At 51.7% G+C, this 55,495-nt stretch carries 64 protein-coding genes (2 of these 64 running past the window's edge); 49 read left to right on the plus strand and 15 right to left on the minus strand.

The window, feature by feature from the left end; genetic code table 11:
• Positions 1 to 300, minus strand: partial view of a methanol/ethanol family PQQ-dependent dehydrogenase gene (locus LG204_RS08510; RefSeq protein ID WP_230336869.1) — the 5' portion only. 1,557 nt of this gene lie to the left of the window's left edge; 300 of the gene's 1,857 nt are visible here — the first part of the coding sequence; it begins with the start codon at positions 298 to 300; the stop codon falls past the left edge of the window.
• 66 nt (positions 301 to 366) lie between these two features.
• Positions 367 to 1,845 carry a DUF2264 domain-containing protein gene (locus tag LG204_RS08515; RefSeq protein WP_230336870.1) on the minus strand — a complete coding sequence of 493 codons (1,479 nt, stop codon included), beginning with the start codon at positions 1,843 to 1,845 and terminating at the stop codon, positions 367 to 369.
• Between the two features lie 118 nt (positions 1,846 to 1,963).
• On the opposite strand from LG204_RS08515, the gene LG204_RS08520 reads away from it, so the two are divergent.
• The 6 genes from LG204_RS08520 (at position 1,964) to LG204_RS08545 (ending at position 8,864) form a co-directional block, all read left to right on the plus strand.
• Positions 1,964 to 3,508, plus strand: coding sequence for a lipopolysaccharide biosynthesis protein (locus LG204_RS08520; RefSeq protein ID WP_230336871.1), 1,545 nt, complete (start codon positions 1,964 to 1,966; stop codon positions 3,506 to 3,508).
• A 39-nt stretch (positions 3,509 to 3,547) separates the two neighbouring features.
• A complete protein-coding gene (locus tag LG204_RS08525; RefSeq protein ID WP_230336872.1) occupies positions 3,548 to 4,453 on the plus strand; it encodes a glycosyltransferase family 2 protein in 906 nt (301 codons plus the stop codon).
• A gap of 109 nt (positions 4,454 to 4,562) precedes the next feature.
• Entirely contained in the window at positions 4,563 to 6,050 is a 1,488-nt protein-coding gene (locus LG204_RS08530) for a lipopolysaccharide biosynthesis protein (protein ID WP_230336873.1), read from the plus strand.
• A gap of 12 nt (positions 6,051 to 6,062) precedes the next feature.
• On the plus strand, positions 6,063 to 7,058 hold the full coding sequence (locus LG204_RS08535; protein WP_230336874.1) for a polysaccharide pyruvyl transferase family protein: 996 nt from the start codon (positions 6,063 to 6,065) through the stop codon (positions 7,056 to 7,058).
• Between the two features lie 12 nt (positions 7,059 to 7,070).
• A complete protein-coding gene (locus LG204_RS08540; RefSeq protein WP_230336875.1) occupies positions 7,071 to 7,892 on the plus strand; it encodes a glycosyltransferase family 2 protein in 822 nt (273 codons plus the stop codon).
• Positions 7,893 to 7,910: 18 nt separating this feature from the next.
• The gene (locus LG204_RS08545; RefSeq protein ID WP_230336876.1) at positions 7,911 to 8,864 is read left to right on the plus strand and encodes a glycosyltransferase; all 954 of its coding nucleotides are present in this window, start codon (positions 7,911 to 7,913) and stop codon (positions 8,862 to 8,864) included.
• Between the two features lie 12 nt (positions 8,865 to 8,876).
• Here the strand turns inward: LG204_RS08545 and LG204_RS08550 are convergent, their stop codons facing one another.
• The 4 genes from LG204_RS08550 to LG204_RS08565 all read right to left on the minus strand — a co-directional run bounded on the left by LG204_RS08550 (position 8,877) and on the right by LG204_RS08565 (position 12,249).
• Positions 8,877 to 9,923, minus strand: coding sequence for an acyltransferase (locus LG204_RS08550; RefSeq protein ID WP_230336877.1), 1,047 nt, complete (start codon positions 9,921 to 9,923; stop codon positions 8,877 to 8,879).
• A 134-nt stretch (positions 9,924 to 10,057) separates the two neighbouring features.
• Positions 10,058 to 11,113, minus strand: a complete 1,056-nt coding sequence (locus LG204_RS08555) for an acyltransferase family protein (RefSeq protein WP_230336878.1) — start codon at positions 11,111 to 11,113, stop codon at positions 10,058 to 10,060.
• 181 nt (positions 11,114 to 11,294) lie between these two features.
• Positions 11,295 to 11,774, minus strand: coding sequence for an FKBP-type peptidyl-prolyl cis-trans isomerase (locus LG204_RS08560; protein ID WP_230336879.1), 480 nt, complete (start codon positions 11,772 to 11,774; stop codon positions 11,295 to 11,297).
• 10 nt (positions 11,775 to 11,784) lie between these two features.
• Positions 11,785 to 12,249, minus strand: coding sequence for a peroxiredoxin (locus LG204_RS08565; protein WP_230337869.1), 465 nt, complete (start codon positions 12,247 to 12,249; stop codon positions 11,785 to 11,787).
• Positions 12,250 to 12,328: 79 nt separating this feature from the next.
• Between LG204_RS08565 and LG204_RS08570 the strand changes: the two genes are divergently transcribed.
• The 4 genes from LG204_RS08570 to LG204_RS08585 all read left to right on the plus strand — a co-directional run bounded on the left by LG204_RS08570 (position 12,329) and on the right by LG204_RS08585 (position 15,233).
• On the plus strand, positions 12,329 to 13,480 hold the full coding sequence (locus LG204_RS08570) for a cupin domain-containing protein (RefSeq protein ID WP_230336880.1): 1,152 nt from the start codon (positions 12,329 to 12,331) through the stop codon (positions 13,478 to 13,480).
• A gap of 25 nt (positions 13,481 to 13,505) precedes the next feature.
• Entirely contained in the window at positions 13,506 to 13,994 is a 489-nt protein-coding gene (locus LG204_RS08575; RefSeq protein ID WP_230336881.1) for a DUF7931 domain-containing protein, read from the plus strand.
• A gap of 3 nt (positions 13,995 to 13,997) precedes the next feature.
• Positions 13,998 to 14,849: a secretin N-terminal domain-containing protein gene (locus LG204_RS08580; protein WP_230336882.1), complete on the plus strand. Its 852-nt coding sequence runs from the start codon at positions 13,998 to 14,000 to the stop codon at positions 14,847 to 14,849.
• Positions 14,850 to 15,014: 165 nt separating this feature from the next.
• Entirely contained in the window at positions 15,015 to 15,233 is a 219-nt protein-coding gene (locus tag LG204_RS08585) for a hypothetical protein (protein ID WP_230336883.1), read from the plus strand.
• Positions 15,234 to 15,423: 190 nt separating this feature from the next.
• On the opposite strand, the gene LG204_RS08590 is transcribed toward LG204_RS08585, so the two are convergent.
• Genes LG204_RS08590 through dapA form a run of 3 tightly spaced genes read right to left on the minus strand, consistent with a single transcriptional unit; the run spans position 15,424 to position 18,417 of the window.
• Positions 15,424 to 16,197 carry an MBL fold metallo-hydrolase gene (locus LG204_RS08590; RefSeq protein ID WP_230337870.1) on the minus strand — a complete coding sequence of 258 codons (774 nt, stop codon included), beginning with the start codon at positions 16,195 to 16,197 and terminating at the stop codon, positions 15,424 to 15,426.
• Between the two features lie 53 nt (positions 16,198 to 16,250).
• Positions 16,251 to 17,513 (minus strand): outer membrane protein assembly factor BamC, encoded by a 1,263-nt coding sequence (gene bamC, locus LG204_RS08595; protein ID WP_230336884.1) that lies wholly within the window; start codon positions 17,511 to 17,513, stop codon positions 16,251 to 16,253.
• 31 nt (positions 17,514 to 17,544) lie between these two features.
• A complete protein-coding gene (gene dapA, locus LG204_RS08600) occupies positions 17,545 to 18,417 on the minus strand; it encodes a 4-hydroxy-tetrahydrodipicolinate synthase (protein WP_230336885.1) in 873 nt (290 codons plus the stop codon).
• Between the two features lie 204 nt (positions 18,418 to 18,621).
• Between dapA and rsxB the strand changes: the two genes are divergently transcribed.
• From rsxB to LG204_RS08620, 4 genes are read left to right on the plus strand one after another with little or no spacing between them, the layout of a single operon-like run.
• A complete protein-coding gene (rsxB, locus tag LG204_RS08605) occupies positions 18,622 to 19,533 on the plus strand; it encodes an electron transport complex subunit RsxB (RefSeq protein WP_230336886.1) in 912 nt (303 codons plus the stop codon).
• Between the two features lie 41 nt (positions 19,534 to 19,574).
• Entirely contained in the window at positions 19,575 to 20,207 is a 633-nt protein-coding gene (nth, locus tag LG204_RS08610) for an endonuclease III (RefSeq protein WP_230336887.1), read from the plus strand.
• Positions 20,204 to 21,268, plus strand: a complete 1,065-nt coding sequence (locus tag LG204_RS08615; RefSeq protein ID WP_230336888.1) for an FIST C-terminal domain-containing protein — start codon at positions 20,204 to 20,206, stop codon at positions 21,266 to 21,268. The genes nth and LG204_RS08615 overlap by 4 nt, the downstream gene beginning before the upstream one ends.
• 2 nt (positions 21,269 to 21,270) lie before the next feature.
• The gene (locus LG204_RS08620; protein WP_230336889.1) at positions 21,271 to 21,711 is read left to right on the plus strand and encodes a DUF1841 family protein; all 441 of its coding nucleotides are present in this window, start codon (positions 21,271 to 21,273) and stop codon (positions 21,709 to 21,711) included.
• Positions 21,712 to 21,745: 34 nt separating this feature from the next.
• Here the strand turns inward: LG204_RS08620 and LG204_RS08625 are convergent, their stop codons facing one another.
• Positions 21,746 to 22,153 carry a hypothetical protein gene (locus tag LG204_RS08625; RefSeq protein ID WP_230336890.1) on the minus strand — a complete coding sequence of 136 codons (408 nt, stop codon included), beginning with the start codon at positions 22,151 to 22,153 and terminating at the stop codon, positions 21,746 to 21,748.
• Between the two features lie 147 nt (positions 22,154 to 22,300).
• Between LG204_RS08625 and LG204_RS08630 the strand changes: the two genes are divergently transcribed.
• The 5 genes from LG204_RS08630 (at position 22,301) to LG204_RS08650 (ending at position 25,267) form a co-directional block, all read left to right on the plus strand.
• A complete protein-coding gene (locus LG204_RS08630; protein WP_230336891.1) occupies positions 22,301 to 22,864 on the plus strand; it encodes a sigma-70 family RNA polymerase sigma factor in 564 nt (187 codons plus the stop codon).
• Between the two features lie 44 nt (positions 22,865 to 22,908).
• Positions 22,909 to 23,160 carry a zf-HC2 domain-containing protein gene (locus LG204_RS08635; protein WP_230336892.1) on the plus strand — a complete coding sequence of 84 codons (252 nt, stop codon included), beginning with the start codon at positions 22,909 to 22,911 and terminating at the stop codon, positions 23,158 to 23,160.
• A 118-nt stretch (positions 23,161 to 23,278) separates the two neighbouring features.
• Positions 23,279 to 23,611, plus strand: a complete 333-nt coding sequence (locus tag LG204_RS08640; RefSeq protein ID WP_230336893.1) for a hypothetical protein — start codon at positions 23,279 to 23,281, stop codon at positions 23,609 to 23,611.
• A 1-nt stretch (position 23,612) separates the two neighbouring features.
• On the plus strand, positions 23,613 to 24,515 hold the full coding sequence (locus LG204_RS08645; protein WP_230336894.1) for an HvfB family MNIO-type RiPP peptide maturase: 903 nt from the start codon (positions 23,613 to 23,615) through the stop codon (positions 24,513 to 24,515).
• Entirely contained in the window at positions 24,512 to 25,267 is a 756-nt protein-coding gene (locus LG204_RS08650; protein ID WP_230336895.1) for an HvfC family RiPP maturation protein, read from the plus strand. Before LG204_RS08645 ends, LG204_RS08650 begins: the two co-directional genes overlap by 4 nt.
• 56 nt (positions 25,268 to 25,323) lie before the next feature.
• Here the strand turns inward: LG204_RS08650 and LG204_RS08655 are convergent, their stop codons facing one another.
• Both LG204_RS08655 and nadB read right to left on the minus strand, forming a co-directional pair.
• Positions 25,324 to 25,683 carry a hypothetical protein gene (locus tag LG204_RS08655; protein ID WP_230336896.1) on the minus strand — a complete coding sequence of 120 codons (360 nt, stop codon included), beginning with the start codon at positions 25,681 to 25,683 and terminating at the stop codon, positions 25,324 to 25,326.
• 17 nt (positions 25,684 to 25,700) lie between these two features.
• Positions 25,701 to 27,359: an L-aspartate oxidase gene (gene nadB, locus LG204_RS08660; RefSeq protein ID WP_230336897.1), complete on the minus strand. Its 1,659-nt coding sequence runs from the start codon at positions 27,357 to 27,359 to the stop codon at positions 25,701 to 25,703.
• Between the two features lie 169 nt (positions 27,360 to 27,528).
• Here nadB and rpoE point away from each other — a divergent pair, with 169 nt between their 5' ends.
• From rpoE to LG204_RS14150, 15 genes are all read left to right on the plus strand, one after another.
• Complete coding sequence (gene rpoE / locus LG204_RS08665; RefSeq protein ID WP_369750483.1) at positions 27,529 to 28,155, plus strand: RNA polymerase sigma factor RpoE; 627 nt, start codon at positions 27,529 to 27,531, stop codon at positions 28,153 to 28,155.
• Positions 28,156 to 28,171: 16 nt separating this feature from the next.
• Entirely contained in the window at positions 28,172 to 28,627 is a 456-nt protein-coding gene (locus LG204_RS08670) for a sigma-E factor negative regulatory protein (protein WP_230336898.1), read from the plus strand.
• Positions 28,627 to 29,595: a MucB/RseB C-terminal domain-containing protein gene (locus LG204_RS08675; RefSeq protein WP_230336899.1), complete on the plus strand. Its 969-nt coding sequence runs from the start codon at positions 28,627 to 28,629 to the stop codon at positions 29,593 to 29,595. The genes LG204_RS08670 and LG204_RS08675 overlap by 1 nt, the downstream gene beginning before the upstream one ends.
• A gap of 205 nt (positions 29,596 to 29,800) precedes the next feature.
• The gene (locus LG204_RS08680) at positions 29,801 to 31,222 is read left to right on the plus strand and encodes a DegQ family serine endoprotease (RefSeq protein WP_230336900.1); all 1,422 of its coding nucleotides are present in this window, start codon (positions 29,801 to 29,803) and stop codon (positions 31,220 to 31,222) included.
• A gap of 266 nt (positions 31,223 to 31,488) precedes the next feature.
• Positions 31,489 to 33,282 carry a translation elongation factor 4 gene (gene lepA, locus LG204_RS08685; protein ID WP_230336901.1) on the plus strand — a complete coding sequence of 598 codons (1,794 nt, stop codon included), beginning with the start codon at positions 31,489 to 31,491 and terminating at the stop codon, positions 33,280 to 33,282.
• Positions 33,279 to 34,025, plus strand: a complete 747-nt coding sequence (gene lepB, locus LG204_RS08690) for a signal peptidase I (protein WP_230336902.1) — start codon at positions 33,279 to 33,281, stop codon at positions 34,023 to 34,025. The genes lepA and lepB overlap by 4 nt, the downstream gene beginning before the upstream one ends.
• A gap of 12 nt (positions 34,026 to 34,037) precedes the next feature.
• Positions 34,038 to 34,409, plus strand: coding sequence for a DUF4845 domain-containing protein (locus LG204_RS08695; protein WP_230336903.1), 372 nt, complete (start codon positions 34,038 to 34,040; stop codon positions 34,407 to 34,409).
• 5 nt (positions 34,410 to 34,414) lie between these two features.
• Positions 34,415 to 35,089 (plus strand): ribonuclease III, encoded by a 675-nt coding sequence (rnc, locus tag LG204_RS08700; protein WP_230336904.1) that lies wholly within the window; start codon positions 34,415 to 34,417, stop codon positions 35,087 to 35,089.
• A gap of 14 nt (positions 35,090 to 35,103) precedes the next feature.
• A complete protein-coding gene (gene era / locus LG204_RS08705) occupies positions 35,104 to 36,006 on the plus strand; it encodes a GTPase Era (RefSeq protein WP_230336905.1) in 903 nt (300 codons plus the stop codon).
• A gap of 137 nt (positions 36,007 to 36,143) precedes the next feature.
• Complete coding sequence (gene recO, locus LG204_RS08710; RefSeq protein ID WP_230336906.1) at positions 36,144 to 36,869, plus strand: DNA repair protein RecO; 726 nt, start codon at positions 36,144 to 36,146, stop codon at positions 36,867 to 36,869.
• A 52-nt stretch (positions 36,870 to 36,921) separates the two neighbouring features.
• On the plus strand, positions 36,922 to 37,653 hold the full coding sequence (pdxJ, locus tag LG204_RS08715; protein WP_230336907.1) for a pyridoxine 5'-phosphate synthase: 732 nt from the start codon (positions 36,922 to 36,924) through the stop codon (positions 37,651 to 37,653).
• 37 nt (positions 37,654 to 37,690) lie between these two features.
• Positions 37,691 to 38,071: a holo-ACP synthase gene (acpS, locus tag LG204_RS08720; RefSeq protein WP_230336908.1), complete on the plus strand. Its 381-nt coding sequence runs from the start codon at positions 37,691 to 37,693 to the stop codon at positions 38,069 to 38,071.
• Complete coding sequence (locus LG204_RS08725; RefSeq protein WP_230337871.1) at positions 38,071 to 39,057, plus strand: hypothetical protein; 987 nt, start codon at positions 38,071 to 38,073, stop codon at positions 39,055 to 39,057. The genes acpS and LG204_RS08725 overlap by 1 nt, the downstream gene beginning before the upstream one ends.
• 3 nt (positions 39,058 to 39,060) lie before the next feature.
• Entirely contained in the window at positions 39,061 to 39,894 is an 834-nt protein-coding gene (locus LG204_RS08730; protein ID WP_230336909.1) for a tRNA threonylcarbamoyladenosine dehydratase, read from the plus strand.
• 10 nt (positions 39,895 to 39,904) lie between these two features.
• Positions 39,905 to 40,066 (plus strand): DUF2256 domain-containing protein, encoded by a 162-nt coding sequence (locus LG204_RS14150; RefSeq protein ID WP_407664199.1) that lies wholly within the window; start codon positions 39,905 to 39,907, stop codon positions 40,064 to 40,066.
• 70 nt (positions 40,067 to 40,136) lie between these two features.
• Here LG204_RS14150 and LG204_RS08740 read toward each other — a convergent pair whose 3' ends face one another.
• Entirely contained in the window at positions 40,137 to 40,394 is a 258-nt protein-coding gene (locus LG204_RS08740) for a hypothetical protein (RefSeq protein ID WP_230336910.1), read from the minus strand.
• A gap of 156 nt (positions 40,395 to 40,550) precedes the next feature.
• Between LG204_RS08740 and htpG the strand changes: the two genes are divergently transcribed.
• The 11 genes from htpG to LG204_RS08795 all read left to right on the plus strand — a co-directional run bounded on the left by htpG (position 40,551) and on the right by LG204_RS08795 (position 51,363).
• A complete protein-coding gene (gene htpG / locus LG204_RS08745) occupies positions 40,551 to 42,437 on the plus strand; it encodes a molecular chaperone HtpG (protein WP_230336911.1) in 1,887 nt (628 codons plus the stop codon).
• A 187-nt stretch (positions 42,438 to 42,624) separates the two neighbouring features.
• On the plus strand, positions 42,625 to 44,112 hold the full coding sequence (locus LG204_RS08750; protein ID WP_230336912.1) for a choice-of-anchor I family protein: 1,488 nt from the start codon (positions 42,625 to 42,627) through the stop codon (positions 44,110 to 44,112).
• A 154-nt stretch (positions 44,113 to 44,266) separates the two neighbouring features.
• Positions 44,267 to 44,545 (plus strand): hypothetical protein, encoded by a 279-nt coding sequence (locus LG204_RS08755; protein WP_230336913.1) that lies wholly within the window; start codon positions 44,267 to 44,269, stop codon positions 44,543 to 44,545.
• Between the two features lie 39 nt (positions 44,546 to 44,584).
• Entirely contained in the window at positions 44,585 to 45,202 is a 618-nt protein-coding gene (gene rpsD / locus LG204_RS08760; protein ID WP_230336914.1) for a 30S ribosomal protein S4, read from the plus strand.
• 284 nt (positions 45,203 to 45,486) lie between these two features.
• Positions 45,487 to 45,606: a hemin uptake protein HemP gene (gene hemP, locus LG204_RS08765; protein WP_230336915.1), complete on the plus strand. Its 120-nt coding sequence runs from the start codon at positions 45,487 to 45,489 to the stop codon at positions 45,604 to 45,606.
• 10 nt (positions 45,607 to 45,616) lie between these two features.
• On the plus strand, positions 45,617 to 45,859 hold the full coding sequence (locus tag LG204_RS08770) for a hypothetical protein (protein ID WP_230336916.1): 243 nt from the start codon (positions 45,617 to 45,619) through the stop codon (positions 45,857 to 45,859).
• A 49-nt stretch (positions 45,860 to 45,908) separates the two neighbouring features.
• Positions 45,909 to 46,631 (plus strand): energy transducer TonB, encoded by a 723-nt coding sequence (locus LG204_RS08775; protein ID WP_230336917.1) that lies wholly within the window; start codon positions 45,909 to 45,911, stop codon positions 46,629 to 46,631.
• 56 nt (positions 46,632 to 46,687) lie between these two features.
• Entirely contained in the window at positions 46,688 to 47,431 is a 744-nt protein-coding gene (locus tag LG204_RS08780) for a MotA/TolQ/ExbB proton channel family protein (RefSeq protein ID WP_230336918.1), read from the plus strand.
• Positions 47,428 to 47,853, plus strand: coding sequence for an ExbD/TolR family protein (locus tag LG204_RS08785; protein ID WP_230336919.1), 426 nt, complete (start codon positions 47,428 to 47,430; stop codon positions 47,851 to 47,853). The genes LG204_RS08780 and LG204_RS08785 overlap by 4 nt, the downstream gene beginning before the upstream one ends.
• A 245-nt stretch (positions 47,854 to 48,098) precedes the next feature.
• Positions 48,099 to 50,576 (plus strand): glycogen/starch/alpha-glucan phosphorylase, encoded by a 2,478-nt coding sequence (locus tag LG204_RS08790; protein ID WP_230336920.1) that lies wholly within the window; start codon positions 48,099 to 48,101, stop codon positions 50,574 to 50,576.
• Between the two features lie 103 nt (positions 50,577 to 50,679).
• Positions 50,680 to 51,363, plus strand: a complete 684-nt coding sequence (locus tag LG204_RS08795; RefSeq protein WP_230336921.1) for a DUF4197 domain-containing protein — start codon at positions 50,680 to 50,682, stop codon at positions 51,361 to 51,363.
• A gap of 109 nt (positions 51,364 to 51,472) precedes the next feature.
• Here the strand turns inward: LG204_RS08795 and tpx are convergent, their stop codons facing one another.
• Positions 51,473 to 51,976, minus strand: a complete 504-nt coding sequence (tpx, locus tag LG204_RS08800) for a thiol peroxidase (protein ID WP_230336922.1) — start codon at positions 51,974 to 51,976, stop codon at positions 51,473 to 51,475.
• Between the two features lie 217 nt (positions 51,977 to 52,193).
• Entirely contained in the window at positions 52,194 to 53,354 is a 1,161-nt protein-coding gene (locus LG204_RS08805; protein ID WP_230336923.1) for an FIST signal transduction protein, read from the minus strand.
• 232 nt (positions 53,355 to 53,586) lie between these two features.
• Here LG204_RS08805 and LG204_RS08810 point away from each other — a divergent pair, with 232 nt between their 5' ends.
• The 4 genes from LG204_RS08810 to LG204_RS08825 all read left to right on the plus strand — a co-directional run.
• Entirely contained in the window at positions 53,587 to 53,994 is a 408-nt protein-coding gene (locus LG204_RS08810) for a response regulator (protein WP_013442530.1), read from the plus strand.
• A gap of 2 nt (positions 53,995 to 53,996) precedes the next feature.
• Complete coding sequence (locus tag LG204_RS08815) at positions 53,997 to 54,374, plus strand: response regulator (RefSeq protein WP_230336924.1); 378 nt, start codon at positions 53,997 to 53,999, stop codon at positions 54,372 to 54,374.
• Positions 54,361 to 54,876 carry a chemotaxis protein CheW gene (locus LG204_RS08820; RefSeq protein WP_230336925.1) on the plus strand — a complete coding sequence of 172 codons (516 nt, stop codon included), beginning with the start codon at positions 54,361 to 54,363 and terminating at the stop codon, positions 54,874 to 54,876. The genes LG204_RS08815 and LG204_RS08820 overlap by 14 nt, the downstream gene beginning before the upstream one ends.
• Positions 54,877 to 55,008: 132 nt before the next feature.
• Positions 55,009 to 55,495, plus strand: the start of a protein-coding gene (locus tag LG204_RS08825) for a methyl-accepting chemotaxis protein (protein ID WP_230336926.1). Its footprint extends 1,199 nt past the window's final position; only the first 487 of its 1,686 coding nucleotides appear in the window; it begins with the start codon at positions 55,009 to 55,011; its stop codon lies beyond the right edge, outside the window.

Below are 55,495 nucleotides of genomic sequence, written 5' to 3' on the forward strand. Positions count from 1 at the left end.
GTTCAAGTCCAATGCATAAACATTGTTTGGGAATGCGGTGTGCACATACAGAATATCGCCGATGACCAGTGGAGCTCCCTCATGACCACGGGTGATGCCGGTGGAGAAGGTCCATGCGAGTTGGAGCTTGCCGACAGTACTCGCATTAATCTGCTTGAGTCTGCTATATGCTTGATTGAAATTATCTTTTCTTGGGCTTGCCCAATTGTCCTCAAGGGAGAGGGGGGCTCCATGAGCATGGGCGGTGATAAGAATTGAAAGGTAGCTGATTAAGCCAGAAAAGCGATTTGATTTACTCATAAGCACATAACGAAAAACTTGAAAAACCGCTGACAGCGCTTTCATAAATTACAATAATTCAATGCCTTACATTTTTATGCAGTCACAGTAAGGCTCTGAAGATGAGTATTCCTTCAAATTATATTTGACCTCATAATTTTTTGGCCTTCTTGATTTTTGAGTGATGATTTCCATTATTCGATCATAGAAGCCTATATCTTTTAAACTCAGCTGAGTTCTCTCCAGGCTATTGCCCGCCACTTGTATCGTAATGTCAGCACTTTTCTTATTTCCTATTACTGTCCACCCAATGGCAGGAATGGTTTTTTTATAGTCACTTATTTCAATTGGCAATAACTGAGGCTGAGATTGCCAAAACGTACTATTGATCGGCTGAGAAAAAGCCACAATCAAGGATCTCAAAGACCATAAGCAACTTGCCGGGCCTGAATATGGCTCCAGTATTTTGGTATCTTTGCCACAGTAACCTTGTGTAATGTTTCCATCACTCAAAGCACTCTGCTGAATAAAATATTGCCATGTGGCGTCAAGCGAGCGCTTGGCAACGCCACTTGAAATGGATTGCTGGTCAATGGATTGGCCGAAAATAAGGGGGGCCGGGGCCGCTAAGCGATAGCACGCGCTACGCCCCATGATGGGTATGCCATGGGTGCCTATGAGATATTGATAGTTACTTAAGAATGCTTGCAGGCTTTCGCGTATAAATATCTCATCCAGCGTGGGTTGGATTTTATTGATCCATTGGAGATGGTAATGAAATGCCCAGGCATTATAGAAATCATAGGTGCTGCGATCTTGCGCATCGCCATCTTTGAACCAGCCATCACCGACATAAAATGATTTGATCCGCTGATAGCTGTTTTGCGTGACCTTTGCATCATATGGCTGACCAAGCGAGCCTAGTACAGCATTCACCTGAATGACAAATAAGTGCCAGTTGCTGGCTGGAATTTTTTTGCCGTTCACTTGCCGCAGCCATGTAGCAATATTGTTTTTTTGTTTTTCTTCTAATGTATCCCAGATATATTCTCTCGTTAGCCACACCACCAGCGCTACATCAGCAGCTTCAACAATGGATTGTTGATAGTTGTGCATAGCTCCCCAGTATTCGGCATGCTCAGGGTTTGTCCCATTCACAATACCGGTCTTCAGCAAATTAACCAAATCTACAGAATGCCCATTTTTCAAGGTGTATTGCGTGCCATGCTGACCATATATCCAGGCTGCAAACAAAGGCGCAGTTCTTGTAAATCCCTCGATGCTGGCTACCTCTGCCCCCTGTTCCATGGGGCTTCCCTCATAATAAGCTCTTGTATTACCATCACTTTTATTCGCGATAAAACCGGTTAGAAAATATTCAAATAAATGGGTGTAATCTGAAAATGTATTATTTGGGGACGATTGTTGAAAGGGAGCCAATAATTCTTTACTCGATGGAGAGAACTCCTTGCTGAGTATCCAATATGTGCTTGATATCATGAATGTGAATACAATTGCTATCACTACATATCTTGCTTGGATGTTGGTCTTGGCTTTGTGATTCATCTAAATGAGGCTGCTCATAGAGTTAAAATTAAGCTCTTGCATTAGCATATGTATAGGTTCTAATTGAAGCACACAAGATGACGCAGGATAGTATATTCTTTTAATTTATCAGCGTTAAATGAAGTCTGTTTGGAAAAATATAACAAGAAAAAATGATATTCAACTTTCAAGACAGGGTATGAAACAACAACTTGCAAAAGGGGTAGCTTGGCTTTCTGCAGCCAAACTTATTGTCAACGGGCTTAGTACCCTAAGCACGCTTATTCTTGCTCGGTATTTGACGCCTGATGATTTTGGCCTCGTTGCTTTTGCTACAACCATGCTTAGTGTTATCAGCGCAGTCACCGAGTTGTCATTGGCTTCTGCCTTGATTCATCACAGAAATCCTACAGATGTTCATTACAACACTGCATGGACATTGAATGTGTTGCGATCATCAACCATAGGGGGCATTTTTTGCCTAGCTGCCCCGTGGATTTCAGATACTCACGGTGACCCTCGCTTGCAATCCGTGATGATGATTCTAGGAATCACGTTGGCACTGAATGGGCTTACCAATCCGAAGATGGTTGTTTTAACCAAAAACCTTGTGTTTTGGCAGGAATTTGTAAGAAATGTCGCTGAACGATTGGCGGGTGTTACGGTAGGTATTGTGATAGCCGTGATTTACCAAAGTTACTGGGCATTGATTGCAAGCACCGTTGTCTCGCAACTGGTCAGTATTGCAGTCTCCTATCTTGTATATCCATATCGCCCGCGAGTCTCGTTCCAGCATGCGAAGCAATTATGGTCATTTTCAATCTGGTTAACATTAGGCCAGATTGTGAACACGCTGAATTGGAAGTTTGATCATTTGTTGGTGGGCTTTCTTTTAGGAAACAAAGCTCTAGGGTATTACACCGTAGGTGACAATCTCTCCACGAAGCCGACACGGGAAATGATCTCTCCTCTTGAAACTACCCTTTTCCCAGGATTCAGCAAAATAGGTGAAGACAAACAAAGGCTGAAGAGTGCATATAGCAAAGCCCAGACCCTTGTGGCCATGATTGCTCTTCCCGTAGGGGTAGGTATCGCCTTGTTGTCATCGTCGATTGTTTTATTATTTTTGGGGGAGAAGTGGGAGCCAGTGATTCTGGTTATCCAGATCATGGCAGGCTCAGTCGCACTTCAAACCCTCAGTTCCGCAGTCCAGCCTCTTGCTTTATCCCAGGGGCAAACAAAATTACTTTTCAAACGTGATCTCATCAGCTTTGCTATTCGGATTCCCTTGATCGTAGTTGGTCTTTGGACGGCAGGTTTGCTTGGGGTTCTGATCGGTAGAGCAATATCCACAGTGGTTAGCGTACATATGAATATGACGATAGTTAAGATGATTATCGGCACATCTATTCGTGAGCAGTGGTTGGCCAATATACGTTCCCTTACTGGGGTCGTAAGTATGGTGGTGCTAGTTGGAGGTCTTCATTATCAACTTGGGGTTGGTCACAGTGTCCTGCAAATGATCACTCATTTGATCCTGTTCATTTTTGTTGGCGCCGTTGCTTATGCATCGGTGGTATTGGGGCTCTGGCTCTTGGTGGGTAAACCCCATGGCCCAGAGCATGAGTGCATTAGTCTGCTGCAATCTCTGATAGGTAAGGTAAAAGCACGGCTGAATAAATAAAAACTATTGGGGAAACATCAAGACATCCGGGGGGGAATCATGCGTGTTTCAATCTATATGCCGACGAAAAATCGTCTGGCCACCATGCAAATGGCGGTAAACTCAGTGCTTGCTCAAACCTACCAGAATATTGAATTACTGGTAGTGGATGATGGCTCGACGGATGGAAGTCGAGAGTATTTGAAAGCGCTCGAAGCCAGAGAAGCTCGGGTTAAGGTTTTTCTGAATTCACAAAGTTTTGGCGCTTGTTATGCACGAAATATTGCAATCCAGGCATCCACGGGTGAGTTTTTAACCGGCATTGACGACGACGATGAGTTCATGCCTCACCACATCGCTGCACTACTGGATTATTGGCATTTCCTAGAGAAATATGAAACTGTGCCGGTGTCATGTATTTTTCCTCAGGCGCTGTCCAGGGTTAATTCTGAATATAAGCTAGGTCAACGCAGAGTGCGAATCGCCTATCAGTCTTTATTCGAGGCTAATTACATAGGGAATCAGATTTTCACTCGACGTGAGTATTTCATTAATACACAAGGTTTTGATGAGAGTATGCCTGCATGGCAGGATCTGGAGTTTTTTTTCCGGGTGGTTAAGACCTATGGTCAAGCACGGCTTATGGATATCCCTACCTATATTTTTGATGAGTCCCCAAGAGCAGATCGCTTGTCCGTTGGAAAAAAACAGCTAATCAGTACATCATGCCGCCTCATGATAGAAAAACATGCGGCGAATGATCCTCGGCAGCAACAAAAATTATGGCTGCAAGTTTTTTCTAGGCATTATGGATTCAAACCTGACCTGCTTGAATTATTGCGATTTATGAGGCTTGGGTTTTGGCCAGGGGGATATAAAAGAATCCTCAAGTCATATTCGTTGAAATTCAAGTATCAGGTTTTTCAAAAGAAAATTATCCAAAAGGACTATAAGGAGCTGGTGTAATTATTGCTACCATATTTCATGGCGTTGACTCGATTGAGGTTTGTGCCTTTAAAACATTAGAGACTTGCAGAAAAGGTATTTTATTCAATGACATGTAGTAGGAAGTCTCATGAAGGATAAACTGGTCAAAGGCGTTGCATGGCTGGGGGCAGCAAAAATTGTCGTCAATATATTAGCGTTGTGCAGTACTGTCGTACTGGCGAGGCTCTTGACCCCCGCAGATTTTGGTTTGGTCGCTATTGTGATGGCATTGCTCGCAATCGTGGAGTCTGTTACGGATTTATCCTTAGCCTCTGCCTTGATTCATCATCAAAACCCGACCGAAGATCATTTTCACACCGCCTGGAGTCTCAACCTGACCAGAGGATTGCTGATTGCGGCGGTGTTTGCATGCGCGGCCCCTTATGTCGCAGATTACTATCACGATAGTCGCTTGACAGAGATCATGTGGGTTATTGGCGCATCCATTTTCGTTACGGGATTCAATAACCCAAAACTGGTTGTTCTCACGCGTGATCTGATTTTTTGGCAGCAATTTGTCATGACCGTTAGCCAAAAACTTGCAGGCTTTGTGGTAGGCGTAACCTTGGCTTTCATATTCAAGAGTTATTGGGCGATCGTGGGAGGAACAGTAGCGTCGCAACTTGTAGGCGTTATCGTAACCTACATGGTTGTACCTTACAGACCAAGATTTTCATATCGATATACGCGGGAGATTTGGTCATTTTCAGTCTGGTTAACACTGGGGAAAATGATCAATACCATCAACTGGAAATTCGATCATTTGATGATCGGTAGCTACCTGGGTACTAAAGCTTTGGGTTTTTATACCGTGGGGGACAATTTGGCAGCGATGCCAACACGAGAAGCCATTCAGCCACTTGAAAGTACTCTGTTCCCTGGATTTAAACATTTGGTTCATGACAAGCTACGCTTGCGTAATGCATATGTTTCCGCTCAAGGAGTAATTACAGCGTTAGCATTACCTTTAGGTGTGGGTTTTGCGGTAATTTCACATCCATTAGTACTACTGTTGATGGGCGAAAAGTGGCTGCCAATCGTCAGTATCATACAGGTCCTTTCTTGTATTTTTGTCTTGCAGACTATTGCATCTCAAGTACATCCATTGGCTATGGCGCTCGGTAAAACCAAAATGTTATTTTATCGGGATGCGGTTAGTATTTGTATCAGAATTCCTATTATTGTAGGTGGGATGATAGTAGGCGGGTTAATGGGCCTTATTTATGCGCGTGCTGTTACAGGTATTCTGGCTCTTGGAATTAATATGTTTTTGGTAAGGAATTTAATTGATTTGAATGTCACCTCGCAAGTTACTTCCAATATACGTTCTATTTTGAGTGCCATAATGATGGGCGTGAGCATATTTTTTATTCAGTCATGGTGGGGGGCTGAAGAAAATTCCTTTGAATTAGGAAAACTTCTTGTACTGTTAGTTAGCGTCGGCTTTATTGTTTACATAAGCTCACATCTCGGGTTTTGGTTGTTAATGAAAAAGCCTTCTGGCCCAGAGGTCGAAATGATCTTGTTAAGCAAAAAATTTGTTGAAAAAATTAAAGCATTCTTTAGTAAAAAATAAGCCAAGGTAAAAATGAAACTTTACACACACGTGATCGAAGAACTAGTAAATGATCTGAAAGAAAAACTTTCTTTACTGTTTGATACAACCAAGCCATATGCGCTGCTAGACTTTCCTGACCATCAGAATGTGGGAGATAGTGCAATATGGCTGGGGGAAGTCAAATTATTAGAGCAACTTACTAAGCGGGCACCGAGCTATGTTTGTACATATAAGAACTTTGACGCTAAAGAATTTGAGGAAAATGTAAAAGAAGGGCCAATTTTTCTTCATGGAGGCGGAAATTTCGGTGACATTTGGCCTTGGTATCAAGATTTCAGAGAATCTATCCTCAAAAAATATCCAGATAGACTAATTATTCAGTTGCCTCAGACACTTGGTTTTAGTTCACAAGATAAAGTTGACCGTTGCGCTAAGGTTATCGCTCAGCATAAAAATTTTATATTGATGACACGCGATAGTGTCAGTTACGATCTTGCGAAGGAAAATTTCCAATGCAAAGTGTTGATGGCACCTGATTCAGCTTTGTGCCTAGGTCCTTTAGAAAAGCAGGGAAAGACCAAGCATAATGTCCTTGTTTTGTCTCGTACAGATAAAGAGAAGGGGAGTTTTGATTTTAACGAACTGACTAGCATTGATGATCATATCAATGCCGACTGGATTACCGAGCCCTCAAATTTTAAGAGCGTGACAAAATTGAGGTCTGCAATAGAAGCACTAGCAACTTTTTCATTATCTAGATCTTCAAGAAGATTTATTTTTTACCAGAATCTTGCCAATGGGAGATTGGATAGGGGAGTTAAGCTGCTATCTTCATGTAATGTTGTCGTTACTGATCGATTACATGCGCACATACTTTCAACATTGCTTGGTCTCCCGAACATTTCAATTGATAATAATTACGGAAAAATTAAGAATTTTATCAAAGCATGGACATCTGAATGTAATATTGTTCATCAGGCTAAGACCCCTAGTGAGGTATTAAGCATTGTTCGTAATAGAGCTTAAAGGTTGAAGTTAATGGGCCGTCCTTACAGCCGAGAATATAGTGCAGTTATAAGAACCTCATCGAGCTTTCCGCTCATCACTGATGTTATTGATGCACTAAGGAAACAATCACTACCTCCAAAAGAAATCATTGTTGTTGATTCAAAATCGTCGGATGAGGATCGGCTTAAGCTTCGTGAAATCTCCGATCAGCTAATCATATATCCTGACGAAGATTTTAATTTTTCCAAGGCTATTAATATTGGTGTTAAGCAGGTAAAAACAGAGTTTGTATTAATAATTAGCTCACATGTTTTAATGCAAGATTCGCGAATTATAGAGCAATGTTTTTCATATGACGAACTGAGAGATGAGAATTGCTTGGGTGCTTGTTTCTACCCGTCTCCCAATATGCCTGAAGGCTATGCTCTTAGTGTAATACATCGTTTTAATCTACTTCCAAATCGAGGCTTTTCAAATTCTTGCGCTATGGTTAAGAAGTCATTCATAGATCAACGGAATTTTAGGGAAGAGGTTTTTTCTGCTGAAGACCAAGAGTGGGCGGCATATTATTTGCGCAAATCAAACAAGAATTTCATTGCTATCAATTGTAATAAATTGCTCTATCTTAATAAAAAAGTTAATGACTTAAAGAAAGTAAATGAAATTGTTGCAATGGCGATGTTTGCTTTTCCTGAGTTGTTGGAAGTTAAGTCGCTACTAAAATTCTTCAGGCTTTCTTTCCGAGCTATCAAAGCTGGAGATTCACGGAGTTTTGTTTTGAATTTGAAGATTGTTGTTGCATTGTTAGTACTCCGGTTTAAAAAGATAAAACGAAAATCTGCATATTATTAAATTGATAGGAAAAGTAAATTGTTAGATTTAACCGTTATTGTTTGCACAAGAAATAGAGCGAAAAGCTTAGCTAAGTTTCTAGATTCGGCCACGGCGCTACACACGCCTGAAGGTTTGAATTGGGAATTCATTATTGTCGATAACGGTAGTAGTGATAACACTATGGAGGTTGTTGCGAGCTTTGCTGACAGATTGCCAATCAGATGTGTTCGCGAAGAAACTCCGGGTTTATCGAATGCGCGCAATTGTGGTGTTCGTGAAGCGCAAGGGGCTTATATATGCTGGACCGATGATGACGTGATATTAGATACAGAATGGTTGGTTTCATATGCAGAGTCGTTTAGAAAACACCCTGAAGCTGTAATTTTTGGGGGAAGAGTGATTCCCGTATTGGAAGCACCAACGCCTACTTGGTTTAAAAATGCCATGGCTGTTTGGCCGTTGAATAGCATCACTGCAACACGAGATTTCGGTGATGAGGAAATTCCTCTGGACTTTAAAAAAGGCCTTAATCCATGGGGGGCAAATTTTGCGGTGCGTACCGCGGAGCAGAAGCAGCATCTATATAACCCGCAACTTGGCGTTGCGCCGACGCACAAACGCACCGGAGAAGAGGTGGATGTGATGTATAAGATGGTGCAGAAAGGAGCCTCTGGTTGGTGGGTCCCCGGGTCTAAGGTGTTACATCAGATACCTCTTAAACGCCAGAGTTTGGCATACATCTATGAGTATTGTTACCAGGCAGGCGAGACCTTTGCCTTTATTCGCGCTCATTATCCAAGCGATAATCACTACTTCATTAATGGTACTCCGCCCGACTATAGTCTTAGCCGATTTCGCTTTTACCGCCGTGCTCTTATGAAGGGCTTTTGTTATATATTGGCGACGCTGATAAGAACCAATCAGCGATTCTATTATTTAGGTAAGTTCGCTTATTATTGGGGTGCTGCATCGTATAAAAATATGAAATAGTCCAACTACATTTTACGTAACTAGACGTAGCCATTTGTTACGCCGCATCAGAATAATAATGATCCATGACAACACAAGCGTAATGGCCACTGTCAGAGGTATAGCAAGAAGCCCATTTATTGCATAGCGTTGGATTACCTCTGTATGAAAAAAGTAAATAATCAGAGGGTGAAGCAAATAAATGCCGAAACTATTTATGGCCATAGATGAGATGAACATACTTTCTTTTATACGCTCCATATGGCGACGTGCTAGCACAAAGGTCGAGAAAGTCAGAACATAAACAAGCAGGCCTTCATTTCTTAATGCCATTGAATCCTTGAATATTTCTAATCGCGCTGCGATTATGTAATTGATAAAAATCCCTACTACCAAGCTTGCTAGGCCAAATGTAATGATGGTTTTGCTGCTAATTTTTATCAATCCAATATAGCGATCAATTAAATAGCCACCAATGAAATATGGGATATACCATACAAATATCCTGAACCATTGAATAGGTTTACCTTTTGCGATCTGATAGATATAAGCACATTCAGCCATAATGACAAAAACAAGTATTAACCAAGTGAGTATTTTAATATCGGAGGTATTGAAAGTTTCTCTGAGGATGAGCTTGTTGATAAACGGAGCGAAAAGCATAAGGCAGGCGAACATCGATAAGTACCATAAATGCACTGTCGTGTTCCCTTGAATGAAAAGTCCCCCTTTGAAGAACCACAATAGAGTATAGAGATCTCTTGTGAGCCAATAGTTGAATATTAGAAAAATGATAGACCAGAATATCCAAGGGGGTAAGATTCGAATCGAACGTTTTCGATAAAATTCGTTGATGCTTTGTGATTTACCTAGTAGTACAGCCCCCGATATCATGACAAAAAGTGGAACTGCCAAACGCGAGGCAGCGTTCAGCACATTGGCCATCCACCATGTTGCGGTATCGTATAGAAGCGGATTGTTATAGTACCGTACGGTGACGTGGGTAAATACTACTCCTATGATGGCAAATGCCCTTAGGTAATCCAGATATGATTTTCTCATTTTTTGGCTTATATGCATCCTAAGAATACTCTTTTAAAAGTAGATATTTCAGCATATAACCGCTTGGTTGATGTGGACTATGCCACTATACGGTTAGACTGCTAGAGCAGGTGCTATTATGATCATCCGATTTTATAGGTGGATTCATAACGTCAATTTTTATTATATTGTTTCGGGATATTGGAATGTCTTTGAGTATCTCCAGCCTTTGTTAAAACATTGGAAATCCGAGCTGAAAATATCCACTGAGTCTGCGTTTTTTTGATGTAATAAAAAGCAAGCATTGGGATAAATATGCCTGCCAGACACCCTGTAATGATATGAAGAGGGATGTCGCTGACGTGTAGTAGTTTGCTTAAGACGATGCGGGTACCGCTTCCGATAATAATATGCATGAGGTAAATAGCGAGAGAAGCCGATCCTATAAAAGCAAAGAATCTACTCTGCACTGAGTTGGCGAGGGCTGAGGAAAGCGATGCGATAAAAAATATGGAAATAATGGCGAGCATCAGGCTGGGAATGCCATGTGCTTGATAAGTAAGGTGTAAGGTGAAGTGAAAGTAATACTGACTGGCAATAAAAAGAAGAGAAAAGAAAAGAAGTATCCAGGGAGATGAGAGTGTATCTTGGCTGCTTTGTTTGCTAAACAGGGTTCCCAGGGCAAAAAATACCAAATTATTGCTTATCATTGAAATTAAACTCCACGAAATAAAATAATCATGAAGTAAATAAATGGCGACGGATAAGCAGAAAAATACGCTGATAGCCTTGAATGATATTAGTCTGAAAAAGACCGAAGAAATTAGAAAACAGAACAGCAGTGTGTACAAGAACCAGAATTGCGCTCTGGGCTCCCAAAGCAAACTGAATACTTCCGTCAGTGTGGCGTGTTTATTGGTGTATGGAGATAATCCGAATTCAATGATTCCTTGCAGCAAGGACCACAATATATACGGATAAAGAATGGTATCTATTTTGCCGAGGAGCATCTTTTTATGTCCATGTTTCTTTGTTGAGGCGACGAAGAAAATGCCGGACAGGAAAAAGAACAGAGGCATATGGAAACTATAGATGACGCTATCTACTAGCTGAAAGCTGGTATTCATGCTGCTAAAGCTTTGGCAGACTCCCCTGGCCACATGGCCATATACAACTAAAATAATCCCAATAGCTTTGGCATAGTCGACCCACAACTCTCGCGATCGCATGAACGTCTCTCCACATTAGTGAGTTTTGCCTCCTACACGAACTGGTTTTATTAATTAGCGAGTGTTTCTCGGTAATATTATTTGTCTTGGTATGAGTAATGCTATGACAAGCATGGCGGAGCATAAAAAAAGGGGCAATAGTGCATATGCACTAATGCCCCTTTTTTGCCTGATGTAAGGCTTAGTGGTGGTGGCCGCCTGCGCCATGCACGTGACCGTGCTCAACTTCTTCCTTGCCTGCTTCGCGCACGCCGGTCACCGTACACTTGAATAGGACGCGCTCGCCTGCCCATGGGTGGTTGCCATCGACGATAACTTTGCCGTTTTCAATGTTGGTGATGGTGTAGAGGATAACTTCACCGGATTCGTCTTCACCTTCAAACTGCATGCCTACTTTGAGGTCTTTGCTTGGGAATGCAGAGGCTGGTTCCATTTGCACCAGTTCTTCGTCGTAGTCGCCGAAAGCATCGGATGGCTCAAGGGTGATTTCGACGGTGTCGCCTACAGATTTGCCGTGTAGCTCTTCTTCAACACGTGGGAAGATGTTGTCGTAACCGCCATGCAGATAGCTCACGGGGTCGGTGCTGGACTCCAAGATTTCGCCTTCGCTGTTGCGAAGTTCGTAGGTCATGGAGACAACAGTGTTCATGGTAATTTGCATAACGGTTCTTTCAGTCCAAAGTTTTGATAATGTTCAGTATTTCCAGGGCATGGCCTTTGGCCATGACACCATATTGCATGTGACGCAGTACACCTTTGGCATCAATGATAAAGGTCGAACGTACTATCCCCATTTTTTTGATGCCGTCTTTCTCTTTTTCTTGCCATACCTTGTATTTTTCGCAGACTTTACGGTCTTCATCGGCGAGTAGCGTGATGGCGAGTCCGTGTTTGTCGCGGAATGTGGCGTGGCTGAGACAATCGTCTTTGCTGACGCCAACAATCAAGGTGTTATAGCGGGCAAAATCCTCTTCATGGTCGCTGAATTCGATGGCTTCCACGGTGCAGCCCGGCGTATCATCCTTGGGGTAGAAATAAAGGACGATATTTTTGCCACGGACACCGGAGAGCTTGAAAAGCTCCATGTCTGCGTCAAAGAGGGAAAAATCAGGAGCCGGTGCACCAAGCTGCAACATCTTGACCTTGCAGTAAATGAGTGTGATCAAATTCTAACCTATTTTTTATTGGCAAGTCGCTACACAGTAGGATGATTGGATGAAAAAAACAGATAAAACGCAGCAGACAGGCGAGCAGCCACTACCCTTGCTGGGCGGCATTTCCGCAGAAACATTCCTGACCGAGTATTGGCAAAAAAAACCGTTGCTGATCCGCGGCGCTATCCCTGATTTTGCTGGCTTGCTAAGCCCGGATGAGCTGGCAGGGCTGGCTTGTGAGGAGGATGCCCAGGCAAGGCTAGTGAGCCAGGTGAAAGGGCAATGGCGTTTGCGCCAAGGACCTTTTGCTGAAGAAGTGTTTGCCAAACTGCCGCAAAAAAACTGGACGCTGCTTGTGCAAGGCGTTAATCACCATTTGCCTTCTGCGATGGTGTTGTTGCAGCAGTTTTCTTTTATTCCCCATGCCCGGCTAGATGATTTGATGGTGAGCTATGCGCCCAGTGGCGGTGGCGTGGGGCCGCATTTTGATTCTTACGATGTTTTTTTGCTGCAAGGCCAAGGAAGTCGGCTCTGGCGTATCAGTGAGCAGCGGGATCTTGCTATCGTCGAGGGCGCGCCGCTGCGAATACTGCAGCAGTTTGATACCGCGCAAGAGTGGGTGCTGGATGCCGGTGACATGTTGTACTTGCCGCCTCATCTTGCGCATTGGGGCATTGCCGTTGGCGATTGCATGACCTATTCCATCGGCTTCCGTGCGCCGTCTGCGCAGGAGCTGGGCAGTGAGTTTCTGGCGTATTTGCAGGAACGTTGTGCTCTGGATGGCATGTATACCGACCCTGACCTCACCGTGCAAGCTCATCCAGCAGAAATCAGTACTGGAATGCTGGATCGGGTTGCCACTATGCTCGAGCCATTGCGGTGGCAAGCGGAGGACATTGCCCACTTTCTGGGGTGTTATCTGTCGGAGCCCAAGCCGCATGTGGTGTTTGATGTGCCAGCCACTATGCGTCCCGCTACTTTTGCCAAAAAACTGCAAACACACGCTCTGGCGCTTGATCTAAAGACACAGATGTTGTTCTTTCGCGATGCCTTGTTTATTAATGGCGAAGAGGTAGCCATGGCAGAGTCAGCGCGGGATGTGCTGATCACACTGGCAGATCGCCGTCTGATTGAGCCCCAAGAGATCACAGACCTTGGCCTGCTCTCGCTTTTGCATGATTGGTATCAGGCGGGTTATGTAGAGTTTGTCTAGCAAAGCACGTGAACAGGAGCATGCCATGACCTCGTTGCCAGAAAACACCGTCTTGACCAGCAGGCGTGACTATGAGACCGCACTGGCGGCCGTGCTGGAGCATGCGCAACACAGGGTATTCATTTTTGATACTGATTTGTCTTTTGGCGGATTCGAGACGGCTGATAATGTGGATCGGCTAAGAGCCTTGCTCGTGAAGCAGCCTGCTGCCAGGGTTACGCTGATATTGCAGGATGCGCGATGCCTGTTTGATCGCTGCCCGCGGCTGCTGGGCTTGATGCAGCGATACCAGCATGCGATGACCGTGTATGAGACGAATGACGAGGGTAAGCGCGTGAGTGATAGTTTTGTGCTGGCGGATGATCATGCTTACCTGCGTCGGTTCCATGTTGACCAGGTAAGGTTCAAATATAGTTTGGACGACGTGGCTACTGTCAGGTTGCTTGGCATGCGGTTTGAGGAACTGTTGCAGCTCACTCATCATCAGATCAGTACCACACCCTTGGGGTTATGAAATATGACGCGAATATTGGCGGTTTATCAGGTGGCAGGCATCAGGATGTTGCTGTTGCTGATGCTTTTTAGTGCCTCTCCTGCCTGGGCACGAACCGAATTCAAGATGATTACCTTGCAGCATCGATTTGCCCAGGAGCTGGTACCTATCGTGGCACCCATGGTGGGGGATGATGGCAATGCCAGTGCCATTGATAACCACCTGGTCATCCGTGCATCGCCCGAGCGCATGCAGGCGATAGAGGAGCTTGTCGCCAAGCTGGATACAGCACGCCGCAATATGCGTATTACGGTCTCGCATGAAGACATACACTCTGGCAATCAGCAGAATATAGGCGCAAGTGGCAATGTGCGGATTGGGGAGGGGCGTGTCATTATGCAGCGGCGCATGCCGGGAGATGCTTTGCCAGAAAACAATGTAAATATTGACCTTGATCAGCGGGAGTACAGCAGATCCCAGCAAGGCAGTGAATTTGTAAACGTGACAGAGGGAGAACGGGCATTCATACGGGTTGGTCAGCGAGTGCCCTACACACAGCAGTGGGTGGTGTTAACTCAGTCCTATGCACAGCGTATTCGGAATACTGAATTTCAGGACATCACGACCGGATTTGCCGTCAGGCCGCGTGCTCTTGGTGACCAAGTCGAGATTGAAATCACGCCTAGAATCGCTCAAATGGGGGCGGGTGGGGTGATTGATTTCGAGGAGCTTTCGACCGTCGTCATGGTAAGGCCCGGCGAATGGCTGGATATCGGGGGAACCATGCAGTCTCGTGATGATGTCAGTCGCGCAATTCTGAATAGTCAGTCTGCAGGCGGCAGTGACTATAGTCGACTCATGATTCGGGTCGATTGAAGGTGTTGTTGTACAGAGTATTTTAAATTAAGGTTAAATTGGCCTGTGGGTGATAAAAACAGTGGTTTTTTTTTTCGGAGGTGGTAGAATTTTTACCACTCGGCTTCTTTCACAGGTTTGCCGTACTGGTTTAACTTATAGACTATATTGTTAAGGGATACAAAAATGACTCGTTCCGCTCTGCTTGCCGCTTTGCTCGCTTTGGCTCTTACCGCTTGCGGTCAAAAAGAAGAAGCTCCTGCTGAGGCTCCTGCTGTTGAAGCACCAGCTGCTGAAGCTCCTGCTGCTGAAGCACCAGCTGCTGACGCTCCTGCCGCTGAGGCACCAGCTGCTGAAGCACCAGCCGCTGACGCTCCTGCTGCACCAGCTGAAGAAGCTAAGTAAGTCTTTCTAGTATTTACTAGCAAAGTAAAAAGGCCAACTGCAAAGTTGGCCTTTTTGTTTGTCTATTGCTTTCTAATTTATTGATAAGTATCAGCTAATTATTCGTTAATTGATTGGGGCAATGACGATTTTATATAGCTCAAATTAACAGCATCCGGCGATTATTATCGCTGAATATCTGTTACTTAATCTAACGAATATCCCGCCAATCAAATCCTATTTCCTGATCTGCAATGCTGATCCACTCGCGCTCACAGTTGAGCGCGGAAGATAAACAATTGATGACCAAATCAGGATGATTGTTCTTGGCGCTGAGGTGGGCAGCTAGCAGGTGTTGCAGATGACTCAGGTCCAGGTTGCCAAGAATAGAGGCGGAGGTGGTGTTGTCCAGATGCCCGAGTCGACCACTCACGCGCTTTTTCAACGGCCAGGCATAAGGTCCGTTCATCAGCATATCCAGATCGTGATTACACTCCAGCACCAGCCCATGGCAGCCAGATAGCATGGCTTCTATATGCGGCGTAGAAGTGCCGGTGTCGGTGAGAACGCCCAGTTTGCTGTCACCATCGTGAAAGGTATATTGCACAGGCTCACGTGCATCATGCGGGACAGGAAAGGGATTAACACCTAGATCGCGTATGGTGAAAGGTGCATGGCTATCAATCACATGGAGTTCAAAGCCACGTTGTTTGGGCATTAGTCTTTCGACCATGGTGAGCGTACCGTGCGTCAGCCAGACAGGAATACCGAATTTGTTGGCGAGCTTGAAAACGCCGCCAGCATGGTCATCATGCTCGTGGGTGACCAAAATGCCATTCAGGCTCTCGGGCGCGATGCTGGCGCGTTGCAGACGATGAATGGCGTCGCGCAGGCCGAAGCCGCAATCCAATAACAGGGTGGTATCGCGGGATTGGATCAGCAGTCCGTTGCCGGCACTGCCGCTTCCTATTGAACTGAAACGCATCATGATGCCATGGAGCTTAGCGCCCCATGGCCCGGAAGATCAAGCGACAAACCTTATTTCAGTTGTTCAAACAGCAAATTGATAATGCGTTTGGCGCTGGCGGATTTGCTAGGCACGCCATCTTTGTCGGTGACGGTGACTTTGGAGCCACTGGCATCGTCCTCAACCTTCACGCGGTACTGGCGTTCAGCCTCCTGCTTGGCTTTGTCCTTGTCGCTACCCCAGAACTTCAGCTTGTCCGTAATGCCCTTGTCTTCTGCGGGCTTGGCAGCAGCTTCTTTCTTTGCCTCGTCATCTTTGTCATCACCCCAGAATTTCAGACTGTCGATCAGGCCCTTTTTCTTTTGAGGAGTGTCATCAATATCTACATCAGAGTAGCGCACGTAGAAAATACCACTGGAGCGGTCGCGGTCTTCCACAACAAAGCCTACGCGATCCAGCGCCAGGCCTACGCGACGCCAGGCACGGTCAAAGCTGTCATTGACGGCAAGGGCAACGGAGCCATCACTATTCTGGTTTAGCTTGGCTCTGACTTCGGTATTGGAGGTGGTGATAATGGTGCGCGATTTCTTTTCTTCCACGCCCAGCTTGACCATCAGGCGGCGCAGCAGCTCAGCATCGATATCCTCTGCATCGGCACGCGCTTCTTCTTTCTTGCTGCGCTTGTAGCCCAGTTCAACGACGCCTGCGCTGGTGACGACGCGTTCTTTGTTATCGTCTGGAACTTCGCTGACTGAGCGGTGGCTCATGTAAATTTCAGTGGTACCAGTTTCTGTCCCGTTATCCAGACGCGTACGAAATTTTTGGCGGTTTTGCAGAGTATTCAGCTTGTCGAGCCAACCCTGGAATTTGTCCAAGTAATTGCCTTTGTCATCTTTGGTCAAGGTGCTTGGATCTACCCATTCCGTTTCCATCACGCCGGTTTGTGGATTCTCCACGCGGACGGAGAAGCCAAGGTCTGCCCAGAATTCGCGTACCACGGGCCAGATTTTTTCTGGTGGCGCTTGAACAACCAGCCAGCGCTGAGCACCAGCGCGTTCCAGTCGCACATTATCAGGGTTAGCCAATACCTTGACTTGTTCGTCCACCTGTTCGGTTTGACCCTGGCTGTAATTAGAGTAGGTGGTTGAGCCTGGAACGGCATAGGTATCATTCGACGAAATCGATGTCAGGTCCGGCGGCACTTCAAGCGGGCGCGAACGGCCAGCTGCCTTGTAATCGGATGAGGTGTCGACAAAGGGAATGGAGTCGCAGGCGCTGACGGACAGCGCAAGTAAGGTTGCGAGTACAAGCGGTTTCAAAGTGAATCGATTCATGCGGTTTCTCGTCAACTTTCGAGTCAGTGAGTTAGATAGAGGCGTTGCCCATGGCGGCACGCAGTGTCTCGTGATGCTGCGCGGAAAGGGGGACCAGTGGCAAGCGTATGCCCGGGCCGATCAGCCCCATTTCGCCCAATACCCATTTGACAGGGATGGGGTTGGCTTCGACAAACAGTTTTTGGTGTAGTGCAAACAACTTGGCATTAATGCTGCGCGTGGTAGCCGCATCACCAGCGATGGCGGCCTTGCACATTTGCTGCATGAGGCGAGGGGCCACATTGGCCGTCACCGAGATGACACCATGCGCTCCCATCAGCATCAGGGCTGCGCCAGTGGCATCGTCGCCGCTGTAAATGGCAAATCCTGCAGGAGCACGCAAAATCAGGTCGGTACCACGTTCCAGGCTGCCAGTAGCATCCTTGATGCCCACAATGTTCGGCAGCGCGGCCAGTCGCAAGGCAGTTTCATTGCTGATATCGCAGCCAGTGCGGCCAGGGACGTTGTACAGGATTTGAGGAATATCGACAGCCTCAGCCACCGCCTTGTAATGCTGGTACAAGCCTTCCTGAGTTGGCTTGTTGTAATAAGGGGCAACCAGCAGGCAGGCGTCAGCGCCGAGTTCCTTGGCCTTGCGTGTCAGGTAAATGGCTTCGCTAGTCGAGTTGGCACCCGTACCGGCAATGACGGGAATGCGGCCAGCCACTTGCTCGATAGCCGTTTTGATCAACAGGCAGTGTTCGTCAAAATCCACCGTGGGGGATTCTCCCGTGGTGCCGACAATCACAATCCCGTCGGTGCCTTCCTGCACGTGAAAGTCGATAAGGGAACGTAATGCCTGAATATCCAGACCACCATCCTCATGCATGGGAGTGGCGATGGCAACAAGACTGCCTTGCAGCATGATCAACCTGACAATATGAATTAAATCAAAACATTTTAACTTAAAGTGGCCTATGTAGAACACGCTTTTTGCATGTGCTTACATGATGTTTGCCCATATGGCGGCCTGGGCTTGGGTTCGGGCCGACCTGAGCAACCGTGATTTTAGGCATGGTCTGTTACCGCTTAATTAAAGGGCTCAAGCCTGTATAATCCGTTTCATATCATGTCTGTACCCAAGCATATTTCCCATCCGGTCTTGCAGCGCCTGCGTCGATTAGTCGTGGGCAAGCCCAAGCCATCCAGTTTCAGTACCGTTCGGGCACGTAGCGCGGCACGTGGAGAAACGAGGTCACTGGTGGCGAGCATTGATGCCATTTTGCCGCAAACACAATGTACGCAATGTGGCTATCAGGGGTGCAAGCCGTATGCCGAAGCCATTGTGCGCGGCGAGGCCAATATCAATCAATGTCCACCAGGCGGCGATGCTGGCATACATGCACTCGCCAGTTTGCTGCAGCGACCTTACATTCCGCTTAATCCGCAACATGGCATACAAAAGCCAAAACAAGTTGCAGTAATTGATGAACAGACCTGTATCGGCTGCACGCTTTGTATACAGGCATGCCCGGTCGATGCCATTCTCGGCGCATCCAAGCAAATGCATACGGTGATCGCGGATGAGTGCACGGGCTGCGAGCTTTGCCTCGCGCCTTGCCCGGTGGATTGCATCAGCATGCATTCTCCGCCTGTCACGGCAATCTCGCGCTGGCGTTATCCTGAATTTGCCTTACATGCTCCTGCGGGGCCGCTGGATGTGCAGGCGGCCAATATCGCGCGCGAACGCCATGCCTTCAGGCTGCAGCGGCAAGCGCGTGAGCAGGAGGAGCGAGCACGCAAGCTTGCGCAAAGACGCGCAGCCAGTGCGACGCATGCCACTACGCAAGATCCGGCCGCTGAACAGGCGGCATTGGCGAAAAAAGCCGCGATTGCCGCTGCCATGGCGCGCGTGCAGGCGCAAAAAGCCGCCACGGCGCCGCGCAACACCGAGGTGGTTAGTCCCGCTGTGGCGGCTGAGATTGCGGCGATTGAGGCAAGACGTGCGCAGATGAAAAAGACGGATGACAGTGCAGAGTAAATTTTTAAAACTGCGTCAGTAGACGCCATGAGCGCAACACCATGAATGCAGAAAAAAGACGCGAAATATTCAAACGCTTGAGTGAGGCCATTCCTGAGCCTAAAACCGAGCTTACGCATGCATCCACATTTGAATTGCTGATTGCCGTCATTCTGTCAGCACAGGCCACGGACAAAGGCGTCAATATCGCCACGGCGAAGTTGTTTCCGGTGGCCAATACGCCTCAGGCCATTATGGATCTCGGCTTGGAAGGTCTGGAAGGCTATATCAAAACCATAGGGCTCTACCGCAGCAAAGCGAAAAATGTACTGGCGACCTGCCGCATGCTGGTTGAACAATTCAACAGTGAGGTACCGCGCACTCGCGACGCGCTGGAAAGCCTGCCCGGGGTTGGCCGCAAGACAGCTAACGTCATTTTGAACACAGCGTTTGGTGAAGCCACCATTGCCGTCGATACGCATATTTTCCGCTTGGGCAATCGCATAGGCCTGGCCCCGGGCAAGACGCCGCTAGAGGTGGAAAAGAAACTCCTGAAGACGGTCCCCAAGGACTACCTGCAGGATGCGCATCATTTGCTGATTCTTCACGGGCGCTATGTATGCGTGGCGCGCAAGCCAAAATGCGCGGCCTGCGTCATTTACGATTATTGCGAATACAAGGAAAAAACCGCTTGAGCGAAGTCGCGACTGGCCTGGCTGTTGGCAATGCAGCGCGTCCCGAATTGGCGGCCGAAGCTGTGCAGCTGGCCATGCAAAAACTCGGAGACCGTATCCCGAATAGTGTCTTGCTGTTTTTGACGGAAGAGTTTGCGGCAGATCCGCAGCCCGCTATTCGGGCCGCCGCCGCGGCTTCCAGTTGTCTGCAGGTCATGGGCTGCTCGGCCCCCGGCATTTTTACCGAGCAGGACTGGGTGCTGGACACGCCCGCCGCCGCCGCCATGGTCTTCAGCGGCCATGTCACCATGTTGCCCAAGCCTGAAGGCGCAGGCCTGCGTATGGCGCTGACAGCGCCTAATGCCTTGAATACGGTCTGGTTGCAATCACCGGCTTCGCGCTTTGGCGGAGTCTCCGGGGATGCTACGGGGCAAGGGCCTTTTTCAGTGTGGCAGCATGCCAAGGGTACCCCAGTGGGGCATTGCGAAGCTGCGTTTCGTGGGGTCAATGCTGCGGTGCTGGTTTCTCATGGCTTGCGAATACTGACATCCATCCAAACGATTGATGCTGCCAGCGATTACGATCTCTTGCAGTTAAATGCGCAACCAGCATTGCCGATGTTTCATATGTCATTCCCAGATACAGCTCCCTCATCTCATCTGCTGATGGCGATGGTGGCCGACAGCGAAGCGCGTTTGCTGGCAGGGGATTTTCAACTGGCGGGTATCGTCTCGGAAAATGCGGCACAGCAATCGCTGACATTGACCAAGTTGTTACGTCCCGGCCAGGTTGTATGTTGGGGCGTACGGGCTGCAGATGCCGCCGAAGCCGAGCTGCATGGCCTGATTGCCAATCAGCTTGCCATGTGGAATCGATCACCGGCCTTTGGCCTGTTTTTCAGCTGCCTGGGACGGGGGCCTTACCTGTATAACGGCATGGATAGGGATCTGGACGCATTGCGCCTGCTATGCCCGGGCATGCCCCTGATCGGGTTTTATGGCAATGGCGAAATTGCACCGCATGGACAGGGCAGTGAGTTGCTCGAATATTCGGCCGTACTCGGCCTGTTTGCCAAGGATTAACGATGGCACTATTTAACCCATCCCGCGATGAAGTCCGGCGATTCTTTTTCGATAGCTGGGCTAAATATCGCCAGCAGGCAGCGTTGACGCCTCTAGAGGCGTTGGCTCTGCAGGTGATGCAGTTGCATCCGGAGTACCATGCGGTGCTGGATGCGCCCGAGCGCTATCTGGAGCAGGCGTATTTTCCCGAAATGGGCGAAACCAACCCTTTCCTGCACATGAGTTTGCATCTATCGGTACTGGAGCAACTCTCCATCGACCAGCCACCCGGCATACGCCAGGCATATGACACGCTCAGGCAGCGTCACGGCAATGAAATGGATGCCCAGCACGACTTGATGGATTGCCTGGCAGAAACTATCTGGCGGGCCCAGCGTGATCAGCAGCCGCCAGATGGCATGGCCTATATCGCCTGTTTTCAGGCCAAGGCACGGGCCGACTGAGCATAGTCAAGGCGATTGCCCGGTAAAAGCTTGATTACTGACATTCCTTGCTGCTGACGAACTTCGCCATTTCAGTTACCTGCGTCTGCACGGCCAAGGCAAGCGCCTTGCGATCCACATTGCCCACCCAGTATTTGTCGCACTTGATGATCAGACCGCCTTCTTTGGCAGGTTTGCCTTTCTGCATGTGAATAAAGGCTGGTGCCGTGGCATTGGTTTTGTCCGGACCGCCGCCAACAAAAATGCCAATCTTGAATTTTTTATCCAGAGATGGGGTAGAAGCCGGGGCATTTTCAAAGCCGTTGCTAATCAACTGGCTTAGCTGGCTGTCGGTAAATGTGCTGGTGTTATTGTCAAAATACCAGGCAAACTCTCCTGCGTGGGCCCATGTGGCGCCTGCAGTCAGCAGGCAGGATAGGGCAAGTGTATAGCGCGTTTTCAAAACGTGTTTCCTGTATGGGCATGGTTCATGAACAAGTGCCATGGGCACCTCGTCGAGGTTATCAGACCAAAGCGGAATTGCAATGGCCCGATTGGCTAGGTGACTGGGGCCATGGTGTGGACCCTGCATTTCGTGATTGAATAGCGCATGAAAAACGCAGACCCCCATGCCTGGCTTACCGAACACGGTGACTATCTTTACCGCTTCGCCCTGGCGCGCCTGCGCGATAGCCATCAGGCCGAAGATGTCGTGCAGGAGACGCTACTGGCCGCCATGCAAAGCGCCACCTATGCCGGGCAGTCTGCGCCGCGCACCTGGCTCGTGGGCATACTCAAGCACAAGATCGTCGACCTGATTCGCAAGCAAATGCGCGAGCAGCCCACGGAGGGTCTGGGGGAAGAGCTTCCGGATGAGCCGGGCATGGATGCGTTTTTTGACGAAGATAATCGTCACTGGAATGACAAACCACACAGTTTTGGTATGCCGGAAAACAGCCTGGAGCAAAAGCAGTTTTTGACGATATTGCAGGACTGCATGGATCGTTTGCCCAAAAAACTGGCCGCGCTTTTCATGCTGCGCGAAGTGCAGGAGGAAGAAAACGAAATAATTTGTAAGGAACTGGATATTAGCTCGACCAATGCTTGGGTGATGTTGTATCGCGCCCGAATGGGATTACGCAAATGTCTGGAATTGCATTGGCTGGGGCGCTAGATGATCGGCGCTCGTGACCTGGATATAGGAAAGGGAGGAACGGAATGCTGAGTTGCAAACAAGCCAGCAGGCTGTTGTCCCAGTCGCTGGACAGGCGCCTGACGTGGCGTGAACGAACTGCGCTGCGGTTGCATTTGACCATATGCGATGTTTGCAGGCGTTTTGGGCGGCAGTTGTTATTGCTGCGTGAAGCTGCCAAGCGCATGGTCAGGCTGACCGAGCAGAACGAGCAGTTGCAATTATCCCAGGAGGCAAAGGCGCGCATTGCCAGTGCCCTTGATCTTGACCGTCATTAAATTCGTATCTGGGATTCATCTCTGGATAAATGACGTACATAAGCATGGGACTGGTGATGTTCACTGAGTTGAGCTATTCATAACGTGAGCTATCCATTTAAATTTTAGGAGAAATAAAATGAACACTTCCAAGAAAACGCTGAGCCTGATGGTAGGTACTGCATTCGTAGCTTCTGTTGCGGCTGCCAATGTCCATGCTGCTGAAAACCCGTTTGCCATGAAGACCTTGTCTTCTGGCTACATGGTGGCTGAGGCTGACAAGATGAAAGACGGCAAGTGTGGCACGGGCAAGTGCAGTGCTGAAATGAAAGCCAAGATGGCCAAGGAAGGCTCATGCAGCGCCGATAAAAAAGCCGAGGGTTCCTGCAGCGCCGACAAGAAAGCCAAAGAGGGTTCTTGCAGCGGAGACATGAAGTCCAAGGAAGGTTCCTGCCACGCTGACAAGAAGTAATATGGGTCAGGCGCAATCGCATCATCCCATCAAGGGTGCTGGTCTTGGCCTCAAGCGCGAGCTGTTGCCCCAGATTCAGGCTGCTTACGGCACTAGCCTGACAGCGCACCTTGATTTTGTTGAGATTGCGCCTGAAAACTGGATAGGCGCCGGTGGCAAATATGCAAAACAATTGGCTTGGTTCACCGAGCGTTATCCTATCGTTTGTCATGGACTGTGCCTGTCGCTGGGTGGCCCCGATCCACTCAACGAAGATTTTTTGCGTCAGGTAAAGCAGTTTCTCGATCAGCACCAGATTCCGCTTTATACCGAACATTTGAGCTATTGCTCGGATGGCGGCTATTTATACGACCTGCTGCCCATCCCGTTTACCGAAGAGGCGGTGCATCATGTGGCCCGCCGTATCCGTCGTACGCAAGAGATTCTGGAACGGCGCATTGCGGTCGAAAATGCGTCTTTTTATGTGGCGTCGCCCATCGCCGAGATGGACGAGGCCAGTTTCATCCGCGCCGTACTGCAAGAGGCGGACTGCGATTTGCACCTTGATATCAATAATATCTACGTCAATAGTGTCAATTTTGGGTTTGATCCGCATGCTTTTCTGCGTGAGATGCCGGGCGAACGTATCGTCTATGCGCATATCGCCGGGCATGATCACGAGACTGAAGACCTGATCATTGATACGCATGGGCAAGATGTGATTGACCCTGTCTGGCAGTTGCTGCGCGAAGCCTATGAACTGTTTGGCGTTTTCCCAACATTGCTGGAGCGCGATACCAATATTCCTCCGCTGGCGGATGCCATGCATGAGGTGAATAAAATTGCCGGGCTGCAAGCTGCGCAGCAAGGTATTGCCAGACAACAGCCAGCGGATGCCGTTAGCCGCAAACGAGCGTCCGCATGAGCGGCGCCGATACCGATTTGCCCTTGTTTCAGCAATACCAGCTGGCGTTTACCGCGCATATTCGCCATCCACGTCTGCATGCCCGTCCAGAGGGCGTGCCTGCCAAGCGCATGCGTGTTTACAACGAGATTGTATTTAATAACCTGCAGTCAGCCGTTGGCGCCTGTTACCCGGTATTGCAGCGGGTATTGGGCAAGCGCGCCTGGCAGGCACTGTTGCGCCGGTTTTTTGCCGAGCACCAGGCTAACAGTCCTTTTTTTCGCGATATCCCCAAGGCTTTTCTGGCGTTTCTGCCACAGGTAGAAACGTTGCCGCCTTATGCCGTCAGTCTCGCGCATTATGAATGGGTAGAGCTGGCGATTGCCTCGGCTGATACGGTGACACCAATGCTGACTGCGGAAGGCGATCTTGTGCAGGGCATCCCTATCGTGGCACCTGCGTTGGCGGTGCTGGCTTACGACTATCCAGTGCAGAAGATTTCAGTCCGCTTCAAACCGCGACAGGCCTTGGCTGAGCCTGTGCACCTGCTGGTTTTTCGCAACCAGCAGGATGAGGTGAAGTTTGTCGAGATGAATGCCATGACGGCGCGCCTGCTGGAGCTGCTGCAGCCTGGGGAGTTGACGGGGCTCGCAGCCTTGCAACAGTTGGGCATGGAGATGGGGCATGCCGATAGCACTTCCCTGATTACCTTTGGAGCGGCACTGCTGGAGGACTTGCGTCAGCAGGATATCGTCTGGGGTGTCGCTGTCTGAGCAGGGAATATGTTGGTATCAGGCCTGACGCATCCTGAACTGATCGGAAGGCCTGATTACCCTGGCAGATCCGTCACACTGTAAATTGTCCAGTGCTGGCTTCCTGCGCGGGTGATGGAGCAACCCAGGCTTGCGCTGGGGTGTTCGCGGTCAAGCACATGTTTGGTATGGTCTGCCGTCTGCTTGTCCAGATACCAGCGATCTACCCAGACCACTTTGGCGGTTTGCGGCTGCGTATTGGTCAGTGTGATCAACTTGCCGTCATTCACGGCGCAGTCTGCGTCGTCCACCTCGATTAACCGTACTTCTGATGATTGGGCTGCTGGTTCGGTGGCAGTGTTGTCTGCTTGCGCCAGCAAGGCTTGCAGCAGAAAAACGGCGAGTGTGGTTGAGATCAATCGTAATGGGTGTTTCACAAGCAGGCTTCCGTACTTTAGTGTGCTGCCTTGCTGCGGCGCACCGGTTTTTTCAATGTCGCCACACCGTGATGGCCATGATGGCGATCCAGCAGGCTGTAATAATTGGATGGCGTCAGCACGGTAGGAATGGCATCCGGCAGCATCTCAGGGTAATCCTTGCTGTAGTGCAGGCCGCGACTCTCCTGCCGTTCCATGGCGCTATTCACGATCAGCTCCGCCACCTGCAGCAGGTTGCGCAGCTCAATCAGATTGTTGCTGATGCGGAAATTGCTATAAAACTCGTGTACTTCATCGCGCAGCAAATGAATGCGGTGCAGGGCGCGCGTCAGGCGCTTATTGGTCCGTACGATGCCTACATAGTTCCACATGGTGCGCCGTAGCTCGCTCCAGTTGTGGGTGATGATGATTTCTTCGTCGGCATCGGTCACGCGGCTTTCATCCCAATAGGGCAGTTTGACCGGGCGTTTGTTCGGCTTGGCCAGAATATCCTGCGCAGCGGCCTGGCCGAACACCAGACATTCCAGCAGCGAGTTGCTGGCCAGGCGGTTGGCGCCATGCAGGCCGGTACAGGCGGTTTCGCCAATCGCATATAGCCGTGGAATATCGGTGCGGCCGATGTGGTCGGTCATGACGCCGCCACAGCTATAGTGGGCGGCCGGTACCACTGGGATGGGCTCGCGCGTGATGTCGATACCCAGCTCCATGCAGCGGCGATAAATGGTAGGGAAATGCGACAGTACAAAATCGGCCGGCTGGTGCGAGATATCCAGATACACGCAATCAATGCCGCGCTTTTTCATTTCAAAGTCAATCGCGCGGGCGACGACATCGCGTGGCGCCAGTTCGCCACGCGGGTCATGTTCGAGCATGAAGCGGGTGCCATCGGGCAACAGCAGGCGGCCACCTTCGCCGCGCACGGCTTCCGTGATCAGAAATGACTTGGCCTGCGGATGATACAAACAGGTTGGGTGGAATTGAATAAATTCCATGTTGGCTACGCGGCAGCCAGCGCGCCATGCCATGGCAATACCGTCGCCAGTGGCTACGTCAGGGTTGGTCGTGTAGAGGTAAACCTTGCCCGCGCCGCCCGTGGCCAGCACGGTATTCTGGGCGGCAATGGTGAGTACCTTGCCGCTCTGGTTATCCAGCACATAGGCCCCCAAGCACTCTGCGCCTTCGATCTTCACCTTGCGGGCCGTGATGAGGTCTACCGCGATATGGTCTTCCAGCAGGGTGATGTTGGGATGGTTGCGGACTTTCTCGGCCAGGGTTTTTTGTACTGCATGCCCGGTGGCATCGGCTGCGTGAATGATGCGACGGTGACTATGACCACCTTCGCGCGTCAGGTGAAAGCCGCTATCGTCATCCTCGCGGGTAAACGGCACGCCTTCGTCGATCAGCCATTGCACGGTTTCGCGGCCATGCTCGGCTACCAGGCGAGTAACCTCGGCATCGCATAATCCGGCTCCCGCAATCAAGGTATCCTGAATGTGGGCTTCAATGGAATCATCGTCTGTCAGCACGGCAGCAATGCCGCCTTGAGCCCAGTTGCTGGAACTATCATTGATGCTTCGTTTGCTGACCAGACATACTTTTTTGTCTGCTGCCACTTTCAAAGCCAGGGTAAGACCCGCCAGCCCGCTACCAATGATTAATACATCAAATTGCTGCATATATATCCGTCAGGTGAAACTTTAATCAGTGTAGCGCTGTCTTCAACACTAAGCTAGTCGACACCAAGCTGGGAGAAATACAATGATTAATGCAAAAAATATGGGAGAATTTTCGCGCCTCGGTTTCGTAGACACTACGATGCAAGGGTATACTCCGAAAATTAACAATATGCAGACAGGGAGCGCTGGCCCGATGGTGGGCAACCGGGAGATAGATCAGGAATTGGTTGAGCGTGCTCAGCGTGGCGATAAACGCGCTTTTGGCATGCTGGTGGACAAATACCAGCGCAAGCTGGGACGCTTGTTGTCCAGACTGATTCGTGACCAGGCCGAGGTGGAGGACGTGGTTCAAGAGTCCTTTATCAAGGCATATCGTGCCTTGCCTAACTTCCGGGGTGAAAGTGCGTTCTACACTTGGTTGTATCGTATTGGCATCAACACCGCCAAGAATTATCTGGTGGCCATGGGCCGTCGGCCACAGGTATCCAACGACATCGAGATCGAAGATGCAGAAAACTTCGAGGACGGTAACGAGTTGCGTACCATGGACACGCCCGAAACAGAGTTAATGACCAAGGAAATCGCCCGTACCGTCAACGACACCGTTGCGGCACTGCCTGACGAATTGCGGACGGCGATTACCCTGCGCGAGATTGAAGGTTTGAGCTACGAGGAAATCGCGACCCTGATGAACTGCCCGATTGGTACGGTGCGTTCACGTATTTTCAGGGCTCGTGAAACCATTGCGCAGAAATTGCGCCCGTTGCTGGATACGCCTCAGGACAAGCGCTGGTAAGTAACAGGAGAAAGTAATGAAAGATCAAGTTTCTGCTCTCGTTGACGAAGAGCTGTCTCTGGAAGACTCCGAGTATCTATACACGGCCATTCGGTCCAGCGAAAACCTGTCCGAATCCTGGACGACCTATCATCTGATTGGCGACTGCATGCGCGGCAGTCCCATTTTCAAATCGGATCTGACCGACCGCATCATGCAACAACTGGAACAGGAGCCGGTGGTATTGGCTCCCAAAGCCAAAAAAGCCGTTTACAAGACGCCGACACTTTGGTCGGTGGCGGCTTCGGTAGCCGCAGTCATGTTTGTCGGCTGGATGGTATTGCAGCAACAGGTGCAAACCCATGGCGAAGCTGCACCTGCTGAAATTGCACAGAATGTCGCCTCCGAGTATCTGCTGGCCCATCAGTCCATGGCCCCAAGCAACTCTGCTTATTACATTCAGCCTGCGTCCTACTCTGAAAGCGAGAAGTAATGAAGCGTGGGGTGCTGGGTTTTTTGCTTGTCAGCCATGTTGCGCTTGCAACAGCGGCCGGAGAAGCCACTGGTGACCCCTGGATGGTCTTGCAAAAGGCGGCCCAGGCTGCCCGCGAGCTAAGTTATCAGGGTGTATTTGTTTATCAGTCGGGCACAGGTTCACGCTCGGTACAGATCACCCACATGAATTACGGGCAGGGTGAGTATGCCCGCATCGTGGTACTGGACGGCACCCCGCGCGAGGTGTTGAGCCAGGGGCGCGATGTGGTGATTTTCAGCCCGCGCAATGAAAAAGTGATCATTGAAAAGCGACGCGGCCAAAATATGTTCCCGGCAGTCCTTCCTTCCAATCTTGATGCAATCAAGACCAGCTACGATGTTCGGCTGGGTGGTCTTGAGCGCATCGGCGGACGAGATGGCCAAATGGTTATTCTCTCCCCAAAGGATAAATTCCGTTACACCTACAAATTCTGGGCAGACCGTGAATATGGTCTGTTGCTTAAATCCATGTCGGCGAATGAACGTAATGAGCCCATGGAGCAGTTTGCCTTCAATCAGCTGACCTTGATGAACAGCCAGAAAATGGATTGGTTCCAGCCCAATGTCAGCCCCGAAAAGCAGTACGTGATGGAAGAACCTGCGACCGGCCGCTCGGCCCCGGTCGATGCCATTACCTGGAGTGTTGATCAGTTGCCCTCAGGCTATCGCAAGGTCGACGAGATTACGCGGCTGGTGCCTGGTAAACCGGCACCTGTGACCCAGATCGTCTACTCGGATGGCCTGGCCTCGGTGTCGCTGTTTATTGAGCCTTTGCTCAAAGGGATGACACCCAAGGTGGGTCATAGTGCTTTTGGCGCTACCCATTTTTATGCCAATGTCCTTGAAGGACACCAGGTCGTTGTGGTGGGGGAAGTGCCCGAAGCTACCGTGACCCAGATCGCCAATACCATTCATTTCAAGAAATAGCTCCCGTATGGATTTTCCTTGTAGCATGCAGCGCCAATGCGGCCACGCGTTTTGCCGTCATGCTGCGGGGTTTGCACGCATGTACGGTGCACATTTATCAGATGTTGTTAGGGGAACGGGCATGACGTCGCGATGTCTTCAATCATACGCAGCTCATGCTTGAGGTATGACTGTCATTTAACCGATGTACGAATGAGGTGTATGCATGCTTAAGAAAATAATCGCCACCTGCGCGATCCTTATTACAGTGTCAGTAACTGCATCAGCCAAGGACTTGCCCGACTTTACCGAGCTGGCGGAAAAACAAGGGCCTGCTGTTGTGAATATCAGTATCACGCAGGTCATGCACGGCAGTGCCGAAGGAAATGTGCCGTTTCCTGGCATGCCGGATGATCCAGCCTTGGGCGAGCTGTTGCGTCGCTTTGGCATTCCCGGAATGCCGGGGCAGGGTAACGGTGCCCCGCAGCAGGATTACAAATCACAGTCCCTGGGGTCAGGCTTTATCCTCAGTAGCGATGGGTATATTTTGACCAACGCCCACGTGGTGAACGAGGCCGACGAAGTGCTGGTCAAGCTTTACGACAAGCGCGAATTCAAAGCCAAGATCATTGGTTCTGATCGTCGTACCGATGTGGCGCTGATCAAGATTGATGCGACCAATCTGCCCAAAGTGACGATAGGCGACCCCAATCAGCTCAAGGTCGGCGAGTGGGTGGCGGCCATTGGTTCTCCCTTTGGTCTGGAAAATACCATGACGGCAGGTATCGTCAGTGCCAAGGGCCGTGCCTTGCCGCAGGAAAACTTCGTTCCTTTCATTCAGACCGACGTGGCGATCAACCCCGGTAACTCGGGGGGGCCATTGTTCAATCTGCGTGGCGAAGTCGTGGGCATCAACTCGCAGATCTACAGCCGCAGTGGCGGCTCCATGGGGCTTTCATTCTCCATTCCAATTGATGTAGCCATTGATATATCCAACCAACTCAAGGCTAGCGGCAAGGTAACGCGCGGCTGGCTGGGAATTGGCATTCAGGAAATCAACAAGGATCTGGCTGACTCCTTCGGCATGAAGAGCACCAATGGTGCGCTGGTGGCTGGCGTGGAAAAAGGCGCTCCCGCCGAGAAGGGTGGCCTGGAAGCGGGCGACGTGATCCTGAAGTTTGATGGCAAGCCTGTGGTGACCTCTTCTGATTTGCCGCGGATTGTCGGCGCGACCAAACCTGGCAAGACTGTCCCCGTGGAAGTATTGCGCAAGGGCTCCAATAAAACGCTCAACATCACCGTAGGCGAAGCGCCAAATGAGAAAGATGCTGCCGCACCTGCAGCCAAAGGCTCTGCCAAGCCCGAAGTGAATCGCTTGGGCCTGGTACTGCGCGAGCTGACACCTGCACAGAAACGCAAGCTGAATGGCAAGAATGGCTTACTGGTGGTGGATGCGCAGGGCCCCGCTGCTCAGGCAGGTATCCGTCGTGGCGATATTGTGCTTGGACTTAACAATACCGAAGTGCAGAGTCTGGAGCAGTTCAACAAGCAGTTAGGCGCTGTTGCTGGTGGTAAAACGGTTGCGCTGCTGGTGCAACGCGATGACAACACCTTGTATGTGCCATTGAAGCTGGCGGCGGATAAATAGCCGTGATCAGCAGTGCTATTAGGCCTGCTTTACGGTAAAATCACGTACTAGTGAATGTAAGAGGGCGCTTCGGCGCCCTTTTGCTATATTCGCGGCAGGCTGAATCAGTTGTGCCGCGAGCAGGCTTGCTGATTTGAAACAGGCTGAAAGTCGCGACTGGCGGTGCTTTACACCTGCCGGTCCTATTGGCGGTCGGGCTGTCTGACCTCGGCGTCGACAAGACTGGGTGCATGGACTTTCCTCGCTATATATTGCAAACGGACCTCATGAAAAATATTCGTAACTTTTCCATCATTGCTCACATCGATCACGGTAAATCCACGCTGGCTGACCGCATTATTCAGCTCTGTGGCGGTCTATCGGATCGCGAAATGGAAGCGCAGGTGCTGGATTCCATGGATCTGGAGCGTGAGCGCGGCATTACCATCAAGGCGCAGACGGCGGCCTTGCAATACAAGGCGCTGGATGGACAGATTTACCAGCTCAATCTGATTGATACCCCAGGGCACGTTGACTTCTCCTATGAGGTTAGCCGTTCGCTGTCTGCCTGTGAAGGCGCATTGCTGGTGGTCGATGCATCCCAAGGCGTGGAAGCACAGAGCGTGGCCAACTGTTACACCGCGATTGATCTCGGGGTCGAAGTAACGGCTGTACTGAACAAGATTGACTTGCCCTCGGCAGACCCTGAGCGCGTGATTCAGGAAATCGAGGACGTGATTGGCGTGGAAGCCACGGATGCGGTGCGTTGCTCGGCCAAGACCGGGGAGGGCGTGCGCGATGTGCTGGAAGCTGTCGTTGCGCGCATTCCGCCACCTACGGGCGACCCGACCAAGCCACTCAAGGCACTGATCATCGACTCCTGGTTTGATAACTATGTGGGCGTGGTGATGCTGGTGCGGGTGATTGACGGTACGCTCAAGCCCAAAGACAAGATTCGTATGATGGCCACACGTGCCGTGCATCTGTGCGAACAGGTGGGTGTGTTCACCCCCAAGTCCCGCCAGAAAGAATCCTTATCCGCTGGTGAAGTAGGGTTCATCATTGCCGGTATCAAGGAACTGACTAGCGCCAAGGTGGGCGATACGGTCACGCTGGCCGACAAGCCCGCTACTGAAGCCTTGCCTGGGTTCAAAGAGGTAAAGCCGCAAGTGTTCGCCGGTTTGTATCCGGTGGAATCCAACCAGTTTGAAGCCTTGCGTGATGCGCTGGAAAAACTGCGTCTAAATGACGCCTCGCTGCAATTCGAGCCGGAAAACTCCACTGCCCTGGGCTTTGGTTTCCGCTGCGGTTTCCTTGGCCTCTTGCACATGGAAATCGTGCAGGAGCGGCTGGAGCGCGAGTACGACATGGACCTCATCACGACGGCGCCTACCGTTGTCTATGAGCTCTTGCTGAAAAGTGGCGAGGTGGTGCAGATTGAAAATCCATCGCGCCTGCCTGAGCCGTCGCGTATTGATGAAATCCGCGAGCCGGTGATCAACGTTAACCTGCTGATGCCGCAGGATTATGTGGGCCCGGTGATGACACTGTGCAATGGCAAACGTGGTGTGCAGCGCAATATGCAGTACATGGGCCGTCAGGTCATGCTGAGCTACGAGATGCCGTTGAACGAAGTGGTGCTCGACTTCTTTGACAAGCTGAAATCCGTGTCGCGTGGCTATGCGTCCATGGATTACGAGTTCCTTGAGTTTCGTGCGGCGGATCTGGTCAAGCTGGATATCATGGTCAACGGTGACCGCGTGGATGCGTTATCCCTGATTGTGCACCGCGCCAACAGTATTTACCGTGGCCGCCAGTTGTGTTCCAAAATGCGCGAGCTGATTCCGCGCCAGATGTTCGATGTGGCAGTGCAGGCGGCTATTGGCGCCAACATCATTGCCCGTGAAACTGTGAAAGCCATGCGTAAGAATGTGCTGGCAAAATGCTATGGTGGCGATATCACCCGCAAGAAAAAACTGCTTGAGAAACAAAAAGAAGGTAAAAAACGCATGAAGCAAGTGGGCAATGTGGAAATTCCACAAGAAGCATTCCTGGCGATTCTGAAAGTAGAAGACAAATGATGTTCGCACTGTTTATGGTGGTTATCTTGGCCGTCACCGGGCTGATCTGGTTGCTGGATATTCTGGTGCTGAAAAAGCGCCGTCCGGCGGGCAAGGCAGACCCGGTGCTGGTGGAATATTCAAAAAGCTTTTTCCCGGTGATTCTGGTGGTGTTCATGATCCGCTCCTTTGTGGTGGAGCCCTTCAAGATTCCATCTGCGTCCATGATGCCTACCCTGATCGCAGGCGACTTCATCCTAGTGAACAAATTCATCTATGGCTTGCGCGTGCCTATCCTCAACAACACCTTTCTCGAAATTCGCCATCCGCAACGTGGCGAGGTGTTCGTGTTCCATTATCCGAAAGACCCTTCGATTGATTACATCAAGCGTGTGGTCGGCGTGCCTGGCGACAAGATCGCCTACCGCGACAAGCAGCTCTATATCAATGGCAAAAAACTGGATGTGAACTACGCAGATGATTACCAGTACGTAGGCTCAGGCCTCAGCATGGTGGTGACCAAGCGTTATCAGGAGCAATTGGGCGAACACAAGCACGATATCCTGCTGGAAGAAGAAAAGCCTTCCCTGGATGGCGAGGTTGAAGTGCCGCCTGGTCATTATTTTGCCATGGGTGATAACCGCGATAACAGCAATGACAGTCGCTTCTGGGGCTTTGTGCCGGAAGAGAATCTGGTCGGCAAGGCGTTTTTCATCTGGTGGAATTTTGATAATTTCGGCAGAATTGGCAACACCATACAATAAGGGCTGATCAACATGAACCGTCAACGTGGTATTACCTTTATCGGGCTGGTGCTGCTTATTGCCGCGGGGCTGTTCGTGGTCATGGTGGGCATGAAGCTCACGCCTGCCTATGTTGAATACTTCACCATTAAGAAAACCTTGAAAAAAATAAGCCAGGAGCCTGGCTTTGAGACCATGAGCCGCAAGGAAATCATGGATGTCTACACCAAGGCGGCAATGATCGACAAGATCGACGACGTCACTGCCAAGGATCTGGTGGTTGGCAAGAGTACCGCCGGCCAGAATACGGTGTCGATTGATTACCAGAAGGTGATCCCGATTATCGCCAATGTCAGCGTGCTGATTGATTTCACTGCTTCTACCGATGCTTCGGCATCGCCCTGATCCGGATGTCACAAACCGGACTGGAACGGCTGCTAGGCCATGATTTCACCAATGGGCAACTGCTGACACAGGCGCTGACCCATCGCAGCCATAGTGCGCGTAACAACGAGCGCCTCGAATTCCTCGGCGATGGTGTGCTGAACTGCATTATCGCCAACCAGCTTTACCAGCGTTTTTCCAAACTGCCAGAAGGCGACCTCAGCCGTTTGCGCGCGCATCTGGTGAAAGAGCCTACGCTCTGCGAGATTGCCCAGCGCCTGCAATTGGGCGATTTGCTCAAACTGGGTGAGGGGGAGTTGAAAAGCGGCGGCTGGCGACGTCCATCTGTATTGGCCGATGCACTGGAAGCCATTATTGGCGCGGTGTTTCTCGATGCTGGTTTTATTGCCGCAGAAGCGCTGGTGGTCAGGTTATATACCCCTCTGCTGGAAGCTATTGACCCTAAATCCATAGGCAAGGATGCCAAATCCCTGCTTCAGGAATACCTGCAGGGCCGCAAGATTGCTTTGCCCGAATACACCGTAACAGCCACCGAGGGCGAGGCGCATTGCCAATTGTTCAAGGTGGATTGCACGATCCCCAAACTCAAGCTGGTCACCCATGGTGAAGGCTCCAGCCGCCGTGCGGCTGAGCAACAGGCCGCAGAACGCGCCTACCAGCAACTTACAGCTACCTCGTAGCGAAAAGACTTTATATGACCACTGAAAATACTTCTGCTACCCCCTTTCGTTGCGGCACCGTGGCGATTGTCGGCCGTCCCAACGTCGGCAAATCCACGCTGCTCAATCATATTCTCGGGCTCAAGCTCAGCATTACCTCGCGCAAGGCGCAGACCACGCGCCACCGCCTGCTGGGCATTCATACCACGGAAGATACCCAGTACCTGTTTGTGGATACCCCGGGCTTTCAGCAAAAGCATGTGAATGCCCTGAATCGCAGTCTGAACAAGACCGTGACCCAGGTGCTGGCCGAGGTGGATGTGGTGCTGTTCGTGATCGAACCCATGCATCTGGGCGAGGCCGATCGCCTGGTGCTGAATATGCTGCCGCGCAACAAGCCGGTATTGCTGGTGGTCAACAAGGCTGACCTGATGGGCGACAAGGGCAATCTATTGCCGCTGATTCAGGACTTTGATCTGGAATTCCCGTTTACGGCCATCGTGCCCGTCAGTGCCAAAAAGAACCTTTATCTGGATGAGCTGCTGCAGGCGGTACGTCAGCATCTGCCGGAGCAGGAGGCGATGTATGGCGAAGATGAGCTGACGGACAAGAATGAGCGCTTTCTGGCTGCTGAGCTGCTGCGCGAAAAAGCCTTCCGCTTTCTGGGCGATGAAGTGCCTTACAGCATTGCCGTTGAAATTGAAAAATTTGAAATGGAAGGCAATCTGCGCCGTATTCACGCTGCGTTTATTGTCGACAAGGAAAGCCAGAAGCCCATGCTGATAGGCAAGGGTGGCGCCAAGCTCAAGCAGATTTCCACCGAAGCGCGCCAGGACATGGAAAACCTGTTTGGCGGCAAGGTCTGGCTGGAAACCTGGGTCAAGGTCAAAGGCGGCTGGGCAGATGATGAGCGCGCCCTGAAATCCCTGGGTTATTGATCGTCGTTGATGATCATGCATTTGGTGATTGCCAACCCGTGATCGCATTCGGCATCGCGCAGGCCTTGTGCTGCGGATGTCTGGTGTGTTGCGCTGCTCCTGATCCCATCTGATTTTATTCGCCGTTAATTCCCTCTATGGCCGTTCTCCACAAACAAGACAATCAGCCGGTATACGTGCTGCATACCTATCCGTTCAAGGAAACCAGTCTGGTGGTGGAGCTGTTCAGCCGCGATTTTGGTCGTGTGGCAGCGGTGGCAAAAGGTGCCCGCCGTCCGCGTTCCGCCATGCGCGGCATGCTGCAATCGTTTCAGCCGCTGCTTGCCACCTGGTCAGGCAAGGCCGAGCTGAAGACGCTGCATAGCCTGGAGTGGGGTAGCGGCCTGCTGCTGTTGCAGGGCGATGCCCTGATGTGCGGCTTTTACATGAACGAGCTGCTGCTGCGCTTGCTGCCGCGTGAAGATAGCCACGATGCCCTGTTTGCCTATTATGGGGATACCTTGCGTACGCTGTCGCACAGCACCGAGCATGCTACCAGCCTGCGCCGCTTTGAGTTGCGCATGTTGCAGGAGATGGGCTATGCCGTGCCCTTGCTGGATGACGAGCGCGACCAGCCGATAGAGGCGGAGCGTGTCTATGAATACGTGGCCGAGCGCGGTGCCTGCACCGGTGCCACTCCACTGCCCGCGGCCAATCGCGTACAATTGCGTGGCAAAACCCTGCTGGATATGGCGCGTGATGATTACGCCGATAGCCATACCCAGCAGCAAAGCAAGCAATTGATGCGCATGCTGCTGGCGCATTATCTGGGTGACAAGCCGCTGCATACACGGCAGTTGCTGATCGACTTGCAAGGCCTGTAATGCTGGGCAGCCCAGGCTGCTTATTACTGTCATCAATGAAAGTTACTCCATCATGATTAAACTCGGGGTCAATATTGACCATGTCGCCACGCTACGCCAGGCACGCGGTACCCAGTACCCCAGCGTGGTGCAAGCTGCGCTGCGCGCGGAAGAGGCAGGCGCCGACAGCATCACCATCCACCTGCGTGAAGACCGTCGCCATATTCAGGATGCCGATGTGTTTGCCCTGCGGCCCTTGCTGCAGACCAAGATGAACCTGGAAATGGCCGTGACCGAGGAAATGCTGGATATTGCCTTGCAGGTGAAACCCCAGGATGTCTGTCTGGTGCCAGAGCGGCGTGAAGAGCGCACCACAGAAGGGGGCCTGGAAGTAGCAGGCAATCAGGCGGCGGTGAGCCATGCATGCCAGGTGCTGCGCGATGCGGGCATCCGCGTGTCGTTGTTTATCGCCCCCGATATCGCGCAGATTGATGCCGCCAAGGCCGCAGGCGCTCCGGTGATCGAAATCCATACCGGCACCTTTGCCGATGCAGAAACACCCGAAGAGCAGGCACATGAGCTTGCCCGTGTACAGGCCGCCGTTGCGCATGGCCGCAAGCTGGGCCTGGTGGTTAATGCCGGGCATGGCTTGAATATCCACAATGTGCATTTGATCGCCGCTATCCCCGGCATTGAAGAACTGAACATCGGCCACGCCATTGTGGCGCATGCCATCTTCGTCGGTTGGGAATATGCCGTGCGTGAAATGAAAGCGCTGATGCTGCAGGCGGCGAAGGCCGAATGATCCGGTTTACGCAGATGCCGACACAGCAGGCCGTACGATGATTTTCGGCATAGGCACGGATATCGTCGAGGTATCTCGCATTGAGGATTCGCTGGCGCGTTTTGGCGATGCATTTGCCGAGCGCATACTGACCTCGGCCGAGTATGATGAGTACCTTGCCAGCAAGACCCGTGCGCGGTTTCTGGCCAAGCGCTTTGCCGCCAAGGAAGCCTTTGCCAAGGCACTGGGGACCGGTATTCGCGGGCCTGCGGCGTTTGAGAATATTGGTGTCGGCCACGATGAGCTGGGCAAACCCATATTGGTGCTGGCGCAAGAATTGCAAAGCTTGCTTGATGCCAAAGGCATCGTGCACAAGCATTTATCAATCAGCGATGAAAAAGCCCTGGCGGCTGCGTTTGTCGTTTTGGAAAAGGCGTGATGGTGAATTCTCGATTACTCAAGCTGGTGTTTTCCCTGCTGTCACTGGGCCTGGTCATGCCTGCCCAGGCGGCCAACTGGAATCTCCTGGGCGAAAGCAGCTTCGGCAAGCATTACATTGATATTGGCACCCTGGAGTGGGAAGCCAGCAAGACTGCGTTCACCATCAGTACCCGCGTGGTACAGCCTGACAGCGCCGAATGGCTCACCACCATCCGCGTAGACTGCAAGGACAGCAGCTATGCTTATCTCAGCGGCAGTAAAACCCAGGATGGCCAGGTGCTGAGCGAATTTGAAACGCCCAAGCCTGCCAGCGCTATTGTGCGTGATTCCATGCCAGACCAGCTCAAAGGCAGCTTCTGTGGCGTGCGCTCCATTGCAGGCCAATGGGAATCCGTCGGCAAAAGCAAAATATCAGAAGTGTTTTTCAATCGACAATCCATCAAGCAATATGCCGACGGCAGCCATTTCATGGTCGATACCCGGGTAGTGCCATTTGATAAAAGCCAGGAAACCCTGAGCACCCTGTCGTTTGATTGCGATGCCAGCTCCTTCATCATGACCCGCATGAGCACCCTCAAGGATGGCAAGCTGACACAGGTGTTTGACAAGCCCAAGCCTACGACCATGGTCAGCAAGACGGCGACCCTTGAAACCTTGTCCCAGAAGTTCTGTGTGGAAATCCCGATTATCAATGACTGGCAGGAGCTGGATGTAGGCGGCAAAAGCCGGTTATATCTCAGCAACCAGAGCGTACGCTGGAATACCGACCGCAGTTTCTTTTCCATCATGCTGAAGTCGACCTATGATCAGGGCAGCGAAATGGTCAACCATGTGTCGATTGATTGCGATAAAAATACCTCAACCTTTCTTGGCGGCACACTCAAGGTCAACGATGTGATCGAAAACCTGGGCGCTGAGCCGCCCAAGAGCATCCTCGCCAACACACCGTTTGCCACCATCAAGCGCCTGTATTGCGGGCAGTAGGCAATGGCATTGGATCCGTCTACCAACCAGACTGATGCCGGGCAGGGTGTTCTCCCTGATCCGGGTGACATGGATATGGAGCGACGCTTTGGTGGGGTAAGGCGCCTGTATGGCGCGGAGGCACTTGCGCGTTTTCAGGCGGCGCATGTCTGTGTGATCGGCATAGGCGGCGTAGGGTCCTGGGCCGCAGAAGCGCTGGCGCGCAACGCGATTGGCCGTATCACCCTGATTGATCTCGACAACATCGCTGAATCCAATATCAATCGCCAGCTGCATGCGCTGGATGGCGAGCTGGGCAAGGCCAAGGTGACGGCCATGGCCGAGCGCATCCAGCGGATTAATCCAGTGGCGCAGGTGGTACAGATAGAAGACTTTGTCACGGTGGAGAATGTGGACGCCATGCTGGGGCAAAGTTTTGACGGTGTGATTGATGCGATTGATGATGCGCGGGCAAAAGTGGCAATTGCCGCCTGGTGCCGCCACCACAAGCTGCCGCTGGTCGTCACCGGTGGTGCAGGCGGCAGAGTGGACCCTACCCGTATCCGCCATGCCGATCTGGCGCAGGTGCATGGGGATCGATTGCTGGCCAAGGTGCGCAACAGCCTGCGACGTGACCATGGCTTCCCGCGCGCGCCCTCAGGCAACAAAGCCCCGACCAAGTTTGGCATTCCCTGTATTTATTCCGATGAACCTATCCAGAAACCGGATGCCAGTTGCGAGGCTGATGGCGGACTTAGCGGCCTCAACTGTGCCGGCTATGGTTCATCCGTTTGCGTGACTGCGCCATTTGGTATGGCCGCTTCCGCGCTGCTACTGAAGCTTCTCTCCTCGACCTGAGGCATGCACCTTGCCTTCCAGGGAATTCAAAGGCAACAAGGTCTACCTCCCCAGCAAGCCCTGCGTGCAATGTGGCCGCACCATGACCTGGCGTAAAGCCTGGGAAAAGAACTGGGATGGCGTCCAATACTGTTCAGATGCCTGCCGCCGCGCGGCGAAGAGCAAGGGCTGAAAGCCCACAAGACCCGCTGGTCGCCTCATTGCCAAGTCTTTCTTAGGCAATCCGAGGGACTTAATTCCCGCTAACGCTGAATTTCGGATTCGTATTCTGGAAAGTAGCGCGCAATCACGGAAAGATCAAAGCTGCGCAAAATGCTGGTGTTGGATTCACGCGCCAGAAGAAACTCAAATGACCGCATAACGAGGGACGCTGTATCTTCATCTTGATGTGCCAGTTTTCGGGCATATTCCGGCTGCACCGTGACCACATGCGTGGTTGTTGAGCGGCTGGTCACTTCCACTTCAAACCTACTATTGTCGAGCGGTTTTACCTTGATCATGTTTGCTCCCCGGCTGTACTGCGTCAGTTTAGCAAAATCGCACTTGAAAAAATGACGAATGCCCCAAATTTAAAGGCACGTTTTTATGCATGTATGAACCCTGATTTCATACAGCCTGCTTTTTACCAACACTAAAGTTTTACCATGGGAGTTTATATGTCGACCGACACCATTCAAAAAGAAACGCTAGGTTTTCAGGCCGAAGTAAAACAACTGTTGCAGTTGATGATTCATTCGCTCTACAGCAACAAGGAAATTGTGCTGCGCGAGCTGATTTCCAATGCATCTGACGCGGCAGATAAATTGCGCTTTGAGGCGCTGTCTGACAATAGCCTGTATGGCAATGACAGTGATTTGAAGATTCGTGTGTCCTTCGATAAGGATGCGCGCACGCTGACCATCTCGGATAACGGCATCGGCATGAACCGTGCCGAAGTCATCAGCAATATCGGCACCATTGCCAAGTCCGGTACCAAGGAGTTTTTCCAGGCACTGACCGGCGACCAGGCCAAGGATGCCAACCTGATTGGCCAATTTGGCGTGGGCTTCTACTCTGCTTTTATTCTGGCTGAGAAGGTGACCCTGATTACCCGTCGTGCGGGCAGCGCCGAAGCCGTGAAATGGGAATCGGCAGGCGAGGGTGACTACACGCTGGAAGCTGTTGAGAAGGCGGGCCGCGGCACCGATATCGTCCTGCATCTGCGTGAAGGCGAAGATGAGTTTCTGAACGACTGGAAGCTGAAGAGCATTATCCGCAAGTATTCCGACCATATCACGCTGCCCATCATCATGAAGAAGTCGGAGTGGAAAGATGGCGAGCAGGTGCCAACCGATGAGGATGAAACCGTGAACAAGGCGTCTGCCTTGTGGGCGCGTGCCAAGAGCGACATCAGCGACGAGGAATACCAGGAGTTTTACAAGCACGTATCGCATGACTTTGAAAACCCATTGGCCTGGAGCCACAACCGCGTAGAAGGCAAGCAGGAATATATCTCGCTGCTGTATGTGCCGAGCCGCGCGCCGCTGGATTTGTACGACCGCGAGCGCAAGCATGGCATCAAGCTCTACGTGAAGCGTGTCTTTATCATGGATGATGCCGAAAAGCTGATGCCGCAATACCTGCGCTTTGTACGCGGGGTGATTGATAGTGCTGACTTGCCACTGAATGTCTCGCGCGAAATCCTGCAGTCCAGCCGTGATATCGACAATATCAAGGCGGGTTCAGTGAAAAAGGTATTGGGTCTGCTGGAAGACTTGGCGGAAAACAAGCCTGAAGAGTATGCCGGTTTCTGGAATGAGTTTGGTCGGGTGCTGAAAGAAGGCCCGGGCGAAGACTTTGCCAACCGCGAGAGAATTGCAGCGCTGCTGCGCTTTGCTTCGACCCATGCGGATACCGATGCGCAAGTGGTGTCGCTGAAGGATTACATCGGCCGCATGAAAGAAGGCCAGGACAAGATTTATTACATCACGGCCGACAGTTTTTCTGCCGCCCAACATAGCCCGCATCTGGAAATTTTCCGCAAGAAAGGCATTGAGGTTTTGCTGTTGTCTGACCGCGTGGACGAGTGGATGCTGTCCAGCCTGACCGAGTTTGATGGCAAGGCATTGCAATCGGTGGCGAAGGGCGACCTCGATCTTGGTAATCTGGAAGACGAAGCTGAAAAAGAGCAGCAGAAGAAAGTGGAAGAAGAAGCGCGTGATCTGATTGAGCGCGTGAAAACGACCCTGGGCGAACGCGTGAAGGAAGTGCGCGTGACGCACCGCCTGACGGATTCTCCTGCTTGCCTGGTGGCGGGTGAAAACGATCTATCGGGTAATCTTGAGCGGATGCTCAAGGCTGCCGGGCAGAAAACGCCGGATAGCAAACCTATTCTGGAGGTGAATCCGGAGCACAAGCTGGTCGCCAAGCTCAAGTCCGAGTCAGATGAGGGCCGTTTTGCCGACCTGGCAAATCTGCTGTTTGATCAGGCCTTGCTGGCGGAAGGCGGGCAGCTGGAAGACCCGGCAAGTTTTGTGCGTCGCATGAATAGCCTGATCAGCTAATACGTAACGCGCTGTTGTACCCCCAAATGCCCCGCTTGCCGGGGCATTTTTATGCATGGAATACCTGACAGCTGGTCGGTTTCATCATCCTGTCACACACCATCTTTACATTCTGCGCTGACGTGTCTGCCCGCACACGCAGACATTCAGCACACAGCAAACACACACATATAACAAGGATGGGAAGATGAAAAAGAAACTGATCACACTGGCGGTTTCCGCCCTTTGCCTGCCGGCGATATCGTTCGCCGCGGACACGCTGAGCCTGAGCAAGCTCTGGACATATAACCACGCATCCACAGGTGTGGCTGGGCAAACCTCTGAAATTTCGGCTTATGACAAGCTCACCAACACCGTATGGGTGGCTGGCATTAATGGCGTTGATGTATTGAATGCGAGCAGCGGCAGTCTGGTGCAGCACATTGATACCACAGCCTATGGCTCCATCAATAGCGTTGCCATTCATAATGGCCTGGCTGCTTTTGCCATCGAATCCACCGTGGATCGTACAGCCCCTGGTGTGGTCAAGCTGTTTGATACCTCCAGCCGTGCGCTGACTTCCGGGGTGAATTCGATCACCGTAGGCGCCTTGCCCGACATGTTGACCTTTACTGCCGATGGTTCGCGTCTGCTGGTGGCCAATGAAGCCACGCCTACCAACTATGCGGGATATGATCCTGCCGGAAGTGTCAGCGTGATCAATATGACGTCGCGCAGTGTGATTACGAATGCAGGTTTCATCGGCGTACCCACGACCGGCAGCAATATCCGCACCAATACCGGCATGGATTATGAGCCGGAATATATTGCCGTTAACAAGGCGGGCTCCAAGGCTTATGTGTCTTTGCAGGAAGCCAATGCCATTGGCGTGCTTGATCTTAAGACCAACAGCTTCAGCAGTGTGATTGGTCTTGGCACCAAGGATTTCAGCCAGCCTGGCAACTGGATAGACCCCAGCCACAAGGATGGCAAGGTTGAGTTGCGTGCCAGCGACGTGAAGGGTCTGTACCAGCCAGATTCAATGGCAGCATATGAAGTGGGTGGTAAAACCTTTATCGTGATGGCGAACGAAGGCGATACCCGTGAAGATGACGGCGACAAGGCACGCGTAAAAGATGTTCCGGCTCTGAAAGCATCGGCTCCTGCGGACTTGAAAGAGCTGAATATTTCTGTGACTGATTCTACACCAGGCAATCTGGTGACATTCGGTGCCCGCTCCTTCTCGATTCGCGACGCTTCAGGCGCTATTGTGTTTGATAGTGGCAACCAGCTGGATGCCAAGGCCATTGAGCTGGGCATCTACGATGATGGCCGTAGTGATGACAAAGGCGTGGAGCCTGAAGGCGTTGCCTTGCTGGAGCTGGGTGGCCGCACTTTGGCCTTTATTGGTCTGGAGCGCACGCTCAAAAGCGCCGTGGCGATCTATGACGTGACCGACCCCAGCAAAGCCAGTTTCCTGGATATGATCGTGACCGATGGCGATGTGGCTCCAGAAGGCCTGATGACATTTATCCACGACGGCAAATACTATTTATCGATTGCCAACGAAGTGAGCGGCACAACCAGTCTTTATAGCATTTCCGGTGTATCGCCAGTGCCGGAAGCCCAGACCTACGGTATGCTGTTGGCAGGGATAGGGCTGATTGGTTTTGTGACATATCGTCGCAAAGTTTGATGCCCCGAGGATTGCAGCGCTGAAGTATCAAGCCACCGCAGTTGCGGTGGCTTTTTCATTTGTGGATGTTATTTACCTGAATTTTCATGATGCGTGTTGACTTAACAAATGCGAATCATTATCATTATTAAAACTTGGTTAACAAGGACTGGCCGTGAAACCTAAAGAAGCGATATTTGATCCGGAATTGCCCAATGCGAATGCTGTGCTGGCTTCGCTGTGCTGCGTGACTGCGCGTTATGCCAGTCATCCTTCGGCTGAGCTGGCCGAGCTGGCGCTGGATCTTTCCCGCAAGCTGACTGCTCCGCAATATGCTGAATCGAAGCTGGTGTCTGAAGTGGCACAACGGCTGATGCGCGATTGGGAAGCCATCGCCCACGAGCAGCATGCCATGCAGTCGGTCGTGGTGCCGGGCAGTCGTCATCTGCAATAAGTCCAAACTAAAACATCATCGATATCGGAGTGTAGAGTTATGTCTCGTTTTACCGGCCCCCGGCTCAAAGTCATGCGCGCATTGGGCGTGGATTTACCAGGCCTTTCCCGCAAAAGCATAGAGCAGCGCCCCACACCGCCTGGCCAACATGGTGCCAAGGCCGTACGCCGAAAGAAGTCTGATTTCGGCATCAAGCTGATGGAGAAGCAGAAGCTGCGTTTCAACTACGGCTTGTCCGAGCGTCAGTTGCGCCGCCTGATGGTGGATGCACGCCGCGGCAAGGCGCCTACCGGTGAAACACTATTGCAGTTGCTGGAACGCCGACTGGATAACGTGGTGTTCCGCGCAGGATTTGCACCCACCATCGCCGCTGCACGTCAGCTGGTATCGCATCGTCACCTGCAATTGAATGGCAAGGTGGTGAATATTCCGTCTATTCGCTTGAGAATTGGCGATGAGGTCAGCCTGAAACCAGCCAGTGCGCAGATTCCTATCGTCAATGAAACATTGAAAGACATGCCCCTGATTCGCCCGGAATGGTTGGGTTGGGATGAAACGCAGCGCGTTGCTCGTATCGCGCATTTGCCTGCTGCAGAAGATGTACCGTTCCCGGTAGATGTGCAGCAGGTGGTTGAGTATTACGCCAACAGACTCTAGTTCTGCTGGTTGTTCGTGGTCTCCTCTCTCGGTCGTCGTTGCTGGCGGCCGTTTTTTTTAGGGAAAAAATCCCTGTTCCGATGGCTATTCAACGTGAATAATCAATTGTAAAATTAGGCTTGACCGTCTAATTGAGAATCGTTATCATTTGTTTTATCCTGAGTTGATTATCTCGGGTTCAATTATTGGGTTCAAGTGAGGGTCATATGACATCGACTACATTGTTAACAGATGCACCTCGAGGGGTGGATGCCAGTGTGCAACCGTCCATGACGAACGCGAAGATGCGTCAACTTGACAGCAAAGAGCTGTTTAATGGACAACGCGAACTAGAGATTGCACACGGCGATCAAACCTATCGTCTGCGGCTCACCCGTCAGGGCAAGCTGATTCTGACGAAGTAAAGGAGTCCGTATGAAACCGGAAAATCCTTGTAAGCGCATTGTGCTGGCGGGTAACGACGGCTGCAGGATTTTATTCTGCGAAGAGTGCAATGTGGCCGAGCTGGAAGTGGGCGCGCTGAGCCTGAGGCTGGATATGCAGGCGTTTGGCACACTGGCTGAATTGCTGCAGGAAGGCGCTGCCAGAATGGCCGTATTTAATGCAGTACGAGAAAGAAATGATGCAATGATGAATGGGGTAGGGAATGTACACTGAAATGAGGCTGGTAAAGCCTTCATTCCAATCAGCGCAAGCGCCAAATGCCATGATCCGGGGCCTGAAGCCTCGCGGTGGCAACCAGGGTGGTCAAACACCATCGCGTGCTTCCTATTCGGCCTTGTTGGCGGTGTTGATGGCACATGCCGCGATTTTTGCCGCCGTGGTCTGGCTCAAGCCCGAAGAAGTGCGTATCGAACAGCCTGATACCCCGATGGTCGTGAATCTTGTGAGTGACCCCAAGTCCATTACTGAAGAGCCGCAACCCGAGCCTACCCCCCCCAAGCCGGTCGTCAAGATTCAAAAGCAGAAGCCGGTAAAACAGCAAATCAAGCCCACACCTGAACCACAGCCACAAGTGGCTGAGCCGCAGCCTGCCGCTCCGGTAGAGGCGCCCCGTGTGGTGCAGGATGCCAAGCCTACGCCCCCGCCGCCTCCCGCCGAGATCGTGGAAAAAGCGCCACCGCCTCCGCCACCTGAAACACATGAGCCTGAACTGGTTACCGGTGTGGCCTATCTGTATGAGCCTGAGCGCAAATATCCCATGTTGTCCAAGCGCCTCAAAGAAGAGGGCAAGGTCAGGATGAAGGTACGCATTTCAGCCACTGGCATCCCGGAAGATATTCAATTGCTGGAACGTTCCGGGTTTGAGCGATTGGACAATGCAGCGGTGGATTGGCTGAAAGCCGCCCGCTTCACGCCTTACCGCAAAAATGGGAAAGCAGTCAGTGTTTACGCTATCGTACCCATGAGCTACTCGCTGCACGATTAGTGACCAGTTTATTAAAAGCACCATCATTATTTAGTTAAAAAAAGAAGGAATATTGCATGCAAAGCGGTTACGAGTTTAATGGTCTGGCCTTTATTACCGATGGCGGCGTGGTTTCAATCACCGTCGCTCTCTGTCTCTTGGTCATGTCTGTCGCCAGCTGGTACCTGATTATTGTGAAAGGGATCCAGTCGCTGCGCCTGCGTGCAGCTTCGCGCAATTACAGCCAGCGTTTTTGGGATGCCAGCTCGCTGGAAGTTGCCATCCGTGAAAATGGCGTTTCCACGCCGATGTCGCGCCTGGCCAATCAGGCGGTGGAAGCTGCAGAGCATCATCAGCGTCACGCGTCCAAGCGTCTGGCCGATGCCTGCAATCAGGATGAGTTTGTGGCACGCAGCATGCGTCGCGTCATCAGCGATGAAGGTGCGCGTCTGGAAAATGGTCTCACCATACTGGCGTCTGTAGGTAGTGTTGCGCCGTTCGTTGGTCTGTTTGGTACCGTGTGGGGTATTTACCACGCGCTAGCCAGCATCAGCATGAGTGGTCAGGCCACGCTGGATAAGGTGGCAGGTCCGGTAGGCGAGGCGCTGATCATGACGGCGTTTGGTCTGGCAGTGGCGATTCCTGCTGTGCTGGCATACAACGCCCTGGTTCGCAGCAATCGTGTGTTGATGGCGCAACTGGACAGCTTTGCCAACGATCTGCATGTCTTGCTGACCACCGGCGCTCCACTGACCCATGGCAATACGCCCGGAGAAAGCGCACTAAAGCCCCAAAGTCACCTTAAAGAGGTGACAGCATGATCGGTTCAGGCAACGGTTTTGGCTCGGGTAGTCACTCTGCCCCGATGGCCGAGATTAATACCACGCCGCTAGTGGATGTTATGCTAGTGCTGCTGGTGATCTTCATCATCACAGCACCTTTGCTGACCCACGCCGTGCGCATTGATCTGCCACAGGCCAGCAGCCAGCCTCTTCCAGAAAAACCCGAGTCGTTCACGATCTCGATTGATAACGCCGGGCAGATTTACTGGAACGATACCCCGCTGGTTGAAGGCGAACTCGTGCTCAAGCTGGAGCAGGCCTCCAAGAAAGAGCCGCAGCCTGATATCAATCTGCGTGCCGACAAGGAAACCCGCTACGAAGTCATCGCCAAGGTGATGGCAGATGCCAAGAATGCGGGCGTGCAAAAGCTGGGGTTTGTTAGCGAGCCCGCTTCAAACTAGGCTTGATTCTGTATCCTTGGTTTCAACAAAACCCCGCCCGCAGGCGGGGTTTTGCTTTTGTGCTATCCACATTCGCGCATTAAACGGGCTTGTTTTTTGCTAGACTAGATGACAAGTCGTCACTGTGCGCTGCGTGCCTGCTGAAATGTTGAGTGGATTTTCCTGCCTGGGAATGTCATCTCCAGATCACGGTGGGCCGTTAGCCTGTACTGAATCTCCAGATATATGACAGGAATCTAACCGCCATGATAAGTTCAAATGCGTCCCAGCCCTCCGAGTTCACCCCCACCGTTACTACTGAAAAAACCCCGATAGCACAGGCTTTACAGAACCACCTGATATTTTCGGCATTCAAAACCAGTGCAACGGCAACGCCTCGCGACTGGTATGCAACGACCGCCTATACTGTTCGCGATCACGTGGTAGAACGCTGGGTCAAAACATCCGAGGCCTATCAGGAGCGTGATCCCAAGCGCGTATATTACCTCTCGCTGGAGTTCCTGATTGGGCGCATGTTGTCCAATGCTGCCCTAAATCTGGGCATAGCACCGGAAGTGAGCGAAGGCCTGCACGCGCTGGGGCGCGATATGGAGCAGGTGGTGGAGATGGAAACCGATGCTGCACTGGGCAATGGTGGCCTGGGCCGCCTCGCCGCCTGTTTTCTCGATTCCATGGCAAGCATGGATATCCCCGGCACCGGCTATGGTATCCGCTATGAATACGGCATGTTTCGCCAATCCATCAGCCATGGTCAGCAGATAGAAAACCCCGACAACTGGCTGCGCTACGGTAATATCTGGGAGTTCCAGCGTCCCGAGAGCACCTATATCGTACGTTTCTTTGGTCACGTGGTGGAGTTTCCCACCGAGCATGGCATTGAACATCACTGGGTGGATTCCGAGGCCGTGGTGGCCATGGCCTATGATGTGCCGATTCCCGGCTATGGCACGGAAACCGTGAACAATCTGCGGCTGTGGTCAGCCAAGGCGACGCGTGAGTTTGACCTCATGCATTTCAACGATGGCAATTACGAAAAAGCCGTGGAAGAACGTAATGCCACCGAGAATATCTCCAAGGTGCTCTACCCAAATGACACCTCGGTCTCGGGCAAGGAGCTGCGCCTCAAGCAGCAGTATTTCTTTGTCTCCGCCTCGATTCAGGACATCCTGCGCCGTTTCCTTGCCAATCATCACGACTGGAACATGCTGCCGGAAAAAGTGGCGATTCAGCTGAATGACACCCACCCGGCGATTGCCGTTGCCGAAATGATGTACCAACTGGTGGATGTGCACAGACTGGAGTGGAGCCACGCCTGGAAGCTGGTGGTCAAGATTTTTGCCTATACCAACCACACACTGATGCCTGAAGCGCTGGAGACCTGGTCAGTCGATCTGTTCGGCCGTCTCTTGCCACGTCATCTGGGCATCATCTACCAGATCAACCATGAATTCCTGCAGATGGTGAACCACCGCTTCCCTGGCGATACCGATTTGCTGAGCCGTGTATCCATCATTGATGAAACCCACGGCCGCCGCGTGCGGATGGCCCACCTGGCCGTGATCGGCAGCCATACCGTCAATGGTGTGGCCGCGCTGCACAGTGAGCTGCTCAAAACCACCTTGTTTGCCGATTTCAACCGTATATATCCCGGCAAGTTCATCAACATCACCAACGGCATCACGCCGCGCCGCTGGCTTAACCAATGCAATCCAGGCCTGACAGCGCTACTGGCCAAGGTCATCGGCGAAGGTTTTCACAAGGATTTGAGCAAGTTGCAAGGCATCGTGCCGCTGGCCGAGGATGCTGATTTCCGCCAAGCTTTCCGCGAGATCAAGTTGCAGAACAAGATCCGCCTCGCGGCCCGCATCACCAAACTCACCGGTATCAGCCTCAATCCCAACAGCCTGTTTGATGTGCAGATCAAGCGCATACACGAATACAAGCGTCAGCTGCTCAACATGTTGCATGTGATCACCCTGTATAACCGCATCCGCAGTGGCAAGGCCGAGAGCATTACACCGCGCACGGTGATTTTTGGCGGTAAGGCGGCGCCGGGTTATTGGATGGCCAAACTGATTATCCGACTGATCAATGATGTGGCTGCCATTGTCAATGACGACCCTGCCGTAGGGGACAAACTCAAAGTGGTGTTTTACCCCAACTATGAAGTCTCTGCCGCTGAATTGCTGTTTCCCGGCAGCGATCTTTCCGAACAGATTTCCACGGCGGGCACTGAAGCTTCTGGCACCGGCAACATGAAAATGGCGCTGAATGGTGCCTTGACCATCGGGACGCTGGATGGCGCCAATGTTGAAATCAAGGAAGAGGTTGGTGATGAGAATATCTTCATCTTCGGCCTCACGACGCCAGAAGTGGCCGACCTCAAGGCCCGTGGCTACAACCCCTGGGATTATTACCACGGCAACGAAGAGCTGCGCCAGGTGCTGGACATGATCGCCGGTGGCTTCTTCTCGGTGGATGAGCCTGACCGCTACCAGCCGATTTTTGACACCCTGCTGCACAAGGGCGATAACTACCTGTTGCTGGCCGATTACCAGAGCTACATCGACGCTCAGGATGCCGTGAGCAAGCTGTATCAGGACCAGGAAGAGTGGACGCGCCGCGCCATTCTCAATGTTGCGCGTGTAGGCAAATTTTCCAGTGACCGCACCATTGGTGAATACGCCAGCCACATCTGGAAAGTGAATCCCTTGCGTGGCTGATCGGCATTAAACAGTAAGTAAACCAGTCGGGGGCGTGCAAGCTTGCACGCCCTTTCTTTTGCGGTAGACTGTGGTTCCTTCATGCCCTTTATGGATGTTCATCATGTCCCGTTTGCTCACTGCCCTGACCCTGCTTGCTTTTACGCTGAATGCATACAGTGCTGACCTCAGTTCTCTGAGTAACAAGGACGCCAGCAGTGGGCTCAAGGAAGCCCTGATTCAGGGCGCAGGGAAGGCCGTGGGCAAGCTGGGGGCCGTGGATGGCTTCCTGAATAATCCACAGGTGAAAATCCCTTTGCCGGATAACCTGAAGAAAGCCGAAAAAGCCATGCGCATGTTTGGCATGGGCGACCAGGCGGATGAACTAGTACTCAAGATGAACCGCGCTGCCGAAGCAGCCGTACCCGAAGCCAAAACGCTACTCGTCAACTCGGTGAAGAGCATGAGTGTGACCGATGCCAAGAATATCCTGACCGGTGGCGACGATGCTGCTACCCAATACTTCAAGAAAACCACCTCTGGCCCCATGGCTGAGAAATTCCTGCCTATCGTCAAAAAAGCCACCGAGAATGTTGCCCTGGCCCAGCAATACAACAAGTTTGCCGAAATGGGCAGCCAGTTTGGCCTGGTGAAAAAAGATCAGGCTAACCTTGAGCAATACGTCACCCAGAAAACACTCGATGGCGTATACCTGATGATGGCCGAAGAAGAAAAAGCCATCCGCCAAGACCCGATGGGGCAAGCCAGCAGCTTGCTCAAAAAGGTGTTTGGGAGCTTGGAAAATTAGCGATTGACTCCCTAAAGGTGGCTATTTTTTGGTCTTCACTGAAATAAAAAAAAGGGGCGATTGCCCCTTTTTCTCTGCATCACCAGGCTAAACCCTGGCTTTGTTTTTCTTACAACACAGCTAACGCTGCATCGTAATCAGGCTCGTTGGCGATCTCAGAAACGAGTTCGCTATGCAATACCTTGTTGTTTTCATCCAGTACCACGACAGCGCGGGCGGTGAGGCCAGCCAAGCTGCTATCGGCGATTTGTACGCCATAGTCTTTGGAGAACTTGGCGGTATCACGGAAAGTGGACAGGGTGACCACATTTTCCAGGCCTTCAGCACCGCAGAAACGGCTTTGCGCGAAAGGCAGGTCAGCGGAGATGCAGAGCACGGCAGTATTGGGCACTTCGGCTGCGCGCTTGTTGAAGGTGCGAACGGAGGTAGCGCAAGTAGGTGTATCTACACTTGGGAAAATGTTCAGTACTTTGCGCTTGCCGGCGTAGTCAGCCAGGGATTGCAATTCGCGCTTGGCGTTAGCCAATTGAAAGTCAGGGGCGGTCTGGCCGACTTTTGGGAAGTCGCCGCCTACGGTTACCGGGTTGCCTTTAAGCGTTACTGTGCTGGTCATGGATAATGTCCTTTATGAAATTGAGGGCGGGATTGCCAATCAGAAAGCGTTTGAGACTGATGGTTCCACTCGTACTGATAGTTTTACCCTGGCGTCCTGCCGTTGCAGGATCATGCGCATGGGTATTCAGGAAAGTGCGCTCAGTTCATGCTTTCTTGCACTGTATCGCCCTTGCGTGAAGGGCGGATGAAAGATGATACACCAGCAGTGACCGCTATCAGGACGATAAATTCTCGCTGAGATAGCCTATGGTCATGGTCTGATTGTGCAGCACGCTGTCCGAGGTGTTGGGACGCGGGGCAAACTCACCATACGAATAAAAGCCGGTGAGTGTGGTTTGCGGCCCGAGAATGGTTTTGATGGCCGCGATCTCGTCCGCCGTCTGCTCGTTCATCACGCCTTTGCGGCCCACGCAGCTCACGCACAGGGCGAGGCCCGGCTGCGTATTATTAAGCGATTGCAGGTTGCCGGTGACGAGCCGGGCGGCTTCGCTGGCGCCTTCCACCAGGCGGTCGTGATTGGTCTGGCACAGGCGCACGATTTCGCCTTCTTCCACATTACCCGCAAAGGTCAGGCTGTTGCGCGCTGTATCAATGGCGAGCAGGGTACGGATTTTTTCTACCTCGCGCTTGCCTTCTTCGACAATCGCGAACGGGAATTTGAGCCCGGTACCGGGCAAGCCTTTGGCGTAATGCTCGCCGATGTACATGCGGTAGAGCGGCAAGGCGGGTTTGCCGTCCATTTCGTAGACCACATTTTTTTCGGATTTGGTGATCTTGCGCGGTGGGCCATAAGGCTTCCAGCCGCCGAGGGCGCCGCTGGCGGTAATCAGGCTGTCGCCATACAGGCCAACGGCGATCACCAGGTTATCGGAAATGACGCTATTGCAGATTTGCAGGGTATTTACAAAGGCAGCGTTATCTCCCGCCATGCCGCCTACAATCGGGATATCGCCCAGCACGCTCTGAAACCCCTGAAGCAATTCGGAGCCATTCACATGCAAGCCATCGGAGAACAGCAGCACGGTGCGCAGCGCCGGGGTTTGCAGTTGCTTGGCGAGATTGGTGGCGACTTCAAACGAGCTTTGCATGTTGTTCATGCGCGTATGCACCACACGCTGCTCCGTTTTGTGCCACTGAATGGCGGTGATCTGCAGGCTATCGTCAAATACGCTGTTGCCTTGAATCTCGCCGGACGTCGTGCAGCCGACGATCTGGGCGGCGGGGTAGCGGTCACGCAGGATATTCTGCAGCTTGCTTTCGCTGAAGCGGCGCACCGAGCCAAATACCAGTACCAGGTCGGCCGTGAGTAGCGGGGGATTCGCCGCCAGCTCTTTCAGCGTCATTTTGGCGGTCAGTGATTCCTGTCGTATCTGCATTGTTCCCTTCCCGTGAGCCTCCTTCTGTGAGAGGTCTTTCATCTTGATGGATGCGGCGCGGTCATGATGACTGCAAGCTTGCGATATTTAACCTGTTTGACACTGGAATGACAACAGAATGTGACCGACAGCGTCAGCACGAGTCTTGCACCATCGTGAATTCTGGATAGAATGATGTGAGTGCATGGCCTCCCGCCTTGCACGGCAAAAGTGCAACACACAATAAAAGGGGATGCAGGTGGGGGAAACCAGTTTAGCGGGCGTGAAAGTCATGGTCATTGATGACAGCAACACCATACGCCGTAGTGCCGAGCTTTTTCTCAAGCAGTCTGGCTGCGAAGTGATCCTGGCCGAAGACGGCTTTGAAGCCTTATCCAAGATTGCCAACTATCATCCCGATCTTATCTTCGTCGACATCATGATGCCGCGGCTTGATGGCTACCAGACCTGCACCCTGATCAAACGCAACCCACGCTATAAAGCCACGCCGGTAGTGATGCTTTCCAGCAAGGATGGCCTGTTTGACCGGGCACGCGGCCGCATGGCGGGCTCAGACCAATACCTTACCAAGCCCTTTACCCAAGAGTCACTGCTGCATGCGGTGACCAATCACGCCCGCGTGGAAACGGACGAGGACTAGGCATGGCGATTCAAAAAATCCTGGTCGTGGATGATTCCTTTACCGATCGTTTTTATCTGACGGAACTGCTGGTGGATGCCGGGTTTACCGTCATGACCGCCGAAAATGGCGAAGAGTGCCTGGAAAAAGTCGCGGCCGAAGCGCCCGATCTGGTGCTCATGGATGTGGTGATGCCTGGCCTCAATGGATTTCAGGCTACGCGCGCCCTCTCAAAAAACCCGCTTACGGCGCATATCCCTGTCATCATGTGCACCGGCAAGGAGCAGGCGACAGATCGTCTGTGGGCCTTGCGTCAGGGTGCCAAGGATTGCGCCATCAAGCCAGTCCAACTGGACGAATTGCTGAGCAAGATACGGGCACTGGAAAATGGCCAGACTTAACCTGCACGAATACCAGCAGGATATTTTAGCCCGCCTGCAAGAGGTGACGGCCAACGCGGGCAGCACCAGCAGCTCACGCCTTGGGGTGGAAGTGGGCGGGCAGCACTGGCTGATCAACCTGCGTGATATCAGCGAGGTGCTGCCAGTGCCGGACATCAGCCCGGTGCCGCTGACGCGCAGCTGGTTTCTGGGCATGGCGAACGTGCGTGGCAATCTTTACGGCATTACCGATCTGGCCGCCTTTATGGGCGGGCCATTCACGGTGATGACCGCGCAAAGCCGCATATTGCTGGTGCATGAGCGTTATCAGGTGAACGCCGCCTTGCTGATTGATCGTCTGGTGGGGCTGCGCACGCTGGAAAGCATGACTGTGCAGACGCCTGAACCAGGCGAGCCTGATGTTCACGGTGAACATTACAAGGATGAGCATGGCCAGGTCTGGCAAGTGCTGGCACTGGAAAGCTTGCTGACCGGTAGCGAATTCATGCAGGTGGCTGCCTAGTCTTCGCTGATATTCCTGTCGCTTGCCCAACTCAACGGGAGCCCGGGGCAGGCGGCGCAAGTGGCAGACAGGTAGTACAGAATTTACCTTGAGCCTTACCAGGCTTGAGGCCGGAACACACAAAGGGGTGATATGGCATTGAATGCAGCAAAAAAGGGAAACACACCATCACTGCTGGCGCGCTTGCGCGCCGGGGTGAAGTCCGCACTGACAGGGCAAGGAGATAGCTCGGCCTCGGGTATCCCCAAGACCTTGCTGGTATTTTTCCTGATCGCTGCTGCCGTGGCGCTCCTCAATCTGCTGTTCAATATCACTCAGGTCGAGCGCGACAACCGTTTCTCCATACTCTCAGGCGATGTGCAGGTATTTGTGCAGCAGGCCGCGCGCGATGCCGTGCTGGCAACACATAGCCGTGAAGCGGCCAGTGTGCGCCTGGTGAATGTCATGGGCAGTGTGGAGAGCGACATCAAGCAGATGCGCAAGCTGGAAGCCGACACGCTGTTCCGCGGGCAGGAAGTGGTGCCCGCCCTCAACAAGCTGGAGGCCTCATGGCAGCAATTGCACAAGTCGCTTAAAACCCTGAGCCCGGATGTGCTGGCGGATGATGCCAGCAAGGCCC

The sequence above is a fragment of the Methylovorus menthalis genome (genome assembly GCF_020523625.1).
Taxonomy (GTDB): Bacteria; Pseudomonadota; Gammaproteobacteria; order Burkholderiales; family Methylophilaceae; genus Methylovorus; species Methylovorus menthalis.

Coding starts and splice junctions, on each gene's coding strand:
- LG204_RS08530 (WP_230336873.1), top strand. CDS start 4,563: ATGAAGGATAAACTGGTCAAAGGCGTTGCATGGCTGGGGGCAGCAAAA.
- rpsD (WP_230336914.1), top strand. CDS start 44,585: ATGTCTCGTTTTACCGGCCCCCGGCTCAAAGTCATGCGCGCATTGGGC.
- LG204_RS08730 (WP_230336909.1), top strand. CDS start 39,061: ATGGCATTGGATCCGTCTACCAACCAGACTGATGCCGGGCAGGGTGTT.
- rnc (WP_230336904.1), top strand. CDS start 34,415: ATGTCACAAACCGGACTGGAACGGCTGCTAGGCCATGATTTCACCAAT.
- hemP (WP_230336915.1), top strand. CDS start 45,487: ATGCGTCAACTTGACAGCAAAGAGCTGTTTAATGGACAACGCGAACTA.
- LG204_RS08630 (WP_230336891.1), top strand. CDS start 22,301: ATGAAAAACGCAGACCCCCATGCCTGGCTTACCGAACACGGTGACTAT.
- lepA (WP_230336901.1), top strand. CDS start 31,489: ATGAAAAATATTCGTAACTTTTCCATCATTGCTCACATCGATCACGGT.
- LG204_RS08775 (WP_230336917.1), top strand. CDS start 45,909: ATGATCCGGGGCCTGAAGCCTCGCGGTGGCAACCAGGGTGGTCAAACA.
- LG204_RS08585 (WP_230336883.1), top strand. CDS start 15,015: ATGACTCGTTCCGCTCTGCTTGCCGCTTTGCTCGCTTTGGCTCTTACC.
- LG204_RS08780 (WP_230336918.1), top strand. CDS start 46,688: ATGCAAAGCGGTTACGAGTTTAATGGTCTGGCCTTTATTACCGATGGC.
- LG204_RS08680 (WP_230336900.1), top strand. CDS start 29,801: ATGCTTAAGAAAATAATCGCCACCTGCGCGATCCTTATTACAGTGTCA.
- nth (WP_230336887.1), top strand. CDS start 19,575: ATGAATGCAGAAAAAAGACGCGAAATATTCAAACGCTTGAGTGAGGCC.
- nadB (WP_230336897.1), bottom strand. CDS start 27,359: ATGCAGCAATTTGATGTATTAATCATTGGTAGCGGGCTGGCGGGTCTT.
- LG204_RS08790 (WP_230336920.1), top strand. CDS start 48,099: ATGATAAGTTCAAATGCGTCCCAGCCCTCCGAGTTCACCCCCACCGTT.
- LG204_RS08635 (WP_230336892.1), top strand. CDS start 22,909: ATGCTGAGTTGCAAACAAGCCAGCAGGCTGTTGTCCCAGTCGCTGGAC.
- LG204_RS08640 (WP_230336893.1), top strand. CDS start 23,279: ATGAACACTTCCAAGAAAACGCTGAGCCTGATGGTAGGTACTGCATTC.
- LG204_RS08540 (WP_230336875.1), top strand. CDS start 7,071: ATGGGCCGTCCTTACAGCCGAGAATATAGTGCAGTTATAAGAACCTCA.
- LG204_RS08815 (WP_230336924.1), top strand. CDS start 53,997: ATGGCGATTCAAAAAATCCTGGTCGTGGATGATTCCTTTACCGATCGT.
- LG204_RS08695 (WP_230336903.1), top strand. CDS start 34,038: ATGAACCGTCAACGTGGTATTACCTTTATCGGGCTGGTGCTGCTTATT.
- rsxB (WP_230336886.1), top strand. CDS start 18,622: ATGTCTGTACCCAAGCATATTTCCCATCCGGTCTTGCAGCGCCTGCGT.
- LG204_RS08560 (WP_230336879.1), bottom strand. CDS start 11,774: ATGCAAATTACCATGAACACTGTTGTCTCCATGACCTACGAACTTCGC.
- LG204_RS08820 (WP_230336925.1), top strand. CDS start 54,361: ATGGCCAGACTTAACCTGCACGAATACCAGCAGGATATTTTAGCCCGC.
- dapA (WP_230336885.1), bottom strand. CDS start 18,417: ATGCTGCAAGGCAGTCTTGTTGCCATCGCCACTCCCATGCATGAGGAT.
- LG204_RS08785 (WP_230336919.1), top strand. CDS start 47,428: ATGATCGGTTCAGGCAACGGTTTTGGCTCGGGTAGTCACTCTGCCCCG.
- LG204_RS08580 (WP_230336882.1), top strand. CDS start 13,998: ATGACGCGAATATTGGCGGTTTATCAGGTGGCAGGCATCAGGATGTTG.
- LG204_RS08650 (WP_230336895.1), top strand. CDS start 24,512: ATGAGCGGCGCCGATACCGATTTGCCCTTGTTTCAGCAATACCAGCTG.
- LG204_RS08770 (WP_230336916.1), top strand. CDS start 45,617: ATGAAACCGGAAAATCCTTGTAAGCGCATTGTGCTGGCGGGTAACGAC.
- LG204_RS08805 (WP_230336923.1), bottom strand. CDS start 53,354: ATGCAGATACGACAGGAATCACTGACCGCCAAAATGACGCTGAAAGAG.
- LG204_RS08590 (WP_230337870.1), bottom strand. CDS start 16,197: ATGCGTTTCAGTTCAATAGGAAGCGGCAGTGCCGGCAACGGACTGCTG.
- LG204_RS08535 (WP_230336874.1), top strand. CDS start 6,063: ATGAAACTTTACACACACGTGATCGAAGAACTAGTAAATGATCTGAAA.
- bamC (WP_230336884.1), bottom strand. CDS start 17,513: ATGAATCGATTCACTTTGAAACCGCTTGTACTCGCAACCTTACTTGCG.
- LG204_RS08725 (WP_230337871.1), top strand. CDS start 38,071: ATGGTGAATTCTCGATTACTCAAGCTGGTGTTTTCCCTGCTGTCACTG.
- LG204_RS08645 (WP_230336894.1), top strand. CDS start 23,613: ATGGGTCAGGCGCAATCGCATCATCCCATCAAGGGTGCTGGTCTTGGC.
- LG204_RS08740 (WP_230336910.1), bottom strand. CDS start 40,394: ATGATCAAGGTAAAACCGCTCGACAATAGTAGGTTTGAAGTGGAAGTG.
- acpS (WP_230336908.1), top strand. CDS start 37,691: ATGATTTTCGGCATAGGCACGGATATCGTCGAGGTATCTCGCATTGAG.
- LG204_RS08575 (WP_230336881.1), top strand. CDS start 13,506: ATGACCTCGTTGCCAGAAAACACCGTCTTGACCAGCAGGCGTGACTAT.
- lepB (WP_230336902.1), top strand. CDS start 33,279: ATGATGTTCGCACTGTTTATGGTGGTTATCTTGGCCGTCACCGGGCTG.
- LG204_RS08810 (WP_013442530.1), top strand. CDS start 53,587: ATGCAGGTGGGGGAAACCAGTTTAGCGGGCGTGAAAGTCATGGTCATT.
- LG204_RS08565 (WP_230337869.1), bottom strand. CDS start 12,249: ATGTTGCAGCTTGGTGCACCGGCTCCTGATTTTTCCCTCTTTGACGCA.
- LG204_RS08675 (WP_230336899.1), top strand. CDS start 28,627: ATGAAGCGTGGGGTGCTGGGTTTTTTGCTTGTCAGCCATGTTGCGCTT.
- LG204_RS08525 (WP_230336872.1), top strand. CDS start 3,548: ATGCGTGTTTCAATCTATATGCCGACGAAAAATCGTCTGGCCACCATG.
- LG204_RS08670 (WP_230336898.1), top strand. CDS start 28,172: ATGAAAGATCAAGTTTCTGCTCTCGTTGACGAAGAGCTGTCTCTGGAA.
- LG204_RS08750 (WP_230336912.1), top strand. CDS start 42,625: ATGAAAAAGAAACTGATCACACTGGCGGTTTCCGCCCTTTGCCTGCCG.
- htpG (WP_230336911.1), top strand. CDS start 40,551: ATGTCGACCGACACCATTCAAAAAGAAACGCTAGGTTTTCAGGCCGAA.
- rpoE (WP_369750483.1), top strand. CDS start 27,529: ATGCAGACAGGGAGCGCTGGCCCGATGGTGGGCAACCGGGAGATAGAT.
- recO (WP_230336906.1), top strand. CDS start 36,144: ATGGCCGTTCTCCACAAACAAGACAATCAGCCGGTATACGTGCTGCAT.
- LG204_RS08515 (WP_230336870.1), bottom strand. CDS start 1,845: ATGAATCACAAAGCCAAGACCAACATCCAAGCAAGATATGTAGTGATA.
- LG204_RS08555 (WP_230336878.1), bottom strand. CDS start 11,113: ATGCGATCGCGAGAGTTGTGGGTCGACTATGCCAAAGCTATTGGGATT.
- era (WP_230336905.1), top strand. CDS start 35,104: ATGACCACTGAAAATACTTCTGCTACCCCCTTTCGTTGCGGCACCGTG.
- LG204_RS08795 (WP_230336921.1), top strand. CDS start 50,680: ATGTCCCGTTTGCTCACTGCCCTGACCCTGCTTGCTTTTACGCTGAAT.
- LG204_RS08550 (WP_230336877.1), bottom strand. CDS start 9,923: ATGCATATAAGCCAAAAAATGAGAAAATCATATCTGGATTACCTAAGG.
- tpx (WP_230336922.1), bottom strand. CDS start 51,976: ATGACCAGCACAGTAACGCTTAAAGGCAACCCGGTAACCGTAGGCGGC.
- LG204_RS08570 (WP_230336880.1), top strand. CDS start 12,329: ATGAAAAAAACAGATAAAACGCAGCAGACAGGCGAGCAGCCACTACCC.
- LG204_RS08520 (WP_230336871.1), top strand. CDS start 1,964: ATGAAGTCTGTTTGGAAAAATATAACAAGAAAAAATGATATTCAACTT.
- LG204_RS08620 (WP_230336889.1), top strand. CDS start 21,271: ATGGCACTATTTAACCCATCCCGCGATGAAGTCCGGCGATTCTTTTTC.
- pdxJ (WP_230336907.1), top strand. CDS start 36,922: ATGATTAAACTCGGGGTCAATATTGACCATGTCGCCACGCTACGCCAG.